Source organism: Alteromonas abrolhosensis (assembly GCF_001953635.1).
In the GTDB taxonomy this organism is placed as follows: domain Bacteria; phylum Pseudomonadota; class Gammaproteobacteria; order Enterobacterales; family Alteromonadaceae; genus Alteromonas; species Alteromonas abrolhosensis.
In genome coordinates this window covers 807,400-865,070 of the sequence record NZ_MEJH01000003.1, presented here as the reverse complement: position 1 = coordinate 865,070, position 57,671 = coordinate 807,400, and the positions used below count along the sequence as shown (strand labels likewise).

General features: G+C 45.7%; 50 protein-coding genes (2 of these 50 only partly in view). 34 read left to right on the top strand and 16 right to left on the bottom strand.

Annotated features, from left to right (window positions below; genetic code table 11):
- A protein-coding gene (locus tag BGK61_RS05870; protein WP_076012760.1) for an AzlD domain-containing protein crosses the window boundary here: on the top strand, positions 1-140 show its 3' portion. It extends 208 nt beyond the left edge of the window; the window shows 140 of its 348 coding nt (coding positions 209-348); its start codon lies off the left edge, out of view; the stop codon is at positions 138-140.
- Positions 141-420: 280 nt separating this feature from the next.
- Positions 421-855 carry an OsmC family protein gene (locus BGK61_RS05865; RefSeq protein ID WP_014999312.1) on the top strand — a complete coding sequence of 145 codons (435 nt, stop codon included), beginning with the start codon at positions 421-423 and terminating at the stop codon, positions 853-855.
- A 178-nt stretch (positions 856-1,033) separates the two neighbouring features.
- On the opposite strand, the gene sodC is transcribed toward BGK61_RS05865, so the two are convergent.
- On the bottom strand, positions 1,034-1,576 hold the full coding sequence (gene sodC / locus BGK61_RS05860; protein WP_076012759.1) for a superoxide dismutase family protein: 543 nt from the start codon (positions 1,574-1,576) through the stop codon (positions 1,034-1,036).
- A gap of 374 nt (positions 1,577-1,950) precedes the next feature.
- On the opposite strand from sodC, the gene BGK61_RS05855 reads away from it, so the two are divergent.
- From BGK61_RS05855 to BGK61_RS05840, 4 genes are all read left to right on the top strand, one after another.
- Positions 1,951-2,592: a glutathione S-transferase family protein gene (locus BGK61_RS05855; protein ID WP_076012758.1), complete on the top strand. Its 642-nt coding sequence runs from the start codon at positions 1,951-1,953 to the stop codon at positions 2,590-2,592.
- Between the two features lie 236 nt (positions 2,593-2,828).
- The gene (locus BGK61_RS05850) at positions 2,829-4,673 is read left to right on the top strand and encodes a DUF885 domain-containing protein (RefSeq protein WP_076012757.1); all 1,845 of its coding nucleotides are present in this window, start codon (positions 2,829-2,831) and stop codon (positions 4,671-4,673) included.
- Positions 4,674-4,874: 201 nt separating this feature from the next.
- Positions 4,875-5,210, top strand: a complete 336-nt coding sequence (locus tag BGK61_RS05845) for a VOC family protein (protein ID WP_014999308.1) — start codon at positions 4,875-4,877, stop codon at positions 5,208-5,210.
- Between the two features lie 97 nt (positions 5,211-5,307).
- Positions 5,308-6,468 carry a tetratricopeptide repeat protein gene (locus BGK61_RS05840; RefSeq protein WP_014999307.1) on the top strand — a complete coding sequence of 387 codons (1,161 nt, stop codon included), beginning with the start codon at positions 5,308-5,310 and terminating at the stop codon, positions 6,466-6,468.
- 30 nt (positions 6,469-6,498) lie between these two features.
- Here the strand turns inward: BGK61_RS05840 and BGK61_RS05835 are convergent, their stop codons facing one another.
- From BGK61_RS05835 to BGK61_RS05815, 5 genes are all read right to left on the bottom strand, one after another.
- The gene (locus BGK61_RS05835; protein ID WP_014999306.1) at positions 6,499-8,589 is read right to left on the bottom strand and encodes an NADPH-dependent 2,4-dienoyl-CoA reductase; all 2,091 of its coding nucleotides are present in this window, start codon (positions 8,587-8,589) and stop codon (positions 6,499-6,501) included.
- Between the two features lie 331 nt (positions 8,590-8,920).
- Positions 8,921-9,394 carry a DUF4426 domain-containing protein gene (locus BGK61_RS05830; RefSeq protein ID WP_014999305.1) on the bottom strand — a complete coding sequence of 158 codons (474 nt, stop codon included), beginning with the start codon at positions 9,392-9,394 and terminating at the stop codon, positions 8,921-8,923.
- A 96-nt stretch (positions 9,395-9,490) separates the two neighbouring features.
- Complete coding sequence (locus BGK61_RS05825) at positions 9,491-10,027, bottom strand: YggT family protein (protein WP_014980075.1); 537 nt, start codon at positions 10,025-10,027, stop codon at positions 9,491-9,493.
- Between the two features lie 20 nt (positions 10,028-10,047).
- Positions 10,048-10,869 carry a pyrroline-5-carboxylate reductase gene (proC, locus tag BGK61_RS05820; RefSeq protein WP_076011879.1) on the bottom strand — a complete coding sequence of 274 codons (822 nt, stop codon included), beginning with the start codon at positions 10,867-10,869 and terminating at the stop codon, positions 10,048-10,050.
- Positions 10,870-10,939: 70 nt separating this feature from the next.
- Positions 10,940-11,626: a YggS family pyridoxal phosphate-dependent enzyme gene (locus BGK61_RS05815; RefSeq protein WP_014999303.1), complete on the bottom strand. Its 687-nt coding sequence runs from the start codon at positions 11,624-11,626 to the stop codon at positions 10,940-10,942.
- Positions 11,627-11,653: 27 nt separating this feature from the next.
- On the opposite strand from BGK61_RS05815, the gene BGK61_RS05810 reads away from it, so the two are divergent.
- From BGK61_RS05810 to BGK61_RS05800, 3 genes are all read left to right on the top strand, one after another.
- Complete coding sequence (locus tag BGK61_RS05810; RefSeq protein WP_014950464.1) at positions 11,654-12,697, top strand: type IV pilus twitching motility protein PilT; 1,044 nt, start codon at positions 11,654-11,656, stop codon at positions 12,695-12,697.
- 8 nt (positions 12,698-12,705) lie between these two features.
- Complete coding sequence (locus BGK61_RS05805) at positions 12,706-13,818, top strand: PilT/PilU family type 4a pilus ATPase (RefSeq protein WP_014977241.1); 1,113 nt, start codon at positions 12,706-12,708, stop codon at positions 13,816-13,818.
- Positions 13,819-14,005: 187 nt separating this feature from the next.
- Complete coding sequence (locus BGK61_RS05800; protein WP_014999301.1) at positions 14,006-14,323, top strand: putative signal transducing protein; 318 nt, start codon at positions 14,006-14,008, stop codon at positions 14,321-14,323.
- Between the two features lie 24 nt (positions 14,324-14,347).
- Here BGK61_RS05800 and ruvX read toward each other — a convergent pair whose 3' ends face one another.
- The 4 genes from ruvX to BGK61_RS05780 all read right to left on the bottom strand — a co-directional run bounded on the left by ruvX (position 14,348) and on the right by BGK61_RS05780 (position 17,286).
- Positions 14,348-14,779 carry a Holliday junction resolvase RuvX gene (gene ruvX, locus BGK61_RS05795; protein ID WP_014999300.1) on the bottom strand — a complete coding sequence of 144 codons (432 nt, stop codon included), beginning with the start codon at positions 14,777-14,779 and terminating at the stop codon, positions 14,348-14,350.
- Entirely contained in the window at positions 14,772-15,338 is a 567-nt protein-coding gene (locus tag BGK61_RS05790) for a YqgE/AlgH family protein (RefSeq protein ID WP_014999299.1), read from the bottom strand. The genes ruvX and BGK61_RS05790 overlap by 8 nt, the downstream gene beginning before the upstream one ends.
- Positions 15,339-15,466: 128 nt before the next feature.
- Positions 15,467-16,420: a glutathione synthase gene (gshB, locus tag BGK61_RS05785; RefSeq protein ID WP_014999298.1), complete on the bottom strand. Its 954-nt coding sequence runs from the start codon at positions 16,418-16,420 to the stop codon at positions 15,467-15,469.
- A gap of 137 nt (positions 16,421-16,557) precedes the next feature.
- Positions 16,558-17,286 (bottom strand): 16S rRNA (uracil(1498)-N(3))-methyltransferase, encoded by a 729-nt coding sequence (locus tag BGK61_RS05780; protein ID WP_014999297.1) that lies wholly within the window; start codon positions 17,284-17,286, stop codon positions 16,558-16,560.
- Between the two features lie 779 nt (positions 17,287-18,065).
- On the opposite strand from BGK61_RS05780, the gene BGK61_RS05775 reads away from it, so the two are divergent.
- On the top strand, positions 18,066-18,908 hold the full coding sequence (locus BGK61_RS05775) for a mechanosensitive ion channel family protein (protein WP_014999296.1): 843 nt from the start codon (positions 18,066-18,068) through the stop codon (positions 18,906-18,908).
- Between the two features lie 93 nt (positions 18,909-19,001).
- Here the strand turns inward: BGK61_RS05775 and BGK61_RS05770 are convergent, their stop codons facing one another.
- Positions 19,002-19,799 carry a M48 family metallopeptidase gene (locus BGK61_RS05770; protein ID WP_014999295.1) on the bottom strand — a complete coding sequence of 266 codons (798 nt, stop codon included), beginning with the start codon at positions 19,797-19,799 and terminating at the stop codon, positions 19,002-19,004.
- A gap of 413 nt (positions 19,800-20,212) precedes the next feature.
- Between BGK61_RS05770 and BGK61_RS05765 the strand changes: the two genes are divergently transcribed.
- The 4 genes from BGK61_RS05765 to prsR all read left to right on the top strand — a co-directional run bounded on the left by BGK61_RS05765 (position 20,213) and on the right by prsR (position 27,219).
- On the top strand, positions 20,213-22,015 hold the full coding sequence (locus BGK61_RS05765; RefSeq protein WP_076011880.1) for a choice-of-anchor I family protein: 1,803 nt from the start codon (positions 20,213-20,215) through the stop codon (positions 22,013-22,015).
- A gap of 299 nt (positions 22,016-22,314) precedes the next feature.
- A complete protein-coding gene (locus BGK61_RS05760) occupies positions 22,315-23,439 on the top strand; it encodes a beta-ketoacyl-ACP synthase III (protein WP_076011881.1) in 1,125 nt (374 codons plus the stop codon).
- 223 nt (positions 23,440-23,662) lie between these two features.
- A complete protein-coding gene (prsK, locus tag BGK61_RS05755) occupies positions 23,663-25,777 on the top strand; it encodes an XrtA/PEP-CTERM system histidine kinase PrsK (RefSeq protein WP_076026028.1) in 2,115 nt (704 codons plus the stop codon).
- 80 nt (positions 25,778-25,857) lie between these two features.
- Positions 25,858-27,219, top strand: a complete 1,362-nt coding sequence (prsR, locus tag BGK61_RS05750) for a PEP-CTERM-box response regulator transcription factor (protein WP_076011883.1) — start codon at positions 25,858-25,860, stop codon at positions 27,217-27,219.
- Between the two features lie 97 nt (positions 27,220-27,316).
- Here prsR and BGK61_RS05745 read toward each other — a convergent pair whose 3' ends face one another.
- The 4 genes from BGK61_RS05745 to BGK61_RS05730 form a co-directional block, all read right to left on the bottom strand.
- Positions 27,317-27,634: an ADP-ribosylglycohydrolase gene (locus BGK61_RS05745; RefSeq protein WP_076011884.1), complete on the bottom strand. Its 318-nt coding sequence runs from the start codon at positions 27,632-27,634 to the stop codon at positions 27,317-27,319.
- Between the two features lie 18 nt (positions 27,635-27,652).
- A complete protein-coding gene (locus tag BGK61_RS05740) occupies positions 27,653-29,785 on the bottom strand; it encodes a tetratricopeptide repeat-containing diguanylate cyclase (protein ID WP_076011885.1) in 2,133 nt (710 codons plus the stop codon).
- A gap of 123 nt (positions 29,786-29,908) precedes the next feature.
- Entirely contained in the window at positions 29,909-30,238 is a 330-nt protein-coding gene (locus BGK61_RS05735; RefSeq protein WP_076011886.1) for a replication protein RepA, read from the bottom strand.
- Positions 30,198-30,893, bottom strand: a complete 696-nt coding sequence (locus tag BGK61_RS05730) for an AAA family ATPase (RefSeq protein ID WP_014950447.1) — start codon at positions 30,891-30,893, stop codon at positions 30,198-30,200. The genes BGK61_RS05735 and BGK61_RS05730 overlap by 41 nt, the downstream gene beginning before the upstream one ends.
- A gap of 225 nt (positions 30,894-31,118) precedes the next feature.
- On the opposite strand from BGK61_RS05730, the gene BGK61_RS05725 reads away from it, so the two are divergent.
- From BGK61_RS05725 to BGK61_RS05700, 6 genes are all read left to right on the top strand, one after another.
- The gene (locus BGK61_RS05725; protein WP_014999286.1) at positions 31,119-31,859 is read left to right on the top strand and encodes a glutathione peroxidase; all 741 of its coding nucleotides are present in this window, start codon (positions 31,119-31,121) and stop codon (positions 31,857-31,859) included.
- Positions 31,860-31,943: 84 nt separating this feature from the next.
- Positions 31,944-33,029: an alpha/beta hydrolase gene (locus BGK61_RS05720; protein ID WP_199820722.1), complete on the top strand. Its 1,086-nt coding sequence runs from the start codon at positions 31,944-31,946 to the stop codon at positions 33,027-33,029.
- 104 nt (positions 33,030-33,133) lie between these two features.
- Entirely contained in the window at positions 33,134-33,733 is a 600-nt protein-coding gene (locus BGK61_RS05715) for a hypothetical protein (protein WP_014999284.1), read from the top strand.
- Between the two features lie 188 nt (positions 33,734-33,921).
- Positions 33,922-35,322 (top strand): TolC family protein, encoded by a 1,401-nt coding sequence (locus tag BGK61_RS05710; protein ID WP_076011887.1) that lies wholly within the window; start codon positions 33,922-33,924, stop codon positions 35,320-35,322.
- A 5-nt stretch (positions 35,323-35,327) separates the two neighbouring features.
- Positions 35,328-37,025 carry an efflux RND transporter periplasmic adaptor subunit gene (locus BGK61_RS05705; RefSeq protein WP_076011888.1) on the top strand — a complete coding sequence of 566 codons (1,698 nt, stop codon included), beginning with the start codon at positions 35,328-35,330 and terminating at the stop codon, positions 37,023-37,025.
- Positions 37,018-40,275, top strand: coding sequence for an efflux RND transporter permease subunit (locus BGK61_RS05700; RefSeq protein WP_076026027.1), 3,258 nt, complete (start codon positions 37,018-37,020; stop codon positions 40,273-40,275). The genes BGK61_RS05705 and BGK61_RS05700 overlap by 8 nt, the downstream gene beginning before the upstream one ends.
- Before the next feature lie 85 nt (positions 40,276-40,360).
- Here the strand turns inward: BGK61_RS05700 and BGK61_RS05695 are convergent, their stop codons facing one another.
- Complete coding sequence (locus tag BGK61_RS05695) at positions 40,361-41,611, bottom strand: dipeptidase (RefSeq protein ID WP_076010821.1); 1,251 nt, start codon at positions 41,609-41,611, stop codon at positions 40,361-40,363.
- 369 nt (positions 41,612-41,980) lie between these two features.
- On the opposite strand from BGK61_RS05695, the gene BGK61_RS05690 reads away from it, so the two are divergent.
- The 14 genes from BGK61_RS05690 to BGK61_RS05625 all read left to right on the top strand — a co-directional run.
- On the top strand, positions 41,981-42,742 hold the full coding sequence (locus BGK61_RS05690; RefSeq protein WP_014999279.1) for a SapC family protein: 762 nt from the start codon (positions 41,981-41,983) through the stop codon (positions 42,740-42,742).
- Positions 42,743-42,910: 168 nt separating this feature from the next.
- Positions 42,911-43,735 carry a DUF5777 family beta-barrel protein gene (locus BGK61_RS05685; protein ID WP_076010822.1) on the top strand — a complete coding sequence of 275 codons (825 nt, stop codon included), beginning with the start codon at positions 42,911-42,913 and terminating at the stop codon, positions 43,733-43,735.
- 543 nt (positions 43,736-44,278) lie between these two features.
- Positions 44,279-44,737 (top strand): division/cell wall cluster transcriptional repressor MraZ, encoded by a 459-nt coding sequence (mraZ, locus tag BGK61_RS05680; protein WP_012519465.1) that lies wholly within the window; start codon positions 44,279-44,281, stop codon positions 44,735-44,737.
- Positions 44,734-45,675, top strand: coding sequence for a 16S rRNA (cytosine(1402)-N(4))-methyltransferase RsmH (gene rsmH, locus BGK61_RS05675; protein WP_076010823.1), 942 nt, complete (start codon positions 44,734-44,736; stop codon positions 45,673-45,675). The genes mraZ and rsmH overlap by 4 nt, the downstream gene beginning before the upstream one ends.
- Positions 45,672-46,007 (top strand): cell division protein FtsL, encoded by a 336-nt coding sequence (gene ftsL / locus BGK61_RS05670; protein ID WP_014999277.1) that lies wholly within the window; start codon positions 45,672-45,674, stop codon positions 46,005-46,007. Before rsmH ends, ftsL begins: the two co-directional genes overlap by 4 nt.
- The gene (locus BGK61_RS05665; protein WP_014999276.1) at positions 46,004-47,779 is read left to right on the top strand and encodes a peptidoglycan glycosyltransferase FtsI; all 1,776 of its coding nucleotides are present in this window, start codon (positions 46,004-46,006) and stop codon (positions 47,777-47,779) included. Before ftsL ends, BGK61_RS05665 begins: the two co-directional genes overlap by 4 nt.
- Entirely contained in the window at positions 47,769-49,334 is a 1,566-nt protein-coding gene (locus BGK61_RS05660; RefSeq protein ID WP_076010824.1) for a UDP-N-acetylmuramoyl-L-alanyl-D-glutamate--2,6-diaminopimelate ligase, read from the top strand. The genes BGK61_RS05665 and BGK61_RS05660 overlap by 11 nt, the downstream gene beginning before the upstream one ends.
- Entirely contained in the window at positions 49,331-50,740 is a 1,410-nt protein-coding gene (locus BGK61_RS05655) for a UDP-N-acetylmuramoyl-tripeptide--D-alanyl-D-alanine ligase (protein WP_076010825.1), read from the top strand. The genes BGK61_RS05660 and BGK61_RS05655 overlap by 4 nt, the downstream gene beginning before the upstream one ends.
- On the top strand, positions 50,734-51,816 hold the full coding sequence (gene mraY / locus BGK61_RS05650) for a phospho-N-acetylmuramoyl-pentapeptide-transferase (RefSeq protein ID WP_014999273.1): 1,083 nt from the start codon (positions 50,734-50,736) through the stop codon (positions 51,814-51,816). The genes BGK61_RS05655 and mraY overlap by 7 nt, the downstream gene beginning before the upstream one ends.
- A gap of 21 nt (positions 51,817-51,837) precedes the next feature.
- Positions 51,838-53,358: a UDP-N-acetylmuramoyl-L-alanine--D-glutamate ligase gene (gene murD, locus BGK61_RS05645; RefSeq protein WP_076010826.1), complete on the top strand. Its 1,521-nt coding sequence runs from the start codon at positions 51,838-51,840 to the stop codon at positions 53,356-53,358.
- A complete protein-coding gene (gene ftsW, locus BGK61_RS05640) occupies positions 53,355-54,779 on the top strand; it encodes a cell division protein FtsW (RefSeq protein ID WP_014999271.1) in 1,425 nt (474 codons plus the stop codon). Before murD ends, ftsW begins: the two co-directional genes overlap by 4 nt.
- On the top strand, positions 54,772-55,914 hold the full coding sequence (gene murG, locus BGK61_RS05635; RefSeq protein ID WP_014999270.1) for an undecaprenyldiphospho-muramoylpentapeptide beta-N-acetylglucosaminyltransferase: 1,143 nt from the start codon (positions 54,772-54,774) through the stop codon (positions 55,912-55,914). The genes ftsW and murG overlap by 8 nt, the downstream gene beginning before the upstream one ends.
- Complete coding sequence (gene murC / locus BGK61_RS05630) at positions 55,914-57,359, top strand: UDP-N-acetylmuramate--L-alanine ligase (RefSeq protein WP_076010827.1); 1,446 nt, start codon at positions 55,914-55,916, stop codon at positions 57,357-57,359. The genes murG and murC overlap by 1 nt, the downstream gene beginning before the upstream one ends.
- Position 57,360: 1 nt before the next feature.
- Positions 57,361-57,671, top strand: the start of a protein-coding gene (locus tag BGK61_RS05625) for a D-alanine--D-alanine ligase (RefSeq protein WP_014999268.1). Its footprint extends 673 nt past the window's final position; the window shows 311 of its 984 coding nt (coding positions 1-311); it begins with the start codon at positions 57,361-57,363; the stop codon falls past the right edge of the window.

The window sequence follows — 57,671 nt, the reverse complement described above, 5'->3', positions numbered from 1 at the left end:
TGGCGAGTTGGGTCGCCACAGCTGTAGGATCGGTGATTACTGTTTTAGTGTGGCACAAATCGAAAAGTTTAGGCCTGCCTGTTTTTTGTGGCGTTCTGTCGTTTGGTCTGGCTTTTGTATTTGCAATGAACGGTCTGTGAGCCATTTCTGTTCTTTTTGGTATAAACCCGACTTAAAGGACCAAGGTCGCGTAAAAATTTCATCTTACCCTGTAGTCCACGTAGGGTTTGCGAAATAAAAGGGTAGTGCTGATTAACAAGGTTGTACTACAGAGCCCATAATATAAGGGCTAGCGCCAAGGTGAGAATTCGGCAGAGCACTTGCATCCTTAGGTTTGTTATCTCAAACCGCTTAGCTCGACAGATAAGACTGTTTAACAGTTATCTTGAAGCACAAGCCAAATACGTAAGGATGAATGAAATGACAATTGTAAAATCAGGCAGCGCAACATATAAACCGCTAGGTAAAGACGGAAAAGGTAGCGTTTCAACAGAGACTGGCGCCTTATCCAATCAGCCCTACGGCTTTAATACGCGATTTGAAGATGGAAAAGGGACTAACCCAGAAGAACTGATCGGTGCTGCACATGCTAGTTGCTTCACTATGGCGCTTTCCTTTGCATTGTCAGATGCAGGTTATGACGATGGTGACCTTAAAACGACCGCAAAAATTAGCTTAGAGAAAAGCGGAGACGGTTTTGAAATTACGCAATCGGCGCTAAGTTTAGATGCAAACGTTGATGGGATCACAGAAGACGAGTTTGAGAAAATTGCGCAGGATGCAAAAGAAAACTGCCCCGTCTCGCAACTACTCAATACCGATATCACATTGGAATATCGATTAAATAAAAGCTAGCTCGACTAACATGAGTGAGTAAGTGCTCGCGAAAACACGCTTGAAAGAGCACGCTCCGCTTAATCGCATTTAGCATATAAAAAACGGCTTAATGAAATGACACCATTGAGCCGTTTTTTTAATATCTATAAGAAACTAAATCCACTGGCCATCAGCCTGCGGGGTTAGTCATGGTCTGTTATCGAATAACACCACATGCAACTCGGTCGCCACCTCCGCCAAGCTTTTTAGGCGAATCAGAATAGTTGTCGCCGCCAGCATGAATCATCAGTGCGCGGCCTTCAATGTCTTCTAATTCGAGTTCTGGCGCAAAGATCGGCTGCGTGGCGTTTCCATTTTCATCAACGTATAACACGGGTAGGTCACCTTCATGGCCCTTTTCAGACCACGGAGCGCGATGCTTGCCTGTTTCCTCTGGGTCGAAATGCCCTCCTGCGGCCCCACCTAACACCTTTTTGCCATCTTTCATTGCAGGTGAACAGTCGCCATTTTGGTGAACATGAAAACCATGAATGCCCGGGGTCAATCCTGACAGTTTAGGCGTGAACACCACACCGTCATCGTCGTAGCTGCTTACCATCACGGTACCCATACTCATGCCTGTCTCTAAGTTATTCATTACCACTTCTTTACCATCGTTTTCATGATGGCCCGCGAAACTGCTCGCACTTAACACCAATGATAGTGAACCTGCCAAGGTAGATATTAAAGGTTTCTTCATCGTGTTCTCCTTCACTCAATTATTAATACATGTGTTTAAAGCTACAAAGAGAGATGAGCACAAAGTAAACCAATTCGGCTAATAACCTCACAAATAAGCTTAACCTCAAGAGGCTTAAGGCTTATAAGGAACTAGTGGACGATTACTTAGGGTGAATAAATAGACTTTCATTGAAAGGCTTATAGCGCCTGCATGAAAAAGTTACTTACGCTTATCTCTACATTCTTACGTTCATTCCTTTAAACTGCCCATTCCAAACGTGCGACACTGCCAAGCACATGTTTCAGTGTTAAAACTCAGTAACAATATCGAGGTAGCACTTTTTTCCTATTCGACTTACAGTTAGCTCACATTACATAAGCAAGGGCATAGGTATGTATACACTTTATGGATATCCGAAAACTCGCTCGGTTCGCGTGGCATGGGCACTGGAAGAGCTAGGTTTACCTTTTGAATACAGCTTAGTTGACTTAAAACAAGGGCAACACCTTTCAGAAGAATATAAAGCCATCAGTCCTGCCTCTAAAATCCCAGCGCTTGCGACCCCAGAAGGTACCTTGACGGAATCGGCGGCTATCGTCACTTTTTTAGCTGAACGTCACGGCATGCATGAATTCATTCCAGAGCCTGGTAGCTTCGAGCGAGCCAAATATGAAGAAATGATGTTGTTTCTTACCAATGAGTTAGAGCAACCGATTTGGAATTTGGCAAAGCACACCTTTGCATTGCCCAAAGAGCAAAGACTTGAACAAATGCGTGATGTAGCGGTGTGGGAGTTCAAGCGCGTGTTGCCTGTATTTTCTTCTATGCTTGGCGACAAAGAATTTGTGTGTGGCAACATGTTTACTATGGCCGACATTATAGCCGGTCATATTTTAGCGTGGGCAAAAGGTAGTAAATTAGATATTACTTTGAACGGTAAAATAGACAATGTAGCCGCGTACGCGCAACGTGTGTTAGGCCGTGAGGCGTATGAAAGGGCGTGGCGAAAAGAGATGGCTCATTTGCCTGAATAAACAGTGCATCCTGAAAAACTTTAAATGAATAGATACCGTGTGAAGATGTGGCTAATTAAATAAACGCTGAATTGCATTGTACAGCCGGTAAGCCTGATATCTGGCGTCAGGTACGCATTATTAGGTTTAAATGAGCTTGTCACGCGATATATAGAATCAAAAAAACACAAAACGACAGCGTCTTTTTTTGTTAGACACAAACTGCAAAACAAAGGCGAAATAACAAGGGAATAAAAATGAAAGCATTTAAATCACTACTTGTAAGTAGTGCTGTAACCATGGCACTGGGGCTAAGCTCGGCTGTGGCACATGAACACAATCACGCAAATACGCAGAGTTCATCAAAAAGTGCCTCAGTTGCAAAAGAAGCGTCTGAGCACGAAAAGCTTTTTGCGCTTTTTGCAGCCGCTGACCAGCGTGATATTGAGCTAAACCCGATAATGGCTATATTCCGTGGCGACATGCGTTATGCGGACAGAATGGGCGACTTCTTTACAGACTCTCACGCTTTAGCGGGAAAAACAGCGACATTGCTGAATTTGTCTGAACTTAAACAAATCGACCGCAGTAAGTTAAGCGACACCGACAAGCTTGCCTACGATGTATTTAAATACAACGAAGAGCGCTCGCTAAAAATGTCCACCGACGAGATTGAAGCGTTAACGGAAGTACGCCCTGTTAACCACTTCAGCGGTTTCCATACCTTCTACCCGACTTTTGCGAGCGGAAAGGGCGCAGCGCCATTTAAAACAGTAGAAGATTACGAAAATAACTTATCTCGCCATAAGGATTACATTGCTATTTCTGACCGCGCTATCGGAAAGTTCCGCGAGGGCATGGAAAGCGGTGTTCTTGAAACTAAACTTACTATCGATCGCGTGATCAAGCAGTTCGATACTCAGCTGGCTATTCCTATTAAAGAGTCACAATTTTGGGGGCCAATTACCATGTTCCCAGAAAGTTTCTCTGACGAAGAAAAAGCCCGTTTAACCGCTGACTATGAAAAAGCGACGCAAGAGATTTACGATGCAACCACGCGTATGCGCGACTTCCTTCGCGACGAGTATTTGCCTGTTGCCCGTGAAAGCATTGGCCTTAGCGATATGAAAGGTGGTGCAAAGCTTTATCAATTGATGGTGGAAGGTTCAACCACACTGCCAATGACCCCTGATGAACTGCATAATCTTGGTTTAAAAGAAGTTAAGCGTATCAAAAATGACATGCTTGAAATTAAGGACGAAGTGAAGTTTGAAGGGACATTAAACGAATTCTTCGACTATGTGCGCACCGATCCTAAGTTCAAGCCTGAAAGCCGTGAGGCGTTAACGCAGAGCTACTATGATATTGGCCGTGAGGTTGATGAAAAAATTGACCAATACTTCTCACTATTGCCTAAGTCTGAGTTAGAAATAAAGCCGTACGACCCTGCCATTGAGCAATTCAGTGCGGGAGGCTCATATCAGCCAGGCACGCCAGACGGCTCTCGTCCAGGTACTTTCTACTTTAATGCCTACGATTTGCCTAGCCGCCTAACCACGGGCAACGTTACCTTGTATTTACACGAAGGTGCTCCTGGTCACCATTTCCAAGTAAGTCTAGCGCAAGAAAATGAAGCGCTACCTTCATTCATGCGCTTTAGCTTCCTACCAGCCTTCGGTGAAGGTTGGGCGCTGTATTCTGAAACGCTAGGGTATGAAATGGGGTTCTTTGACGATCCATGGAATCGTTATGGAACGCTTCAAGATGAGCAGTTGCGCGCCATGCGTTTGGTGGTAGACACAGGTATTCACGCGAAAGGTTGGACCCGCGAACAAGCCATCGACTTTATGCTTGATAACTCAGGCATGACCCGCACAGAAGTTGTAGCCGAGGTAGAGCGTTATATTGCTATCCCATCACAAGCGCTATCTTACAAAGTGGGTGCACTTAAAATTCAAGAATTGCGCGCGCGCGCAGAGAAGGCGTTAGGTGATGATTTCGACATCCGTGAGTTCCACGCGCAAGTGTTAAACACGGGCGGCATTCCACTTGCTATTCTTGAGCAGAAAATAGATCGCTGGATCGCTAGTCAAAAAAGTTAAGGACTAAAACCCCTTACTTAAACTTTTTAAAGCGCAATCAGCGTTAAGTTAAGAACAGTAAAAAGCCGATATTTGACGTAAAGCCAGTAATATTCAGTATTACTGGCTTTTTTCTTTTTGCGACTAATGGCAGTGATATTGTTCAAAAGCTTCACTAGAGTAGTTAGTGAACAATTTTCAAAAATTATCAGGGAGCATGCAGTGGAGTTAGGGTTATTTTCGCTAAGTTTAACGGTAAAGGACATTAGCAAGTCGAAAGCGTTTTATGAAGCATTGGGCTTTGATGCTATGCCGTCCTGTGGGTCGGTGGAAGACAAATGGCTGATGATGAAAAATGGCACCACCATGATTGGCTTATTCGAAGGAATGTTTGAAGACAATATTATGACCTTTAACCCTAGCGATGTTAGAGCACTTCAGGCGAGCTTAGTTGAACAGGGTATTGCATTGGACGTGCCTGTGAAAGGCGATAGCGGCCCCGGGCATCTAATTGTAAAAGATCCAGATGGCAACGCTATCATGTTCGATCAGTTTTAATATAAAGTTGCTCTTCTAATCGCAATTTGTGGGCTAACTTGTAAAGCGCTTTTTGAACAATTACTCTTAAATTAAGGGAAAGTCAGAAAGGGAAAGCATGTTGAAAACAAAACTGTTATTTCTAGCTATGGCATTAATGGCTAATGTGGCGTGCCAGAGCACTAAAAGCAGTGATGCCAAGAGCAAGAGTGAGTTAGCACCTTACAATTGGCAGATTAGCGAATTCGCATTAATCGATGTGGAAGAGCCCGGGGCGCTCTTTGCGTTATCTGAGCAGCAAAAGCAGCACTTTCTTTCTTATTATAATTCGCCCGCAAAAGCACACATATCACCTAATTTTCGCCTCGCTTATTATCTGGATAACCTGGTTTCGAACTTCAGTTACGCAGGCGACACGCTAATAGCTCGAGATGTTTTAAACAAACGTTACGGAAACTGTATGTCGCTTGCATTGCTTACTACAGCGCTTGCCAAGCTCGTTAACTTAGATGTGGTTTATCAACAGGTCCATACTCCACCACTGTATCGGCGGTTTGGAAACACGCTCACTACGTCAACACATGTTCGAAGCATTATTTTAGGGCCTGAACCCGAAAAAACAGGCGATAGTATTGTTTTTCGCGGGAGAGCGGTGATTGATTATTTTCCATCAAGCCGTAACGACCGGGGAGTTTATATTTCCGAGGCTGACTTTATCTCAATGTATTACCAAAATATGTCTGCTGAAGTGATGAGCGACAACCCTGATTTAGCCTACAGTTATTTGTATCGCGCAATGCAGTTAAACACAGCGAATGCATCAACGCTAAATTCTCTCGCGGTACTCTACCGTTCAAACGGCTACGAAGAAGAAGCTCGGAAACTTTACGAATTTGCTATTGAAAACCATATCCAATCGGTTCATACGCTATCAAACTTTGCAGTGCTACTTAAGAAAATAGGTGACGTAGAAACCTTATCGCGAATTGGGGAAATGTATTTAAAAACAGACGATGACAACCCTTACCGATGGGTAGATTTGGGGAATGCATTTTTAGCGAAAGGTGAGCTTTCGGAGGCAGAAATGTTTTTCAACAAGGCCATCGCTACAGGACCTTATTTAGGCGAGAGTTACTCGGCTATGGCTAAAACTTACTTTTTAAAGGGCGAGGTGATCAAAGCTGAAAGTATGATGGAAAAAGCGCTCTCTCTTTCGCTGCCTTCGCATAACAGAGCGCTTTACACCGCAAAGCTACAGGCTATTCAAAATAGCCAATAACGAACGGGGTTCTTGGTGTTGGCTGCGCGCTTAAATTCGCGCTGCCAGTTCAGCGCCCTGACGAATAGCGCGTTTAGCATCAAGTTCAGCCGCTACGTCAGCACCGCCGATAATGTGCACAGTAAATCCTGCCTCTTCTAGAGGTTGTTGCAGAGTCTTAAACGGCTCCTGACCAGCACATACAATGACGTTATCGACCGGCAATACTTTGGGGGTGTCGTTAATCAGCACGTGCAGGCCTTCATCGTCTACTTTCTCGTAGCTCACACCATTTATCATTTGAACATTGTGGTGTTTCAATGATTGCCTGTGGATCCAGCCCGTTGTTTTGCCTAACCCTTTGCCCACTTTAGACGTTTTACGTTGCAATAGATACACTTCGCGGTCTGAAGGCTCTATGGCTTTTTCCTTTAGTGCACCCGGTGCCGCATAGTCTTTATCTATACCCCAATGCGCCAGCCATTTTTCTTTATCTTTGGCTAAATGTTCGTGTTCAACCAAGAACTCAGCTACATCAAAACCAATGCCACCGGCGCCAACAATAGCCACTTTCTTGCCTACTGGCTTGTGGTCGCGCAATACGTCTAAATAACTCATCACTTTAGGGTGGTCGTGCCCTTCAATTGTAAGCGTACGAGGATTAATACCGGTGGCTAGTACCACTTCATCAAACCCCTTGTTTGAAAGGCTCTCTACGTTTACTTGGGTGTTAAGGTGAACCGTAACGCCGAGGCGAGCTAACTGATTGTCAAAGTAGCGTAGGGTTTCGTAAAACTCTTCTTTACCCGGCACTTGCTTGGCGTAATTAAATTGACCGCCAATTTCACTGGCTTTATCAAATAGATGTACCTCGTGACCGCGCTCTGCGGCATACATGGAAAACGCCAAACCCGCAGGCCCTGCACCTACTACCGCTAGTTTTTTCTTATTTTGAGTAGGGGGAAACGTAAGTTCGGTCTCGTAGCACGCTTGTGGGTTTACCAAGCAACTTGCACGCTTTTGTTCGAATGCATGGTCTAGGCAAGCCTGGTTACAGGCAATACACGTGTTGATTAGCTTAGACTCATTGCGCATGGCCTTCGCTACAAAATGTGCGTCAGCCAAGAAAGGTCGCGCCATCGATACCATATCAGCATGGCCTTGTGCGAGCACCGATTCTGCAACTTCAGGCGTATTGATACGGTTAGTCGTAATAAGAGGGATAGACACCTCTTTTTTCATGCGTTCGGTTATCCAGGTAAACGCCGCGCGAGGTACGGATGTGGAGATAGTGGGTACCCGTGCTTCGTGCCATCCAATGCCAGTATTGATTAGCGTAGCGCCTGCTTTTTCGATTTCTTTGGCTAAATACACGACTTCTTCCCACTTAGCGCCGCCTTCGACTAAGTCCAGCATAGACAGGCGATAAATAATGATGAAGTTAGTGCCCACTTTCTCGCGCACACCTTTTACTATCTCAATCGCTAAGCGAGCGCGGTTTTCTAAGCTGCCACCCCATTCATCATTTCTGTGGTTGGTGCGCTCACAGAAAAACTGATTTATGAGGTAGCCTTCAGAACCCATAATTTCCACGCCGTCATAGCCCGCCTTTTGAGCCAGGCTAGCGCATTTTACGTAGTCTTTGATTGTGCTTCTTACGCCGCGAGAGGATAATTCGCGGGGCTTAAAAGGGGTAATGGGCGACTTCATCGGTGAAGCCGAAACAGCAAGTGGATGATAACCGTAACGGCCTGAATGCAAAATTTGCATGCAAATTTTGCCATCTTCTTTATGCACAGCATCAGTAATAACACGGTGTTTTTTCGCGTGGCGAGAGCGGGTCATTCTGCCAGCGAAGGGCGCTACCCAACCTGAAATGTTCGGGCTAATACCACCTGTTACGATTAGCCCCGCACCGCCTTTTGCTCGCTCAGCGTAAAACGCAGCAAGTTTGTCAAAACCGCCTTTCTCTTCTTCTAGGCCTAAATGCATTGACCCCATAAGGGTGCGGTTGCGAAGTGTGGTAAAGCCCAAATCTAACGGAGCTAACAGGTTAGGGAAGTAAGGTGAGAGTTGTTCCGAATTGTTAGCAGACTGCGGTGTAGCTGCCTGAGATACGGTCTGAGACGAGGGCGTATTCATAATTGTTCTCTTTTTATTTGCTATGAAGGCAGTTAGTGCATGTCGCTTTTTGCCACGGCGCAGTGTTCAACTGTCTTTCGTGATTTAAGTGCTAATGGTTACACATACTCCGATCACACTAACTTGCCCGACCAGTTGCTTTGATTATTTACCACCGCATTCGATTGGTAAAGTGCAGTTCCCATATTTTTAACATAATAAAAAAGCGAGATACCGGGCTAACGGATATCTCGCTTCGTTAATCATGGCTTTTTCTCAAAAGCATGAATGTTTTATAGGTGAGCGCTTACTAATGCCATGGGCACTATTAAAGCGCTAATCGCCCTATGAATTACTCGTCTACGTACATTTTCTGCTGGAACTTGAGTGTTTGTTTGCTGCTACCTTTTTGAACGTCAATCTCAAACCTAAAGGTTTCCTGGTCGCGAAATGGCAACACGGCAAGGTAATAGATAGCATCGCCTTCTTCCACCTTCTTGAAAGTCAGCTTACGCGAGTTGCCTAACAGGTTCTTAGCTGTACCTGTTACATCTGCCCGTTGCGCTTCACCGGAAACTTTGTCTAACACCGAAATGTTAACCAACGCATTAAACTTACTTCTTACAATGCCGTAGCTAGCCGCTACTTCAGGTGTCAGAAATGGTGTACTCACCACCATATAGTGAACATCCCATTCACCAAGCGTTTGCTTTTGCTCGGCAAATGCGGAAAAGCTTAAGCATGACATAGCCATCGCGAGAAGTGCTACGTAAGCTTTTTTGATATGTTTTATTCTACCCATGATAGAAACTACCTCTGCCTTCATCTTGTTTTTAATTCTTACCCATTACAGCTTGTTTCGCTCTATGACCCAAACTGCATGACCGATATTTTCACTAATACTGTCTTTAGCAGACATTGTTTACATAGGGAAAATGTCTCGGATCAGAAGCTGTAGAAACTGTAATGCGATGATGGCAATAAGCACTGATAAATCTAAACCGCCTAATGGTGGGATGACTTTACGTATAGGCGCTAAAAACGGCTCGGTTAGCTGATACAGTACATAGTCAACCGGAGACTGACCTTGTGACACCCAGCTTAAAATAGCGCGTAGCAGCAGCACCCAAAACATTAATGACAGGGTTTCTTTTATCACGCCAACCACTGACAAAATCGCAATGCCGATTGGGTTTAGACTACCGCCAAACATTAACCCTAGGGTTATTAGCTTAAGCGCGCATACCGCTATGGCTAAAACAAAGGTAGCGGTATCGAACCTGCCGATTGACGGAATAATACGGCGCAACGGCCCCACGATAGGGTGGGTTGCTTTTACTACAAATTGACTGAGTGGATTATAAAAATCTGCCTGAACCATTTGTAACCAAAGGCGCAGAATAACCACCATCAAATAAAGGCTAAATAAGGTATCAACCAAAAATACCGTTGCGTTCATGTCGTGTTTTTCCTAAAACGTTATAGCTGTTTTGCCATTTCTTCAGCACGTGCTACGGCGGCGCGCATCGACTTGCTGACAATATCTTTTAAACCTTCATTAATGAAAGTGTTGACGGCTTCTGCGGTAGTGCCGCCCTTAGACGTAACTTGGGCACGAAGCTCACTTAATTCAAGGTCTGGGTTGTTACAAACCATTTCGGCTGCGCCTAACATCGCTTGTTGAACCATTAAGCGGGATTGCGCTTTATCAAACCCCATGTTCATGGCTTCTTCCTGCATATTTTGTAAGAACAAGAAGAAATAAGCAGGACTGCTGCCCGCTGCAGCGATCACGCCGTTAATACCTTCTTCTTTATCTACCCAAACTGTTTCGCCAACGCTGTTCATTACATCGTCAACGTATTGCCTATCCGACTCAGAAACCGTGTCGTCGGCATACATTCCAGACATGCCTTTACCTAACAAGCTCGGCGTGTTTGGCATAATGCGAACAACGGGGTATTCACCACCTAGCATTTCTTGCAATCTGGCTACCGGAAGTCCTGCTGCAATGCTCATAAACAACTTGCCCGATAGGTCGTTGTTTTTCTGAAGCTCGCCGCACATATCGCCCATTATTTGTGGTTTTACCGCAAGCACTATGGCATCAGCGAATTGGAAGGCTTCATCGTTAGACTGGGTAGTGTGAATACCAAACTCGGCCTTCAGGCCGTCTAACTTTGGTGTGGAAGGGTTTGCCGCAAGGATATTTTCTTTTGCGTACCCAGATTTGATAAGACCACTGATGATGCTGCGGCTCATGTTACCCGCGCCAATAAATGCTAATTTTTTCTGTTGCATGTAAATCCTATTTGTTGGTTGCGTTTAAGTCTGTGTAGCGAGGCGAAGCGCTATCATTCAGATTAGCGCGCTAGTTTCGCTTACCGAAAATAGCGGTACCGATTCGCACCATAGTCGACCCGTGTTGAATCGCTTCAGCCATATCACTACTCATTCCTACGGATAGGGTATCAAAATTGCTCAATGATGTATGGTAGTGGTCGAATAATTCTTTTAGCTTAGACAGTGTGGCGTGCTGCTGTTCTTCACTAGGATCAGCTTTAGGAATCGCCATTAAACCACGCAAAGTCAGGTGCTCTTGAGAGTTAACAAACTCCACTAGCGCATCTAATTCACTTAGGGCTACCCCAGACTTACTCTCTTCATCATCAATATTAACCTGAATGCACACGTTTAACGGCGGCATAGAGTCAGGGCGCTGCTCGTTTAAGCGACGAGCAATTTTTTCTCTATCTACAGACTGAACCCAATCAAAGTGTTCGGCTACCACTTTGGTTTTATTCGATTGGATTGGACCAATCATGTGCCACTCTATATCGCTTAAGTGAGAAAGTTCCTGAACCTTTTCAACACCTTCCTGCACGTAATTTTCGCCGAACATACGTTGTCCGGCTTCATACGCTTCCATGATATCTGATACGGGTTTTGTTTTGCTAACCGCTAGCAATTTAACGGAATTTGGTGGACGATGTGCACTGGTAGCGGCTTGGTCTATTCCTTTTCGTGCGGAATCTAGTCTTTCTGCTATTGTTTGCATTATTCACCTTGTTTTGGAGAAGTGGTTGTGGATATTACCGAACTTTTGGCTTTCAGTGTTAAGAATAACGCCTCAGATTTACACTTATCAGCGGGCCTACCACCAATTATTCGTGTAGATGGCGAAATGCGTAAGCTGAACGTGCCAGCCCTCGATCACAAACAAGTACATGGTCTCGTTTATGAGATTATGAATGACATGCAGCGCAAAGAATACGAAGAAAACCTGGAAACCGATTTTTCTTTTGAAGTAAATGGCCTGTCGCGCTTTCGTGTTAACGCGTTTGTGCAAAACCGAGGCGCAGCGGCAGTATTACGTACTATTCCCAGTAAAGTATTAACCTTGGATGACCTTGGCGCGCCTGAAATTTTCAAGGAAATTATAAATCAGCCTACTGGCATTGTACTTGTGACAGGCGCCACCGGCTCGGGTAAAAGTACCACGCTTGCGGCCATGGTCGACCACATCAATACCCATAAGCGCGAGCACATTCTTACCATTGAAGACCCTATCGAATTCGTGCACGACAACAAGCTTAGCTTGGTAAACCAACGGGAAGTACACCGCGACACACACTCGTTTAATAACGCTCTGCGCTCGGCACTTCGTGAAGACCCTGACGTTATTCTAGTCGGTGAGCTACGTGACCTAGAGACCATACGCCTTGCCATTTCAGCTGCCGAAACCGGCCACTTAGTATTTGGCACACTACACACCAACTCTGCACCAAAAACCATTGACCGCATCATTGACGTTTTCCCAGCAGAAGAAAAAGCCATGGTGCGCTCTATGTTGTCTGAATCATTGCGCGCGGTAATTTCACAAACCCTGCTTAAGAAAGTAGGCGGAGGCCGGGTTGCTGCCCATGAAATTATGGTGGGGATCCCCGCTATTCGTAACCTTATCCGCGAAGATAAAGTGCCGCAAATGTACTCGGTAATTCAAACGGGTCAGGCTCACGGTATGCAAACCATGGATCAGTGTCTTCAGCGCTTAGTGGCGATGGGTGTTATTACTAAACAAGACGCCGCTGCAAAGTCAGTTGATAAACAGTCGATGAACAGTTTCTAGAGGCCATCATGTTAGATTCATTACTTCAAAAAATGGTCGATACCAACGCATCGGATTTGTTCGTAACGGCGGGATTCCCCGTAAGCGCCAAGATTAACGGCAAACTAACGCCAGTGACGGAAAGTGCAACATCGGAAGAGGCATCGCTGGCGCTGGTTCACGAAGCGATGACCGAAAAACAGCAGAATGAGTTTCACACCACCAAAGAGTGTAACTTCGCCATAGTACGAGAGGGCATTGGTCGCTTCCGCTGCTCCGCATTTTGGCAGCGTGACCAAGCGGGTATGGTGATTCGCCGCATTGTTACTCAAATCCCAAAAGCTGATGATTTGGGTCTGCCGCGAGTATTAAAAGAAATTATTATGGCTAAACGCGGTCTGGTTCTATTTGTAGGTGGAACGGGTACCGGTAAATCCACGTCATTGGCCGCGCTTATTGGACATAGAAATGAAAATTCGCACGGGCATATACTGACTATTGAAGACCCTATTGAGTTTGTTCACGAGCATAAGAACTGCGTTATTACTCAGCGCGAGGTGGGCATAGATACCCAGTCTTTCGACGACGCCCTTAAAAGTTCGCTACGTCAGGCGCCTGACGTCATTCTGATTGGTGAAATTCGCTCAATGGAAACCATGGAATATGCCATGTCGTTTGCTGATACCGGGCATTTGTGTGTGGCTACGCTACACGCTAACAACGCAAACCAAGCGATTGAGCGCATTATGCATTTAGCGCCGAAAGATCAGCACGATAAGTTGCGCTTTGACTTAAGCTTGAATATTCGCGCCATCGTGGCGCAGCAACTAGTACCTACGCCAGACGGCAAGGGCAGGGTTGCGGCAATAGAAATACTGCTTAATTCGCCACTAGTGCGCGACCTAATACAGCGCAATGAAATAGGCGCGTTAAAAGAAGCAATGAAAAAAGGTAAAGAGCAGGGCATGCAGAGCTTTGATATGGCGCTTTATGACCTTTATAAAGCGGGTAAGATTGATATGGACCAAGCGCTGCACCACGCCGACTCGCCCAATGACCTGCGCTTAATGATTAAGCTTGATACCAGCGACGGTTCTAGCTTAGGTACGTTATCTAACGTATCTATTGATATGGATGATTAACCACTTTCGCTTCGTGATGACATGTCATCCGAATGTGTTTATTAGAATATGTAGCATTTGGAAAAGCACTTCTTGCATGAAACAGTATCAGAACAATGCATTTTTCTAGCACAAAAGCAGCCTATAGGCTGCTTTTGTGTATATGCTTAACGGGATAGGCGCTAATTTTTAAATAACAGGACTGTCATTGAAAAAACTCTTCACTTCACCAGATGCTTTTGAACTTCAAGCCGTTCGCAGCGAACTCGATGCGCTTTCTATTCCTTATATGGTAAAAAATGAGTTTGCCAGTGGCGCAATAGGTGAATTGCCTTGGCAGGACGCTCAGCAAGAAGTTTGGCTAGTCGACGATAGCTGGTATGCAAGAGCGTCTAAAGTCATTGAAGCCTTTACCCAGAAATCAAACAGAAGTGTGGTGCCCAACCAAGACTGGGTTTGTGCTAATTGCTATGAAGAAAACGGCAGTGCCTTTGATGTGTGCTGGCAATGTGGCGCAGACAAATAGCCACAGCAAGCAGCGTACGGATAGTTATTCGTACTGACTTTCGCTCCAGCTAGCGAAAATTACGCAGGCCGACACACTATCTACCTTATCTTTGGTTAGTTTTTTATAGCCACCTAACTCAAACAACATAGCTTTAGCATCAGTCGTGGTTAGACGTTCATCACAGGTTTCTACTGCCACCTTAAAGCGCCCATGTAGTCGGTTTGCAAATTTGCGAGCGCGCTGTGTCATTTCCTGCTCAGTACCATCCATATTAAGCGGTAAACCCACTACCACAATATGCGGCTGCCATTCTTCATAAAGCTTCTCTATTAACGTCCAATCAGGAATGCCATCTCTTGCCTTAAGCGCGGCAAGAGGAGAGGCAGTACCAGTAATTTCCTGACCTACCGCCACACCAATGCTTTTGGTACCAAAATCGAACGCAAGTACAGTTCGGTTTCCAATATCAGGCATGTCCTGCTCCCGGTGCTAGTTGCCATACGTCCACACCGAGTTTATTTACCGTGGCTTGCCACTTCTTGTGCATTGGCGTGTTAAACAGGATTTCTTCATCTGCTTCGATGGTAAGCCATGCATTTTCCTGCATTTCCTTTTCCAGTTGGCCGGCTGTCCAACCCGCATACCCTAAAGCAATCAGTACATCTTCTGGGCCTTCATTGTTTGCGATGGCGGTCAGTATATCTTTTGACGTGGTAACCATAATACCCGGCGCAAGTTTTAAGCTAGATGCCCATTTTTTTTGCGATGAGTGAAGCACAAAACCTCGCTCTTGGCTTACGGGACCGCCCGCTAATACGATTTGCTCTGCTTTATCGTCAGACACAGTAAGCTCTTTGTCAGTTTGCTCAAGAAGCTGCTTAACGTTCATGGTTGAAGGCTGGTTGACAACAATACCCATAGCCCCTTCAGCGTTGTGTTCACAAACATAAATAAGTGAGCGAGAAAAGTACGGGTCGTCCAAACTAGGCATCGCGACTAAAAAGTGATTCTGTAAGCTTTTTAATTCCGTCATATTCTGTCTTATATCTACTATCTTTTGCTCTGTAGCGGTCTTTAATTGCTTATAGCCAAAGACTCGCTATTCACTCATGTATGGTTGAACAACACGCATTGTGCCAAGCTAATTTTGCAAAGCTTGCGTTATTTCTTGGCTAAACGTTTTTCAATGGCGTCGAAAAGCGCACCCATAATATTGATATCGTACGCTGCTTCTATTTCTCTTACGCAGGTTGGGCTGGTAATGTTTATTTCAGTAATTTTACTTCCAATAACATCAAGCCCAACAAATAAAATATTATTTTCTTTGAGCTTAGGCGCAATGGCTTCGGCTAGGGCACGATCAGAATCCGATATTGGCTGCGGACGTCCTGTGCCGCCAGCGGCTAGGTTACCTCTGGTTTCCCCTTTGGTAGGGAGTCGCGCTAAGCAGTACGGCATGACTTCACCATCAACGATGAGTACGCGCTTATCGCCGTCTTTAATCTCTGGCAGGTACTCTTGTACCATCATGTAACGCGAGCCTAACTTGGTTAGGGTTTCAATAATTACGCCTAAGTTATTGCCGTCAGGCTTCACTCTAAAAATAGACGCGCCGCCCATACCGTCTAAGGGTTTGCAGATAATGTCTTGATGTTTAGCGTGAAACTCACGAATTAATGCTTGGTTATTCGTCACCAAAGTGTTGGGGATATGCTCTGGGAAATACGAGGTAAATAATTTCTCATTGTAGTCACGTAGTGCCTGAGGGTTATTCACAACGAGTGCCCCTGCGTCCTGGGCTAGCGACAATACCTGAGTTGCATACAAAAACTCGCTGTCAAACGGAGGATCTTTACGCATAAGTAATACATCAATATCACTTAAATGCAGAGTAGATTCGTCTTCAATGGTGTAGAAGTCCGTCGCTTGGTCTTTTACCGATACGGTTTTACCTATTCCCATAGGCTTACCATTGTCTAAGTACAGGTCTTTTAATTCAAAATAAACAACCTTTGCACCGCGGCGCTGGGCTTCAAGCATCATCGCAAAACTTGTGTCTTTATGTGGCTTAATGCTCGCGATGGGGTCCATAATTACGCCAACGGTATATTGCATAATGTTCTCACCTTGAATGTTGATAAATACTGGCTCGGATGGCCCTGCTGGTTCAACTCTATATGGGGGCACACCTGAATTCTTCAAGTTATAGCACTAGCACCCAACGAGTTTAAAGCTAGGCTTCAACAACCGACTTAAAAATCGCCGTGCTGAGCCTGTAGAATACTTAAGCTGGTTATCGCCGCTGTCTCAGTACGTAAAATTCGTGGCCCCAAACTTACCGACTGATAACCATTCTCGTTAGCTTGATGAATTTCCGTCTCTGATAAACCGCCTTCAGGCCCTATTAGCAAACGAAAACCTTGAGCATTATAAGGTTGCCTTGCCAAGCTTTGCTCTGCGCCAGGTGCAAGCACTAATCTTGTGGTATTGGTGGATGAAGACAACCATTGGTTAAGACTTACCGGCGCATTAAGTACGGGAATGATGTTGCGGCCACTTTGTTCGCAGGCGCCGATAATAATCTTTTGCCACTGCTGAATTTTTTTCTCCCAACGAGACTCGTCGAGCTTTACCGTACAGCGTTCAGTGATGACCGGCGTTATTTCTGTCACGCCTAGCTCTACGCTTTTTTGTAATACGGTATCCATCCTATCGCCCTTAGAGACACCTTGACCCAAATGCAGATGGAGAGGGGACTCTTTTGCTAATGATAAGCAAGCATCAGCTTCTACCGTTACTTTTTTTCGCTGCACGCTAATGATTTGTGCACTGTATTCATTGCCGTCGCCGTTGAAGAGTACGATTGGTCTATTGGGCTTTATGCGCAATACCGTCGCGATGTGATGTCCAGCATCTTCGGTTAACTCAAACTCTTGTTCTAACGGAATAGGATTGGGGTAATAAACTCTTGGTATACGCATAACAAATCAGATGTGTAGTTTTAACGCGTATAATACGTGTGTAGATACAGGTTGCAATGCTGTCGACGACATCGCGTAAGTAAAAATGCAAAAACTTACACAAACGACAGCATGCTGCCTATTTAAGAATCACATGACTCGTTTTCTACGCCGCTGTTGGCGAAGAGTTTCTCGAAGTTGATTTCAACACAGTGGATGAAGGCTTCGATTGAGGTGCTGGGCGGTAGTCCGCTCTTGCATACTTAGTATGTTTTCCTTTGTCGGTGCGAAGTGAATATAAAAATAGACACAGAACAACCGAAAAGAGGGTTATGAGAAGCAACATGCGTTAATCCTTTACGTGACATAGTTTGCTAAAGCTCCTTCATGAAAATGTTCAACACACACTGGCAGGGTGTACTGAACAGTCAACTTTCATGAGACTTTAGTCTAAAACTTTGTGGCTAAAAAATCATCAAAAAAAATGCCTTAAAACTCGGTAACTTCCATAAAATGGAAAAGAACACGACGTGCACACAAGCTTCAATGAAAGATAATGCGTTTGTTGAGTGACAAGCGTGTGACAAATGAAAAAAAATGATCAATCTTTAGTCCAAGTGGTGAAAGAAATCGAACTGAGGTTTCGCTACTTTAGGATAATACTAACCCTTTCAATCACCTATGTAGCTTAGACTTTAGAGCAAATTTAGTGTGTTTGAGCCTGTATTGTATTGGTCTTATTTCAAATTGCTGCTACCGTATTTGAGCAAATCACAACTAACCATGACAAGGACCAAATTATGGAAGAAAAACTCTCGCTTTTTTCTGCAAGCGATGTTGAAAGGTATATAAACGACTACGCCATCCCATGGGGTATTAACATTTTGATGGCGATTGCGATTTATGTAATTGGTAGGATCGTAGTTGGAGCTATTTTATCTGTATTTAGACGTCTAATGGCCAAGTCTAAGTACGACAATATGCTAGTAGACTTCCTAGAAGCCATCCTAAGCGCCATTTTAATGCTATTTGTTATTGTCGCCTCGCTTGATCAACTAGGTGTAGATACTACATCGCTTGTTGCTATTTTAGGTGCTGCTGGTTTAGCTATTGGTCTGTCACTACAAGATTCACTTAAGAACTTTGCTGCAGGTGTCATGCTATTAGTGTTTAAACCATTTAAAGCTGGCGATTTTGTTGAAGCAGCAGGTACTGCTGGTTCTATCGTTAAAATCGGCATCTTCACTACTACGATGAATACACCAGACAACAAGGAAATTATTGTTCCTAACGGCAATATTTATGGTGGTAACATCACTAACTATTCTGCTAGAGACACACGCCGTGTAGACATGGTTGTTGGTATTGGTTACGACGCCGACCTTCTTAAAGCGAAAAGAATCCTTGAAGAAATGGTTGCCGCTGATGAGCGTATTCTTGCAGAGCCTGCGCCAAAAATTGCAGTGTCTGAACTTGCTGATAGCAGCGTAAATTTCGTGGTTCGTCCATGGGTTAATTCTGCTGATTTCTGGGGTGTTAAATTCGACTTCACTGAAAACGTTAAATTGCGTTTTGATGAAGAAGGTATTTCGATTCCATTCCCTCAAATGGATGTACACCTACACAAAGCGGACAGCGAATAATTTCGTTGATGCAAAAACAAAAAAACGCTGCATTTCGCAGCGTTTTTTTTAGCTTAAAAAGAGTTGTGCGCACAAGATCACACTGCTATGCCTTTAGCGACAGTTTGGACGATACGCGGTCGCTTGATAGTCTGCGTACGCATCAGGCATATTCGCTTGTAAATTCTCAATTCTTGTCTGAGGTGCGGGGTGAGTAGATAACAGCTCCATTGGGCGATTGCCTCCACTTGCCGCGTCCATATTTTGCCACAGGTTCACAGACTGTCTAGGATCGAACCCCGACTTCGCCATAAGCTGCAGGCCAATAACATCGGCTTCTGATTCATGGGTTCGGCTAAACGGAAGTTGAACACCTACCTGAACACCTAAACCTATGGCGGCCATGATTGGGCCCGACTGGGGAACCTCATTCGCGGCGAGCACTTGACCCACTGCCTGACTCCCCATATTTATCAAGGTAGACTGAGACATGCGCTCATTACCGTGCTCTGCGATAACGTGACCCACTTCGTGGCCAATTACAGCAGCAAGCTGATGCTGATTTTCTGCTACGTTTAGTAGCCCCGTATATACACCGATCTTTCCGCCTGGTAGCGCAAAAGCGTTAACCTGTTCATCGTCGAAAACTACAACTTCCCATTGACCATCGAAAACACTGGCAGGCACTTGAGCAGTAATGGCGTTGGCTACACATTCTACATAAGTATTTTGAACGGCTTTATTTGAGATCTTTAATTCTTCTTTCATACCAGTGAAAGCTTGATCACCCATTTGCGCCAATTGAGTTTCAGAATAGAGCAACACTTGGTTTCTTCCTGTAGGCGATGTTGCGCAGGCCGTTAAGGTAAGCGCTGCCGCAATGACTGCCGAAGCGGTGAATTTCAATTTCATGGTTAATCCTTTTTAATAGCTGAATATTTCGTTTTGCTCACTCGTCACGCGACAAAACGCATTGCCATCCAGTTTATACATCTTAATTCCAATATTAGTATCAGATAGTGCTTATAAATAAAACTATACCTTTGAAATAGATAGCATGTGTCATGGCTTTTGGTTTAGCGACCTGGGCAAATATGTGGATCAGAATCTTGAAATATATTCTTACAATTGTGGTCAGTGGAGCGTAAATGTCTGCTCTTGTTATAGAAAAATTACCCGCTTTTGCCTATTTAATATTTGTGTCATAAACTGTTTCTAATTTATACATAGAAGTTAGATAAATTTTCTGGTGTACTGGGTAAAGAAATATCGCATTTCTCGAACCTCATAACGTACGACAAAAATACAAATAAAAAGGAAATCAAATGGCAGTGCGTAATAAGTTTAAATATGGGTTACTCGCATTTTTAGTTTCAGCAGCGCTCACGGGATGTGGCCTTGATGGTGACGACGGTGCGCAAGGAGAGACAGGAGCACAAGGGCCTCAGGGAGAGCAAGGTGATCCTGGAACAGACGGTAGCGATGGAACGGACGCATCAATTGGTATCGCGATGGACATTGTTGGACGTGCATTTCTAGGTAATCAAACGGCTGCAGAAATTGTTCAGTATCACGCTGAAACCAATACTATTTACGCAACGAATAGTGCCAATAACACTATCGCAGTCATCGATGCGTCAAGTGTATCAACGGCCACCATGGCGGACCCTATCAACAACATAACACTTACTCAAACCACTATCGCACTGCCTGCCGATATCAACGGTGTGACCTTGGGCAGCGTAACAAGCATCGCAGTAAGCGGTGACCTTATGGCTGTTGCAGTTCCAGCAGACGTAAAAACTGACAATGGTTATGTGTTGTTTTATAACGGCTTAGACAGTTCTGCTCCTGCCTTTTTAGACTCTGTCGAAGTTGGGGCATTACCTGATATGGTTACCTTTACGCCAGACGGCGGCAAGGTGTTGGTTGCGAATGAAGGTGAGCCTTCTGACGATTACACAATTGACCCTGAAGGTTCTGTTACTGTTATTAATATTCTTGCAAGCGGTGAACCTGAAGAAACAGGGACTACCGTTGGCTTTACTGCTCTAAACGGTACGGAAGCAGATTTGATGGCGCAGGGAATGATGTTTCCTAACCCCGCAGGGCGCACCATCAATGGCACGGCTATCACTTCGACGGTAGCGAAGGACCTTGAGCCGGAGTACATCACGGCGACTAATGACGTTGCTTATGTGAGTCTTCAAGAAAACAACGGTCTAGCGATTATTGATTTGGAAGAGCTTACGGTAGATGTGGTTGGCCTAGGCACCAAATCTTGGGCTGGACTTAATATTGATATTCAAGAAAACGACGCCGTAAGTTTTGGACAATACACAGGTATTTATGGTGTTTATCAGCCAGATACTCTTGCTAGCTTTACTTGGAAAGGTGCCACTTTCATTGTGACAGCTAACGAAGGTGACGCGCGCGAGTACTTCTTTGAGGCCGCTGATGAGGCTGCATGTACCGCCGCTGGTGGCATCTCATTTGATGCAGACGACGGCTGCTTAGCTTATACCGACGAAGTTAAAGTTGAAGACCTTACTGCTGCGGCAAACTCTGAGCTAGCTATGCTACAGGCAACGGGTGAAGCTGATAATCTTCGTGTGACCTCAGCTATGGGTGATGCGGATGGAAACGGCGAATACGATGCAGCTTATACCTACGGTGCTCGCTCGTTCACTATCTGGGATCAAAACGGCTTAGTCGTATACGATTCAGGTGATGATTTTGAGCGTATTACTGCTTCAGTTCACGGTGCGCAGTTTAATAACGGCGACGATGAAAACGCAGGTGACTCACGCTCTGAGAATAAAGGGCCAGAGCCAGAAGCGTTAACTGTGGGGCAAGTTGGCGATCGCACTTACGCGTTTATCGGTACAGAGCGCATGGGCGGCATTTTCGTGTACGACGTAACAAACCCTTACGACGTTCAATTTGCTGAATATGTGATTAACCGTGACCTTACCGAAGGCCTAGCTAATAGTGACGTTATAGGTGACCTAGCGCCGGAAAGCCTGGTCTTTGTGAGCGCTGAAGACAGCCCAAGTGGTGTGCCTCTGCTTGTTGTAGGCAACGAAGTTAGCGGTACAGTAACGGTGTGGCAAATTAACCAGCTCTAAGTTTCTGCATTAAATATATTAAAACCCCGCTTTGAAGCGGGGTTTTTTATTTCTAGCTGTCTAGCACGTTCCATCGCATCCCATTTTTATATTAATTAAACAGAGGAATAGAGCTTTCCTTGCGTTCACCATGGTTACACCGTTAGAGGATTGAGGTAAGCTATAACCCATAAAACGCAGTCGTATTTTTGAATATGAATACGGCAAGGCTCAATTGCACTGGTATTAATGCGTTTAGGACACAAAGAAACGCAATGCTTAATACTACCGGTAGTGTTAATAAAAAATAGAGAATGCCTATGTCTCAGCAAGTTGTGATTAGCGGTGTGGGTGTATGGCACCCTAAAGACAGTATAACTAACGAAGAGCTTGTAGATAGTTACAATGCTTACGTTGATGCGTTTAACGAAGAAAATAAAGCGCAAATCGAAGCAGGTGAGGTTGCTGCGATGCCTTACTCAAGCGCAGAATTCATTGAAAAAGCATCGGGAATTAAGAGTCGCTACATTTACCAGAAAGAGGGTGCCTTAGACATCACTCGAATGAAGCCGAAAATTGCCCCAAGGGCAGACGACGAGCTTTCTCACCAAGCAGAAATTGCCGTCGAAGCGGCTAAGTTAGCAATGGCATCTGCCAATGTAACTGCCGATGAGATTGATGCTGTAATTGTGTCGTGTGCTTACACGCAGCGCGCTTATCCTGCGATTGCAATTGAAGTACAAGAAGCACTTAATATCGAAGGTTTTGGCTTTGATATGTTAGTTGCTTGCTCGGCGGCAACGTTTGGTATGCACCGTGCCTATGAAATGCTTTGTGCGAAAAATGCGACCCGCGTATTGGTTATTAACCCAGAGTTAGTGTCGCCTCAAATTAACTATGCTGACCGCGACAGTCACTTTATTTTCGGTGATGTAGCAACAGCAACGGTGCTAGAGCTTGCTGAAACAGCTAAAAGCGAGCACGTGTACGACGTACTAAGCACCAGAGCTTTAACGAAGTTTTCAAATAATATTCGCTCGAACTTTGGCTATATGACACGCGCCGAAGATGTTGACCCGTATGGGCCAGACAAGCTTTTCCACCAGGCCGGACGCAAAGTGTTCAAAGAAGTGTGCCCGTTGGCTGCAGCGCATATTGAAGCGCATTTGGCTAGTCACGACATTACGCCAGAGGGCGTTAAGCGTTGGTGGTTACATCAAGCTAATATCAATATGAATACGCTGATTTGTAAACGCCTACTAGGACGGGACGCAGACCGTACAGAAGCACCAATTGTACTAGACGAGTTTGCCAACACAGCCTCAGCCGGTTCTGTGATTGCCTTTGGATTGAACCATGAAGACCTGGTTGCTGGTGACGTGGGCGTGCTTTGCTCTTTTGGTGCAGGGTACTCAATTGGCTCATTAGTAATCCGAAAAAGGTAGCTTAACTAAGCGCAGGCGATGCCTGCGCATGCGGTTGATATTAAACACGCAGAACGTTGGTTGAACACGGCTTGGCGTGAGTAACGTTTAGCGTGGTGCTATCGCGAGTAAGAACAACAGAAGTCGCTAACTGATACACAGTGTCGTTAGAGCAGGGACGGTGCATCGATGTGTTCCTGTATTACATCTCCTAAAAAAAGATAATAAGGGTGAGATAAAAAGGATGATTTCAGATGTAGGCTATGGGTTAAATAGTCTGGCGCACTTAGCCCTATTATTGTTGCTGTTAACGGTACGCAAACCCGGCGTAGCTAAACACTTACTGGTACTGGCAACGGCGGCCACATTTTTGTGGTCTACTACGTTAATTACTTCACTGTTTGGGGCTGTTTCGCTAAGCTGGTTACTCAGTGCAGATGTTCTTAAACAACTTGCGTGGCTTCTCTTCTTAGCTGGCTGTATACAGACCAGTTTCAACAATATTTTCGACGTTTTAAAACGCCCCGTTACGTTAATTATTATCGCCCCTGCGTTATTCGCATTACTTGCTCCTTATTTGTTGGTGGTAAATCCAGCGTGGAGCTTTCTCATTCTTATCGTACTTTCCTTGGAAGTCCTCGTGCTTCTCGAAGTCGTCTATCGACAAGCAGGGAGAGAACAGTGGGCGTTTAAACCTATTATTATTTACCTGGGTGCAACCAACCTGTTTGAGTTCGTGACCTACGCAAACGCTACCATGGTTAACCAAGTAGAAATTGGCTATATAGCGGCGCGTGGTTATATCTACTTTTTGTTGATGCCGTTACTCGTTATTTCAATCCGACGAATACATCATTGGGGCATTGATATATTCATATCGCGAGACGTGGTATTACACAGTTCTCTATTGTTAGTGGCGGGCGGTTATCTTTTTGTGATGGCTGTGGTTGGCTACGCCATCAATTATATGGGCGGAAACTGGGGGCCCACGGTTCAAATTATACTGGTTGTCATGTCATTCGCATTGCTGGCAACGGTATTTTTGTCGAATGGCTTTCGCACAAAGATAAAAGTTTTCATCACAAAACACTTCTTTGCAAACCAGTTTGACTATCGCGTTGAATGGGTAAAATTAACCCAATGGCTCACCCGTGCTGGCGATACGTCATCTGAAGTTTATCATGCTGGCCTGACGGGGATGCTCAATGCTATCCAGTATGAATCTGGTTTGCTGTTTAAAGTGACGCAGAATGGGTATGAATGTGTAGCTGAGGCATCGCCTATCGTCAATACTGTGTCTACCGATACCGATACCGATACCGATACCGATACCGATACCGATACCGATACTGATAAGCTGGCATCTAGTTCACAAGAAAGCAGCACTACCCGTAAAATCTTAGAAACCTTGGCAGCCTACAGTGATAAAAACGGTTGGATCATAGATACAGACGCATATTTGGTTAAGCCCTTTGATTACGAAGGACTTAAGTTAGACCGTGACGCACTCAAAAAGTGGGGGTATCAACTTTTTGTACCTTTCTTAAAAGATGGAAAACCATGGGGATTTGCTGTTCTTGCGTCAGGAGATTACGAAAAAATCAGTCTCAACTGGGAAGTAAAAGACTACCTAACCGCTGTGTCCGAGCAGGTAGGTACTTACATGCAGCACCACGAGGCTGCGCAGGTGGTTGCTGAGAATGCTCAATTTGCAGCGTTCAACCGAATGTCCGCCTTTGTCTTACACGATTTAAAAAACGTGCTCGCCCAAGTCGATTTAATCCTAGCCAATGCTCAGCAACATAAACACAATCCAGAGTTTATCGAAGACACGTTTGAAACCTTGGAACATACTAAGGCGAGAATGGAAAAGATGCTTAAACAACTCACAGACAAAAAAGCGGTTGAGGAAGGCGTAAACTCGGAGTTTTTATTATCAGAGCTTGCTAAGGATGTGGTAAACAATCGCTGTTCGGGGTTAAATCCACTTCCGACTGTGCATGTGTTGAAAGAAACCGCCGTCAACGTTGACCGGGAAAAGGTAGCCAATGTTCTTTATCACTTAATCAGCAATGCTCAGCAGGCAACCGCAGATGACGGTGAAGTTGATGTGGTGATTACCGCTAATTCCGATAATAAAACGCAGCTCGTTATGATTGAAGACACGGGCTCGGGTATGGATAAAGCATTTATTGAAGAGCGCCTATTTAAGCCATTTGACACTACGAAAGGGAATGCTGGGATGGGAATAGGTGCATATGACGCAAAAACGTACATTGAGTCTATCGGTGGCAAATTAACTGTTCAAAGTGAACCTGGACGCGGTAGCTGTTTTACGCTGTATTTTCCGATAGGATAGAGTGTATAACTAGAAAGTGGATAAAATAATATCGAATCCAAACCCCTTCGATGGATGAAGTAGAATAATAGGATGATGAAATGACCGATACCATTTTGGTAGTAGATGATGATTTAGGTATCCAAAAGCAACTTAAATGGAGTCTTACAGATTACAACGTTGTTTTTGCAGATGATCACACGTCTGCCATAGCTCAGCTTCGTCGTTTTGAACCTAAGGTTGTTACCCTCGATTTAGGGCTTCCGCCAGACCCAGCTAATGCGTCAGAAGGTTTGCGCATTCTTCACGATATTATTGCGCTCGCTCCCAGAACGAAAGTGATCGTTGTTACGGGTAATAATGACAAGCAGAACGCGCTAAAAGCTATCGACTTTGGGGCCTACGATTTTTACCAAAAGCCTATCGATTCAGATACCATCAAATTATTGGTGCACCGCGCGCTTAACCTTTCTAAGTTAGAGCATGAAAATAGTATTCTTGCCCGCACCCGCTCTGGTATGTCTAGAATTGTTGGAAATAGCGAAGCTATCCAAAAAGTGGTGCGTCGCGCCGAAAAAATTGCCAATACCGACATAAGCACCCTTTTACTTGGTGAAAGTGGTACTGGTAAAGAAGTCTTCGCGCGCAGTATTCACGAACACAGCCCTAGAAAAGATAAACCTTTTGTTGCCATTAACTGTGCGTCTATTCCAGAGAACTTACTGGAAAGCGAGTTGTTCGGTTATGAAAAAGGGGCTTTCACCGGTGCCAACAAGACCACAATAGGTAAAATAGAAACGGCACAAGGCGGCACACTGTTTTTAGATGAAATTGGTGATATGCCCATTGGTCTGCAGGCAAAGATGCTTCGCTTTTTGCAAGAACGGGTGATAGAGCGCGTTGGTGGGCGTAATGAAATTCCCGTAGACATCCGCGTTATTTGTGCAACACACCGCGATTTACAAGCGATGGTGGCACAGGAAACTTTTAGGGAAGATTTGTATTACCGAGTGGGAGAAATGCCAATCATGATCCCGCCTTTACGTGACCGAGACCAAGACATTATTTTACTGGCACGTACATTCTTAAATATCTATCGCGAAGAATTCAAAGCAAAAGCGAAGAGCTTTTCGGAATCTGCAGTTAACGCCATGCTTGCACACAAGTGGCCCGGCAACATCCGGGAAATGCAGAATAAACTGAAGTCAGCCGTTATTATGGCGGAAGGTACAGTAATACAACCTGATGATTTAGGTTTAATGCCGGTAGATGATGTTGATGAGCCCGAGACGTTAAATCTGCGGGAGGTACGCGAAATTGCTGAAAGTCGCGCTATTCGAAGAGCTTATCAAAAAGCAGATAAAAACATGTCAAAGACGGCAGAATTGTTGGGGGTGACCCGTCCAACGCTGTATTCGCTTATCGACAAATACCATATGGAAGATATTAAAAACAACGACTAGCAAGGGCGTTAATGCGATACAGGTGGGAGGCGCACCTCTCACCCTGCTTTGACTCATCGACAAGTGTTCTCGACGACCTTTACTGCCTTCAACTCACTTAGAACACAAATTGGCGGTGAGACTCTGCTAACACGTCGTGGCCGCTGTAGGTCACGTCAACCGACACTTTATTGCAACCTCGCTCAACGAAAATGACGCTTCCACAGATATTACACACGTGGTGCGTTTCGCCACTAGACTCGTGCAGTTGGGCTAGTGCTGAAGGCGCGCAGTCAACAATCAGTTGCTTCTTTTCAATGGTAACGCTCAACTGACTAGTATCTGAATGAGTTAGCGTTTCGTCATCGGCATCAAGTTCACCGATTTGATCAATCTCATATTGTATCGCTAGGCAGCTACAGCTTCCTCTATACATATCTCTATTCCTCTGCCGCTAATTGTCGAGAGTCTCTGGCCATTTTATGCTTGCCACGTTGTTGAACGACGTGGCAATTCTAGAGCCAGGGAAATTGAATTTAGTATCTAAAGGGGTTGGTTGTTGTTTTGCTGTATTTAGCGTTTCAATTACCCCAACCCAGCCATTCCTGCCAGATAGTTTTGTGGCATACAGCGCGTAGTCGATGACAGCGAACGTGCGCTTCCATGCAAGATCAAAGTTTTCTTCCTTATCAGGAGGAAGCAATGAAAACCCGATGCTACAGGTAATGTTGATGGGTTTTTCTAGGCCAATGTCAAAAGGGGTACTCGCCACCATTTCGCGGCAGCGTTCGGCAACATCAGGAAGCTCCTCCCGATTAGATTGACGACATACCACTAAAAATTCCTCGCCGCCCCAACGAATAATTAAATCTGTTTGTCTAAATACATCTTTTAGGACACGAGCGAATGCCGATAATACTTTATCTCCAGCTATATGCCCGTAGTCGTCGTTAATGCGTTTGAAGTGGTCAATATCAACGAGTAAGCAAAGTAAGTCCTGTTTATTTTTACCAACGCTAGGGCTTTGCTTTGCAGAAAACTGACTTCGTCTTATTTCTCCGGGAAGCTGAGACTCGAGATAGTGCCTGTTGTATAAACCTGTCAGCGGGTCGCGTAAGCTCACTTCCTCAAGGGTTTTATACGCTCTTTCTAGCTCCTGATTTTTTTCTTGAAGTGTCAGGGTTTGTTGGCGAACTTCGCGGCGCAGAATGATAGTTTGCTGACGCTGTTTATAGCGGCTCCATACCAAGAAGGTTAGCAGCATTGCCGCCAGCGATATACTCCAAAATAAAGTGGTCTGAAGGTTTTCGCGCTCGGCTTGGGCGAGGGCTAACTGTTTTGATTCTTCTAATTTCTCTAAGGTTCTGGACTGTCGAACAAGTTCGATTTCAGCCTGTAGACCTTCTATGGCAGACTTGTTTTCTGAATCAAGTAGTACTTCACGTAACTGCTGCATCACAGATTGAATGTCGAGCGCTTTTTTGAATTCGCCCAGTGATACGAACGCACTAAGCTGTAGAGAAAGAAAGCTGAGTTGCCCTCTGAGGTCGCGATTCTTTCTAGCGTCAATGGTGCCGGTACGCGCCTCCTCTAGCGCTAGTTCGAAATTCTGTTCTTTCATATAGGCCTGAGCTAAAGCAAGTCTTCCTTCTTTGACCAGCTTCGCCTGACCTGAAGAATTGGCAAACCGCATGGCTTCTTGAAGCAATTCTCGTCCGTTGCTCGTGTCACCTTTTTCCACCAACGCTCTGCCAAGCAGCATTTTAGCTTCAGCGATGGCGCCCACATCAGTGGTGGTCATTAATAGTTCTAGACCTTCGTTAATGTCTTTTATTGCTTGTTCAACCGAGCCCGCCTTTAGTGACAATGCGCCCATACGCGCTTTAATAATACCGAGTAGTCGATTTTCCTGAGTCAATTCGATGCTTTCGAAAGCATCTTGGTAATAGGTATGGGCCAGCGTAGCTTGGTTGAGTAAACTGTATATTTCGCCTATGCGCAGCAATGCAAGGCTCATTTCACTCGCCATGTTATTTTCACGAAAGTAACTAAGTGCTTGCTTTAATGGCTCAAGCGCGGTTTCGATTTCGCCTTGTTCTTGCTGAATAATGCCGAGCTCAAGATTCAACCTGGCTTTAAGTAATTCGTCATGTTCGATTTGAGCAATAGACATGGCTCGCCGAACGTACGTCAGCGCGATCGCGTAGTTCGAAAGGTGCCTTTCAGACGTGGCAAGCTGTAGCAGCGTTGTCGCCATTTTATTTAACTCACCATCAGTGGTGTAGCGCTCTAGGGCTGCGTTAAAAATGGCTTTTGATACTTCATATCGCGAGGCGTCTTGCAGTAAAAGACCGAGAGTAGAAAACGTATCAGCAGGCATTTGCTGCTGTTGAAGTGCTTGCTCTAAAAGAAGAAGTGCTTTGCTGTCGGCATCGGCATACTGCTTGGCATTTAGAAGGTTTTCGACATCAGCAATCTCGGTGTTGAAAAGCTCGAATGCTTTCACCGTTTTTACCTGTGCGCCATGCACAATAAATAGCAGGGCACACACCAGCACGCGCACTGTGCTAAATCCTCCACGGCCCATTCGATTGTATCTCCTATACGCTGTCAGAATATGCTGTCGCTGAGTATCCCAGTAGGCTAACGCCAAGGCAACATTATTATTGTGAAGGATAAAACGAGTGAAATACGTATTTGGATTTATACTTTAGTCTACTTTTTTGCTGTGGTCATCAATCCACTCGCGAATGAGTGCAGACTTGGCCTTTCCTGTCTTTTGAGCAATGTTTGCAAGTTTTTCAATACATTGCGGCGTTAGCGTAAAGGTAGCATGTCGCATACCTTCTGATTTTGCCTGCTTTCTAATGGGTACAACGCGGTCGGTACAAACGTTTTTAATTTCGTTTTTAACTGCCGGCGTTGCCTTATTACCCACATTTCCTTGGGCATAAAGCAAGGCGTCATCGATAAAGTCTTCTACAGAGCGAAGGTTGGGCTTAGCTAACGGCTTCGACTTTTTGAGGTTGAGTAAACTCATAAGCATCCTCCACTTTGCCAGCTAATAGCTCTTCAAACAGGGTTCTTATTTCTGTGGCCGCTTTACCTTCTGGTTCACTCTCAATAACTGACTGCCCTGACTCTTCTGAATCGTCATACATGTTTCTACTAAAAGTAACAGAGTTTAGGACGGGAATACCAAAGGAACGGCACACTTCTTTTGCCTCTAGAATACGGTTTGCCAGGCTAGGAAGAGAAGGGCACTGGGTAATGACAAACGCCGCGTTCATTTTAGGGTTGACCATTTTACAGGTAGATAAAATATCTTCCATATGAGGTACTGTTTTTAAATCACGGCGCTTAGGTCTAAGCGGAATGAGTATATGGTCGGCAACTGCCATTGATGAGCGAAGGGCTAAGTTGTCCTGACCACCACAGTCGATGACCACGTAATCGTAGTATTGGCGCAAACTTAATAATTCGTTACGTATTTTTCCATATAACTGAACGCAATTAATTTCAGCAAGCCGAGGGTTGGCTTTACGCTCTTGAATCCAGTCTGACGTAGTTCGCTGCGGGTCACAGTCGACCATTAAGACCTTGGCACCCTTTTCAGTGCGAAGATACACCGCAATGTTTTGTGCCAGGCAGCTCTTGCCGCTACCGCCTTTTTCTCCACCAACCAAAATAATCATGGTGATAACCCTCAAATGTCTCAGTACGTTAAAATGGTGAGCCCTTTGTAAATCTAGAAGCGCTTCTTAGATGTACTTAATCTCGAATAAAAGCATAGGCAGGCTGGCTGCTGGATTCAGCATCAAAATCGATATTAACGAATGTAAGACAATACCTATTGATTTGTGCAATAACTCATTCTAGTCTTCTTACTTTATAATTGAGATTACCGATAAGAGGTTGTTATGTCAGAAAGTCGCTTCACTTCCAAAGAAGGCCAAAAAGTACCTAGCGTGTCGTTTCCGTGTAGAGAAGGAGAGACATGGGTAACGAAAACGACAGACGAAATATTCTCTGGCAGAAATGTCGTGGTGTTCTCACTTCCAGGGGCTTTTACGCCAACCTGTTCCTCTACCCACTTGCCTCGCTATAACGCCCTAGCCAAAAAGTTTGCGAAACACGGTATCGATGAAATTGTATGTGTATCGGTGAATGATACCTTCGTTATGAACGCGTGGGCAGCAGATCAGGAAGCAGCCAATATTACCGTTATACCAGACGGTAACGGAGAATTTACCGAAGGTATGGGTATGCTAGTCGACAAAGCGGATTTGGGTTTCGGTAAAAGAAGTTGGCGTTACTCAATGCTAGTGAAAGATGGTGTTGTAGAGAAAATGTTTATCGAGCCTGATGTAGCTGGCGACCCTTTTGAAGTATCAGATGCAGATACCATGCTGGCATATATCGCACCTGAGGAGCAAACAAACGCACCGGTATCTATCATCACCAAACCTGGTTGTCCGTACTGTGCGAAAGCTAAAAAATTGCTCGACGAAAAAGGCTATGACTACGAAGAAATTGTGTTGGGTAAAGATGCTTCATTAACCAGTCTAACCGCGATTAGTGGTCGTGAAACGGTGCCACAGGTCTTTATCGGTGGTAAACATATTGGTGGTTCTGACGATTTAGAGGTTTACTTTAGCTAACGTAATATACGTATTAATCGTCACAAGAAACGGGAGCATGGTAAACTGCTCCCGTTTTTTATTAATTATCCGTAGCGGAGAATAATGGTGTCCTCGAAGTTTTTTGTAAAAATGCTCACAGGTCTTGTTGCGCTTTTAAGTGCAAATATGGCTATAGCCGCAAATTTGTCTATACCCGATACTAGCGAAATGAAAAGCAGAAGTTTTTCAGACCTGCAAAATCAGTTTAAAGCATTTTATGAAAAAGAATGGGGGCAAACCCAGCCGTGTAGAGAAACGGCGCTGAATCGTTTTTCGGTATGCAGCAATGTACTGCGCAACGAAGGGAACGCCCCCTTCATGCTAACAAACAAATCAAGTAGCAAGGTTGCCGTGCTTATCCACGGCCTTAGCGACTCACCTTTCTTCATGCGTGAAATAGCTAGTATCCTATTTGAGCAAGGCTTTTCTGTGGTGGTGCCACTTTTACCTGGGCATGGTAAGCGAGATGCAGATGATGACATGTCTGACTGGGATTTAGCCGAGCGATGGCAGGGGCATGTTGATGAAGTCATTACATTGGCTGACAGCATGGGAGATACCTTACTTGTAGGAGGTTTCTCTACAGGTGGAGCTCTAGCGGTTGAACACTACCTGGATAGTGCCGATAGCGATGCAAGTAATATTGATGGTCTTATGTTATTTTCTGGTGCACTGGCGCTGTCTGATAACGCCGAGAGTATGTCTCGAATTTGGGGAATTAAGCTTTTAGCCAGAATTATTGATGGAAGCTATCAAACCCATGGTCCCAACCCCTATAAATACCCTAACGTGGCGGGCTTAGCTGGTTTGGAATTAATGGACTTAATAAACGCCATTCGCGACAAAGTCGAAGAAGGCAAGCAAGTGGACGTGCCTCTATTTGCTGCTCACTCTCAAGCCGATGTGACTACGCCTATTTATGGCGTAGAGCAGTTAATGGAAGCGAGTAAAGGCCCTAATACCTTTTTTGTTATTGATGAGTCTTATGCGTTGTGCCACGCAGACTTAGTCGTTAGTCCTCGACTGCTTAAACAAATGAATTTCAATGCAAACATGGTTAATCAGCAAGAAGAGTGTGCGGTACCTAAAGCAAACCCCTTGTTCCCGACCATGAGCTTGATGTTGCAGGATTATTTGTCGCAATTCTAGAAGGTTGGAGCCAGTATGCGCTATAAGTGAGCTTTACTGGCTCTCGACAACAAGCTATTATTTAACCCATATTATCAATGACACAGAAACCCTTTGAGTAGCACTTGAGTAAGTTTCAGTTTGGTTTAGCGCCTAAATGGTATAAAGAATCTAACGTCAATTCGTTAGTTTTTATATTCTTCTTGATGATGTCCATTGTGTCATCAGGTCGCGCCGTGTCTGTTGAACATACTTTCAACCACACTCATTCTGTATCTGCGATGGCAGAAAATTCTGTTTCGTCTCATGCTTCTCATTCAACTTATTTGTCAGATGCAGAGGGTAACACCTACGCAAAAAACGGTGTAATTAGAAAGCCTGCGGGACCATCCGAATTCTCGAACACACATTGCCAACATCAGGGAATGTCATCGCAAGATGCGGCATTCACTGCGAACAGCAATGCAGACAAAATGAGTCAAGTCGGCGATGCAGCGTTTGATAGCGCAAATACAGCGGAAATGGACAACATGCCTTGTTGCAAGGATGAGTGCAACTGTCCTGCCGATCACTGTCTAAACCTAAGCGCAACCGCGCTTTTACAGCCTACTTTCGAGACCGAAGTATTGGTAGCGAGAATGGCGGCCACTGCCCCTGTTTTAGGACAGTGCAAAACCCTTCATTTTGGTCAGTTTCGCCCACCTAAATCACTGCTCACAGCATAGATCTATCTTGCGGATTTGTTTCGCATAGGGATGTATTTTATCTAACGAAGTCCTTACTTCGTTTTAAAGTGCCTCCAACCTTTTTATCTCTGTAACGCGTGGCACGCTTTTTTGCTAACTGCCTTTGTCAAAGGCAGCGAAAAGCAGACGAATTCAACACGCATTACGCTTGAAAAGTGATGTTACCCATGAGCATTTATTTGGTATCTAATAAAGAGGGCGTTAGCGCTGGTAGGCCCTGTAGCGCAAGCACAGTGTTTATCGTATTTTTCGTGCTTACTTCTTTTCTCCTGTTTATCAAGCCTGCTAAGGCGCAACCGTTAAGCTTAGAACACGCGCTGCAGCTAGCTATTCAACACGACCCTTTACTCAAAGGGAATGCGCATCGCAAGGATCGCTTTAATGCAGAAGCAGAAGCGTCATCATATTGGGCAAACCCTCAGGTTTCAGCGTCTGTGCAAAACTTGCCTACAGACGGCTTCGCATTTGACCAAGAGCCTATGACGCAATTTAAAGTTGGTTTGAAGCAGCAGTTACCGCGAGGCGATGAAAACCTTTACAGCCAGCAAAAGTATCAAGTTATGGCTGATCAAATGTCGGTAGAGAGCCAAGCGAGAAAGGCGTGGCTTAAGCGTGAAGTCACGCTTACCTGGTTAAACTGGGTTTACGCAACACGTCGCCTTGGCTTATTAGACAAAGAGAAGCTATTGCTTACACAGCTGCTCGATTTTACTGAATCCAGATACAGCCAAGGCGTTGGTGCAGCGGCGCAGCAAGACATATTGCAAGTGCGCTTGGCATTGTTGTCTTTAGACGATAAATACGTGCAGGCCTATCAGCAAAAAAATGAAGCGAGATCTGCACTTTCAAAATGGTTTGGTGCACCGCTAGATGAATCTGTAAGCGCGCCCCTGACTCAATCAACACAAGACGCCATTGAAGTCGATGCCATTTTAAATGACAGCAACCTTAGTTTATCTTCATTCTTGACGGTTATTGAGAGCAGTGAGCCTTTTTCAATACTACAGCATCACCCCGAGGCAACATTACTTAAGATTCAAACCCAGATAGAGGCGCAAAATCTAAATATAGCGCGAGAACAAACTAAGTCTCAGTGGGCATTTGAAGCAAGCTATGGATACAGACAAGACGCGCAAAATGGCGCAAGCCGGGCTGACTTTGTGTCATTGGGTGTTCAAGTAGACCTTCCGTTTTTCAATAAGTCTCGTCAAGACGCTTCAATAGCCGCTGCGGCTTCCAAAATGAGTGCGTCTGAAACGGACTTCCGCTTGAAAGTGAACGAGCTTGCCGCGAACGCAGAGGTGCTTAAATCACGCTTGTCAGCGCTAAGTGAGCGCAAAGCGCTTTATGAAACGGCGTTAGTTGGTGAAACACAGCAACTTTCTGAAGCTGAACTGACAGCTTATACCACAGACACCGGTGATATCGGTGATGTTGTCAATGCCAACCTCAAGCAAGTACAGGTACAGGATGATTTACTCAAAATCGACATCGAGCGCGCCAGAACATTGGCGTCACTTGCATATTTGTACCTGCCCACTCACGCCCATTTTTCGAATAAAGAGTAGTTAATATGACATCTTCAACTAACCCTGCTCCAGATACAAAAAGCACGCTAATAAAGGGCTTGCTAATAGGTCTGCTATTTGGCGGCCTGATAGCGTTCGGCTTGGCCTCACTATTGTTGTCTGATTCATCAAAACACGGAAATGACGAAAGTGCCCACAGCGACGAAGCTGACAATAAAGCCCCTTTATATTGGGTAGCGCCTATGGATGACAGCTATCGCCGTGACAAACCGGGAAAGTCACCGATGGGAATGGACTTGGTGCCGGTATACGCCAACGACGAAGCAACATCTGCGAAAAGTAATGAGCGTACGCCTGGTACCGTAATGATTGCGCCAAATGTACAGCACAATATAGGTGTTAAAATCGCGCCCGTTACCATTGGAACACTTCAACAGACCGTAACGGCGGTGGGCAACGTTGCCTACGATGAAGATAGCATTGTGCACATCCACCCTAGAGTATCAGGTTGGGTCGACAGGCTTTTCATTAAATCTCAAGGTGAGCAAGTAGAAAAAGGACAGGCACTTTATACCCTGTATTCGCCAGAATTAGTTAGCGCACAAGAAGAATACGTTTTAGCTCTTAAGCGAGGAGATTCACGTTTAATTCAGGGCGCAGCCGAGCGCCTAAAAACTCTAGGGCTATCAAAGGGCGTTATCGAAGAATTGCAGAAAAGTAGACGGGTAGCACAAACCGTCATATTTAATGCGCCGCAAAGCGGTGTAGTAGAAGCGCTGAATATTCGGGAGGGGTTTTACGTTCAGCCCGGGACAACCTTGATGAGCATCGCACAGCTAGATACGGTGTGGGTGATTGCAGAGGTGCCTGAAAAGTACGCGCAAGTCATAGCGCCTCATAATGGCGCTGTGGTTACCCTCGACGAAATGGACCATGCGTCTGATGCTAAATGGGAAAGTCACGTAGAGTATATTTATCCGTCTTTGTCAGAAACAACCCGAACCTTGAAAGTGCGCATACCGCTAAACAATAACAATCATACTTTAAAGCCCAATATGTTTGCTCACGTTGTAATTACGCCTACTCAACGCAAGGCAGCGTTACTGGTTCCTCGCAGCGCTGTTATTCGCACGGCTGAGGGCGCAAAAGTGGTACTCAGTGATGGCGATGGCAATTTTAAGTCGGTACGCGTAACACTGGGGCAAAGCGATAGTACACATTTTGAAGTAGTTGAAGGCTTGCTCCCAGAGGATGATGTGGTGGTATCAGCACAATTTTTGATTGATTCAGAGTCGTCGAAAAGCAGTGACTTTGAGCGAATGAAAGCGCCCGATCACCAGGCCACGACAACAGGTACAATTGAGGCAATTGAATTGCCAGCTGACACTGAAACGAATGGCGCTTCGAATAACGCAAAGTTAGTAATCGCTCGCGGGCCGATTGAAAAATGGGGGCGGGGACCTGCGACAATGTCATTTGCGGTATCAAAGCATATAGACTTATCTCAGTTTAGTGAAGGTGACAACATCATGTTCACCTTTGTGACTGGCGAAGAATTCACGGTTATTGATATGCGAAAGCGTAGTGAAAATGCGGTGGACAAGGGCATGGTGCAGGACTCAGGTCACAGCAATCATAAACATGATGCAGGCGAGCGGAAGGGCGATGAAAACCAAAGCGATGCTCACAAGTCGGCAGAACAAAAATCGATAAATCATAAGGAGCATATGCACCATGATTGAATCGGTAATTCGCTGGTCGGTAAACAATAGAATAATGGTATTGCTGAGCGCTATTATGCTCAGTATTGCTGGTGTCTGGGCGGTGAAAAACACCCCCGTTGATGCTATCCCTGATTTATCTGATGTCCAAGTCATAGTGAAAGTAAACTATCCCGGTCAGTCGCCGCAAGTGGTGGAAGATCAGGTGACGTTTCCTCTCACCTCTGCGCTAATGTCAGTGCCTGGCGCACAGACGGTGCGAGGGTATTCATTCTTCGGCGATGCCTACGTATATATAATCTTTGATGACGATACAGACATGTACTGGGCTCGAAGCCGAGTTCTGGAATACCTAAGCCAAGCGTCTTCGCAACTTCCAGAAGGCGTGACACCTCAACTAGGTCCAGATGCGACAGGGGTAGGTTGGGTTTACATTTATGCGTTGGAAAACGATGCTAGTCAGCCAAATGCGCTAGATGCTGGTGAGTTAAGGGCGTTGCAAGACTGGTTCTTAAAGTTTGAGCTTCAGTCAGTTGAAGGCGTATCTGAAGTTGCGTCTGTTGGAGGGATGGTTAAACAATACCAAGTTATTGTCGACCCTGAAAAATTACGTGCCTACAACATTCAGCCATCCATGTTAGAAATTGCCCTTAAACGGGGTAACCGCGCGTCAGGCGCTTCGGTTATTGAAATGGCCGAGGCAGAGTACATGGTTAGTGCGCAGAGCTACATTCAGGGCATTGACGACATACTGGCGTTGCCCACAGGTGTTATAAAGGACGGCGTTAGCATAACGATTAACGATGTAGCACAAGTGGTAGAAAGCCCGTTGATGCGCCGCGGTATTGCTGAACTAAACGGGAATGGCGAAACCGTGGGTGGCATTATAGTTATGCGCTATGGCGAAAACGCAAAAGCCACTATCGATGCGGTCAAAGCCAAGCTGGATTCATTAAAAGCGAGCTTGCCGGAAGGGGTGAATATCGTCCCCGTGTACGATCGCTCCACCCTTATTGATAAGTCCGTCGATACCCTCACCAATAAGCTAGTTGAGGAATTGCTGGTTGTTGGTTTGGTATGCGCTATCTTCTTGTTTCACATACGTTCATCTATGGTTGCGTTAATCAGTTTGCCTATTGGTATTCTCGCCGCCTTTATCGTAATGAAGCTGCAGGGACTCAATGCCAACATCATGTCTTTAGGTGGCATTGCTATCGCTATCGGTGCAATGGTGGATGGCGCTATTGTTGTGGTTGAAAATTTACACAAGCACATTCATCAGCATGCTGTTTCATCAAGTCAGGGAGCCTCAGCGAGTCAAAGGGATTCAGCAAGTCAGGGGGGGACAGGGAGTGCCCAGTCGCGAACATCTATACCAACCTCTGCGCCAACATCTGCAAAGCTTTCGGCAGCAAAACGTTGGGAACTGGTGATTAAGTCGACCACAGAAGTTGGCCCAGCTTTATTCTTTGCGCTCCTAATTATAACCGTATCCTTTATTCCTGTTTTCGCATTAGAAGCACAAGAAGGGCGTCTTTTTGCGCCTCTTGCCTTTACCAAAACCTATGCCATGGCAGCAGCTGCGGCGCTGGCAATTACATTAGTTCCTGTGCTGGCGGGTTATTTCGTACGCGGAAAAATACGATCTGAAGCTCAGAACCCGGTAAATCGAGCTTTAGAACGTGTGTATCAGCCATTGCTAACGCGGCTGCTTAACTACCCACTGCTCACCTTGGCGGGGGCATTTTGCTTATTGCTTTCCATGTACTGGCCGTTAAGCCAACTAGGTAGCGAATTTATGCCCGAACTGGACGAAGGCGATTTGATGTATATGCCTACTACCTATCCGGGTATTTCAGTGGGTAAAGCCAGAGAGCTTTTACAGCAGACGGATAAGCTTATTGCAACTTTGCCCGAGGTAGAAACGGTATTCGGGAAAATTGGACGCGCAGATACGGCCACAGACCCTGCACCATTGACGATGATTGAAACCTTCATTCAGCTTAAACCGAAAGCGCAGTGGAGGGAGGGCATGACCACTGAAAAGCTCAAAGAAGAGCTTAACGCTCTGGTGCAATTTCCAGGGCTGACCAATGCGTGGGTAATGCCAATTAAAACCCGTATCGATATGTTGGCAACCGGGATAAAAACCCCTGTTGGGATTAAGATTGCGGGGCCTGATCTAGCAGGCATTGAAGCCATTGGAAAGGATATTGAGATACTGCTTAAAGACCTGCCCAATACAGCATCAGTATACGCTGAGCGTGTGGTGGGTGGCCGTTACGTTTATATCGATATCGACAGGCAGTTGGCGGCGCGCTACGGCATGACGATAGACGATGTTCACAGTATTGTAGGCTCGGCAGTGGGCGGCAAAGTGGTTACACAATCGGTGGAAGGGCGTGAGCGTTTTCCTATTGCCATGCGCTTTTTACAGCACTACCGCGATACGCCTGAATCTTTAGCATCCATGCCTTTCGTCACACCAAGCGGTGTTCACATTACCCTTGGCGATGTCGCGACCGTGCGTATTGACGACGGGCCGGCTGGGATTAAAAGCGAAAATGCCCGATTAAACGGATGGGTATACATTGATATCTCGTCAGACTCAGCCACGGGTATTGACTTAGGGGGTTATGTAGATAGCGCGAAACGTCATTTGTCACAGAACCTTGATTTACCCACTGGATACTCCATTACGTGGGCGGGGCAGTTTGCTTACCTTGAGCGCGCGAAAGCAAAACTGTCGGTGGTTATACCGCTAACGTTGGCCATTATCTGCCTTTTGCTTTATCTGGCATTTAAACGCCTTCGCGATGTGGCACTCATACTCGCTACCTTACCGTTGGCGCTGGTGGGCAGTGTATGGTTGCTTTACCTTCTTAACTTCAATCTGTCGGTGGCGGTAGGTGTTGGGTTTATTGCTTTAGCAGGTGTAGCGGTAGAAATAGGCGTTATCATGCTGGTCTATCTAAACCAATATGTATCAGAAGCACTCACTAGCCACGCAACAGAAAATGGCAACACTAAAAAAGATGAGCTTGTGAAAAAGGCTATTGTCCATGCCGCCTCGGCAAGACTTCGCCCAGTCATGATGACATCGCTTTCTATTATTGTGGGCTTGTTGCCTGTGCTTTATGCCACTGGAACTGGTAGTGAGGTGATGCAGCGCATTGCGGCGCCTATGGTAGGCGGTATGGCGAGTGCACTGGTATTAACGCTGTTGGTATTGCCAAGCGCGTTTTACTTAATTGTGTCACGCAAAAAATAATAGAGTTGAAAGTGTAGTAGAGTAGATAAAGCATGGGGAAGCGATAACACGCTTCCCTACGCTTCATTTTTAAAGTGTTGCGCGACTAGTGCGCTGCCGCCTGATCTTTTGCATAACCTTCCGCATAATCTTCCGCATAGTCTTCAACTTGTTGCCAAACGCGTAAAAGGTTTCCGCTCAATATCTTTTCAATGTCGGTACGGCTATAACCTCTATCCAGCAATCCTTGTACTAGGTTTGGAAAACTCGCCACATCTTTAAGCCCAATGGGGAGTGAGTCACCTACACCGTCATAGTCTGAACCAATACCTACATGATCAACACCAATCAGTTTTACCACGTGATCGATATGGTCAAGCACTTCATCAAGGGTTGAATAAGGGTAAGGTACTTCTTTGCGATAATTCTCTTCAAAGTTCTCTAGCTTAGGGCTGTCTTCGCCTTCTTTTTCAACCAACGCTTTGCGCGCTGCAGTAAGGCCACTACGCCACTTGCCAGCTTCTTTAGAAACAAAACTAGAACCAAAGTTAATCATAATAACACCGCCATTTTCGCCGAGTTTTTTGATCATCTCGTCGTCCATGTTGCGCTCAAAACCGGGTGTAAAGCGGCGCAGTGAAGAATGTGATGCTATGACTGGCACCTTTGTTAACTCAATAACCTGATAAAAGGCGTCGTCAGACACATGGGAAATATCTAGCATAATGCCGATGTTGTTCATTTCGCCCACTAAGGTTTTGCCAAACGGGCTAAGGCCTTTCCATTTTCTGCGCAGGTCATACGAAGAGTCAGAAATGTGGTTGGATTGACTATGAGCGAGGGTAATGTAGCGGATGCCTCGCTCGTAAAAAGCCGTTAGATTCGCCAAGTCACCTTGAATAGGAGAACCATTTTCCATACCCATTGGTAGTGAAATTAACCCTTTTTCAAACTGGGATTTTACGTCAGAAGGGCTTTTAGCAATGGCAAATTTATCAGGTGCGCGGGCAACAATGGCTTCTACTGAATCGATGAGCTCATGGGCAAGCTGTGTAGACTCTGGGGAGTTGTCTAAACTAGCGGGAACATAAATACTCATAAAAGGGGCGTTCAAACCACCGGCTACTGCGCGAGGGTAGTCAAAGTCGCCATCCTGCGTGGCTTTAGTGACATCAACCCATTTTTCCTTTACGCGATAAGGAACGTCTATGTGACCATCTACAATAATGGTTTCTTTCGCGATGTTGATAGCTTTTTCAGATGCTGAATAAGTAGAGGTCTCAGCAAGTACAGAGTGTGAAGCAAAAAGCGCAGAGATAATTAATGCGCAAGATGAAAGTGGGAAGCGCCCCTTCATAGAAAATCCTTATTTTGTTTATCATCGCTTGGATTAGTAGAGACTAAAGGATAATGCATATCGCGACAATAGGCTTTCATTAGCCAAGCATTTACTACTGATTGTTCTCATTAACCTCTAAATTACCCATAATTGCTCATTTTTAGAGCGCTTGTGCTTGTTTACTTCAAGTTTACATTGCAATAAAAATTTAAAACTTGTTATGGTGAAGACTGCGTGACTTCATTGCGCGAATACGGGATACTCCCAAGCGCTCCGCCAACTATCGATGACAAATATGCATCAGCGCGGCCGACGTAATTTTTAGTGGCACCCGCTCTTCTCACATAATCAAGCCGGGGCCACAGCTAACAAGTATGAGAAATAAATATGGCTATTAATTTTGTACCGCTAGATAAAGAAAAGCATAAAGACCTAAAGGTTGCGGTAAATACATCTTTCAGCTTTGCGAAAGGTACACACCTTGCAGCAGCATCAATCCGTGAGTTTGCTCAACTAGCAGCAACTATGCCGCTAGTATTTATCGAAGACACTAACACTCAGCGTCACCACGTAGTTACTATGCTAGGTATGGAACAAGGTCAAAACCTTTTCCTTACTGGCGACAGCTGGAAAGGTCCTCACGTACCAATGAACATTCTTCGCTACCCATTCGACGTACGTCCGGACGGCGACAAGCTTGGTGTTTACATTGATGAAAATTCTGATCTTATCTCTGACGAAGGTCAGCCTCTGTTTACCGAAGCTGGTGAAGCAAGCGAGTTCCTTGATAGCCGTCAGAAATTCCTAGCAGACCTTGCGAATAGCGAAATGCTAACACAGCGTTTTGTTGCTAAAGTTGTTGAGTTAGACCTTCTTGATCCAATCCAAATTCGTCTTACTTACCAAGACGGTAAGCAGCGCAACGTTACTGGCATGATGAGCATCAACGAGAAGAAGCTTCTTGAGCTACCTGAAGAGCAGGTACTTGAGCTACATAAGCAAGGCTTCCTAGGCGCTATCTATGCAGTTATGATGTCTGTTGGCCAGCTTAACCGCCTTGTTGAGCTTTCTAATGACACCGCGAACCCAATTCGCAGCATGCAACTTTCAGCGGTTAAAGCTGACGCTGAAGCGGCACCAAAAGCTTAATAGCTTCTCAATTCTGAATATCAAAAACCCGCTTAACAGCGGGTTTTTTTATGTCTTTTGCACTCGTTCAGACTTCGTCATGTTTCGTTCAGAAATCGTTAAGTTTGAATGTCTTATCTTATGCGGGCTGGTTATTACAGTTCCCAACACATTTTTAAGGACAAAGACATGAACACTAACATTAATAAGCTAAAAACTACGTTAACTGCACTTTCAATTATCACCGCATCAGTATTTTCAATGTCAGCTGCTCATGCTGCTACGCAAAACGAAGTACAAGTTACAGTTGTTGATTTTGAAGGGTTAGATGACAACCTTTACGGTGCAAGATATGTGCGCTACCTGAATGAAGTCAGTGGCAATAGCGGCGCTTATCTAATTAACCCATATCTACAGCGCGTATCTAGTCTGTCTGGCGGCTATGCCACACTCGATGGTATCGATGTATTTAACCTAGGCAGTACTTTTTACTTAGACGATACTTGGATGCTTGCTATAGAAGGCGCTCACAGTAAGTTTGATGACGAATTCGGTGACGAGGACTATACCAATATTGACCTGAAGGTAGGGTTTAACTTGTCGCGTCAATGGCAAATTGGTGCAGGTGTAATCTATCAGCGTGCCACTTACGACTTTAATGCTGGTGGAGAAAGTTACAGCGAAAGTGAGAATGAGACTTCACCACTTGTTTTTACACGCTATACCACGGTAGGCAACGCGGGAACGGGCTGGGACTTTACAGCTCAGTACGTAGCAGACGATGTTGACGTTTTATCGGGCAGCGCCAGATACTTCTTCACTCCAGGTTTGAGCGTTCAGGGAAGCTATAGCTATACCAATGCACCAGATGGTTTCGATAATGTAAAAACCGCAGGTGTTGCGCTTGATTACTGGGTAAATGAGCAATTTTCAGTGTCAGCTAGCTATGAAACAGATATTGATAGCGATGTAGATAGTGACGTGGCTTCGCTTACCGCATCCTATCGTTTCTAAGTTAAAGCACCTTGATTATCGCTAAGCGTTAACATGTCTCAGCTACTGCTACGCCTTAGCTCGAAGTGATGCAAATGCAGTGAGTTAGCACTCGTTAGTGTTAGCTCACTCGCTTTTTCACGTTACCGGGAAAGGGCTGCCGCTTTATTCATTACTAGCCTGTGCTGAATGAAGCTGAAATCGCCCGTAGATACAATCGTAAGATCACGTCTCATATCATTAAGTAAAAATAGCAGTTCAACTTTGTTCAAAAACTGCAGTTCATCGATTAATTACCCCTTTCTTTTGGCTTGCCTGAATATTTTTTATTCTTTTTTACACGCCTAATCATACACTTCCTAAAAACACTGTATATCCAACCAGTTCAAAGCCAGTATTTATGCGGCTTTCACGCCTTTTTTCTACTTGACAGTGGGGATCATTGATACCTAAACTGTATCTCAGTGGGTAAATGTGGCGAATTGTGGATCAAATCATCATCACTTTGCAGATTAGTACTCAAAAAACAAGAAAACCAAGAGCAAATAATAAAAGGCTAGGGGAATGTTCCGCGGCGCTAACGCAATCAATCTGGATACAAAAGGCAGACTGGCTATACCGACGAAGTATCGTCAGTCGCTGCTGGATGATTGTCAGGGACAACTGGTCTGCACAGTCGATACACAACAAAGTTGTTTGCTACTTTACCCACTTCCCGAATGGGAAGAGATTGAGCTTAAACTCTCTAAACTTTCAAGCATGATCCCAGCCGAGCGTCGTTTGCAGCGATTGCTACTAGGTTATGCTTCTGAAGGTGAGATGGATAAAAGCGGGCGCATTCTTGTCCCTACTCCACTGCGAAGTTTCGCAAAACTCTCAAAAGAAGTCATGTTAGTTGGTCAGTTAAACAAATTCGAAATTTGGGATGCCGATATTTGGGCACAACAAGTTGAAGCTGATATAGACACCGAACGCAAAGGCGAATTTGAACTTACCGAACGATTACAGGACTTTTCTCTATGACGCACCCTAGCGAATTTAAACATATTTCAGTATTGCTTGATGAATGCATCGAAGCCCTAGCGATTAAACCGAACGGTATCTACATCGACGCCACTTTCGGCCGTGGGGGGCACTCAGCACATATTTTGGATGCATTGGGTGAACACGGGCGACTCATCGCCTTTGACCGTGACCCGCAAGCAATCAAAGCGGCAGAACGTTTCGCCGATGATAAGCGTTTTAGCATTATCCACTCACCGTTTGGTGATATGGCAGAAGAAATCGAAGCGCTGGGACTAACCGGTAAGATTGACGGCGTACTCATGGATTTAGGTGTGTCTTCACCACAGCTAGATGATGCCGAGCGTGGCTTTAGCTTCCTTCGTGACGGACCGCTTGATATGCGTATGGACACCTCACGTGGACAAAGTGCTGCAGACTGGTTGGCTAACGCCGAAGAACAAGACATTACGCAGGTTATTAAAGAGTTTGGCGAAGAGAAGTTCGGCAAACGCATAGCCCACGCCATTGTGAACACACGCAAAGAAACGCCTATCACACGCACTGCACAGCTAGCCAAGATCATCGACGAAGCGGTTCCTGTAAAGGATAAGTTTAAACATCCGGCTACCCGCGCATTCCAAGGCATTCGCATTTATATCAATGCGGAGCTGGAGCAACTTCGTGTTGGCCTTAAAGCCGCGACACAGGTGTTGGCGAAAGAAGGTCGTCTTGCCGTTATTTCGTTTCACTCGCTTGAAGACCGTTTAGTAAAACGCTTCATTAAGGATCAAAGTAAAGGGAAATCAGTACCACACAACCTACCGATTACTCAGGCTGAAATAGATGCAGATAAAGTGCTAAAAGCCTTAGGCAAAGCGATAAAACCTTCAGAACAGGAGATTGCGAACAACGTTCGCTCTCGCAGTTCGGTATTACGTGTGGCAGAAAAGTTATGACCAAAGCCGCGCCAGACAAGGCCAGCACTAATTTTAAATTACTGCTAATAATTGTTTCAGATTTGACCCGCAACAAGTTGCGGGTTTTGTTGTATTTAATGGTTATCGTAAGTGCTATGGCGGTAACGCTTAGCAGCCATCACAACAGACAGCAGGTCATTGCCCTTGAAGACCTCATGCAAGAGAAAGATGAGCTGGATGTAGAGTGGCGTAACCTTGTGCTTGAGCAACGTGCGTTAACCGAGCACAACCGCATAGAAAACCTGGTTGAAAAACAATTAGAAATGTACCGTCCAACCGCAGATGATGAAGTAGTGGTGAGGTTAAAATGAGTACAACCGCGCTTTCTCGCCAACGTAAAAAGACCGGTGCAAAACAAAATGTAACGCCAAGCTTAGTGCACTGGCGTTTTGTCGTTGTGCTGGTAGTGATCATGCTGGTGTTCAGCGTGCTCGCCGCCCGTGCGGCCTACATTCAAGTTATTGAGCCAGACGAGCTTATTCAACAGGGCGACAACCGCACACTAAGAACCCGTGATATGCCAACCTATCGCGGGCTCATTACCGATAGAAATGGTGTTGAACTGGCGGTGAGTGTACCTGTTCGCGCCATTTACGCAGACCCTAAAGTTATCCATGAAAACAACGGCTTCGAGGAAGAACGCCGCTGGGAAGCGCTGGCAGATGTACTGCGCCAAGACGTCAATGAACTCAAAGAGAAAGTGGCAAACCCCAAACGCCGCTTTGTTTACTTGCAGCGTCAGGTGTCTCCTGCCATGGCAGAGTACGTTGATAAACTGGACATTCCCGGTATTTATCTTCGTCGTGAAAGTCGCCGCTATTATCCTACAGGCGAAGTTTCAGCGCAGTTAATCGGCGTAACCGATGTTGATGACACAGGGGTTGAAGGCTTAGAGCGCATGTATAACGAGTGGCTAACGGGCACGCCGGGTTCTCGTAAAATACGCCGCGATGCAAAAGGTCGTCAGGTTGAAATCTTGGAAACAAAATCAGGCGAAAAAGCCGGTGACCTGCAGCTGACTATCGATCAGCGTATTCAGGCACTTGCTTATAAAGAAATTAAAGAAGCCATGATTTATTACCAATCAAGCTCGGCTTCCGCCATTGTCATCGATGTAAAAAGCGGTGATGTGTTAGCCATGGTGAATGCACCGTCGTTCAATCCGAATGACAGAAGCGATATTTCTGCACACAGAATGCGTAACCGAGTTATTACCGATGCGTTCGAACCAGGCTCGGCGCTAAAACCGCTGGCGGTACTTACTGCGTTAGAGTTTGGTGAAGTAGAGCCTGAAGATTCGGTAAACACCCACCCAGGATGGATGCGTTTAGGCGGCAGCCTAGTTAAAGATTCGCGTAATTATGGCGAACTAACGCTAGAAGAAATCATTCAGCATTCTTCGAATATGGGTACATCAAAGCTGGCGCTTTCTGTGCCTAAACAGTTCCTGCTTGATACCTATTACAACATGGGCTTAATGAGCGATACCGGGCTGAATATGGCGGGTGAGAGTAGCGGTATTTTCCATGAGCGCAGTCGCTGGTCTGAGTTTGAATTAGCCACGCTGTCGTTTGGATACGGCATTTCTGTGACAACAGCACAGTTGGGGCGTCTTTACGCAACGCTGGCAAACGGCGGTATAAAAACTCCGCTTAATATCATCAAGTCACCGGAACAACCGTCGTGGCAAGCTCAATCAGAACGGGTAATAAGCGAAGAAAACGCAAAAGCCATTGTTCAAATGATGGAAAGCGTCACCCAGCGTGGCGGCACGGCAATTAAAGCCTCGGTACCAGGGTATCGCGTTGCTGGTAAAACCGGAACAAGCCGAAAAGCGGTGGCAGGCGGGTACGGTGAAGAGTACGTCAATATTTTCGCCGGTATTGCACCTGTGTCTGACCCAAGATTAGTGACAATTGTATTGATCAACGAACCCGGCGGTGATTTGTATCACGCGGGGGATACCGCTGCACCTGTCTTTTCATCAATTATGGGTGGCGCGCTGCACATGTTAAACGTTACGCCCGACGACAAGCAGGTTACATCTAGCCGCTTATTGAAAGGAGGTCAAAGTGGTAGTTAGTGCCTTTATTCAAAGTATAAAAGCCTTATTGGCGAAATTTGGTGTAGACGCCCCAGATATCCGTATTGAAGGTTTAACGCTAGACAGCCGAGAAGTGAATACACGCTTGGCTTTTTTGGCGATTAAGGGCCACGAACGCGATGGTCGAGATTTTATACCCCAGGCAATAAGTTTAGGGGCCCGTGTAATTCTGGCGCAAACTGAAGACAGTAGTGCCCATGGTCAGATGGAAATGCGTGACCACAGTGTCATTATCTCCTTGTATGAATTGCCACAAATGCTTTCTGCATTAGCAGCTGCATTTTATGATTATCCTGCCCAGAAAATGACGACGGTAGCAGTCACAGGAACAAACGGAAAAACCTCTACAGTTCAATTGCTTACCCAGCTTAAGGATGCGCTAGGTACGCGTAGCGCAAGCATCGGAACTCTAGGGAGCAGTGTGTTTGAAGGCGATGAAACCCAGTGGTCGAACACGCCGGCGGCAAACACGACGCCCGATGCTATACGTATGCAATATTTGTTGGCAGACTTTGTGCAAAGTGAAGTGCGCCATACGGCCTTCGAAGCAAGTTCTCACGCATTGGTTCAGGGTCGGCTTGGTACAGTAAAAACCGATATCGCTGTTTTCACTAACCTTACTCGAGATCATCTCGATTATCACGGCACCATGGAAGAGTACGGTAAAGCCAAGCGCTTGCTGCTAAAGCAGCCAGGTTTAAAGGCTGTGGTATTAAACGCTAATGATGATGAAAGTAAGAAGTGGGATGGTGCAGCAGATAAGTCGATTACACGCGTCTGGACAGGTATAGACGAAAGTGGTCTGGATGGAAGCGGTGAAAGTGAGTGCTTGCGAGAGCATAACAATCCTCAAAGTCGCCATTGTTTCGCCACAAATGCTTCTTATCATGCCGGTGGATGTAGTTTTGAACTGGTGAGCTCGTGGGGAAGCGCTGCTATTTCGCTGCCGCTATTCGGGAAGTTCAATATCAGCAATGTACTTAGTGCTATAGGTACGTTACTCGCTCAAGGTGAGCGTTTTGAAGACGTGGTTAACGCGGTAAATGCAATCACGCCTGTACCCGGGCGAATGGAAGTTTTCCCTGTAACGGGTGCGGCTAACTTAGTGGTGGACTACGCGCATACGCCAGACGCTCTGGAGAAAGTGCTGTTAAGCGCCAAATTCCATACAACGGGCAAAGTGTGGTGTGTGTTTGGCTGTGGCGGAGACAGAGACAAAGGTAAGCGACCGTTAATGGGGCAGGCTGCCGAGGTTGGTGCTGACGCTATTGTGATCACCACAGATAACAGTCGCAGTGAAAGCCCTGAATCTATCGCCGAGGATATCATTGCGGGTTTGAAGAACTGTGAGCTGGCAGTGTCTATTCCCGATCGCGAGCAAGCTATTCGTCATTGCCTTGAGCATGCGCATGAAAGCGACATCATCATTGTGGCCGGAAAAGGCCATGAAGATTACCAAATTATCGGTGACAAAAAGACTAACTATAACGAACGTGCAGTTGTGGCGCGACTGCAACAGGAGTACAGCAAATGATAACAACAACGCTGTCATGGATAGCCGAAAAGGTTAATGGAAAATTATTGAACGATGCTGCTGACGTTGAAGTATCAGCGGTAAGTACCGATACCCGCACCCTTGAAGATGGCGCAGTTTACTTAGCCTTGAAAGGTCCGAACTTTAATGGCCATGATTTTATTTCAACGGCAGAGAAAGCGGGAGCAAGTGCGGTTATTGCCAGTGAAGACGTAGCGACCTCGTTACCTGTCATCATGGTTGAAGATACCAAAGAAGCACTTGGTCTATTAGGGGCGGCGGTGAAAGCTTATGTGACGCCTAAAACCATTGCCATCACCGGAAGCAGTGGTAAAACCACCGTGAAGGAAATGTGTGCCGCTATTTTGGAGCGAAGAGGCAATGTATTAGCCACAAACGGTAACTTCAATAATGATATTGGTGTGCCGCTAACCCTTTTACGCCTGGAGCCTCAGCATGAATACGCGGTTATGGAGCTAGGCGCAAATCATATCGGTGAAATCGCCTATACCACAAACCTCGTAAAGCCGGACGTAGCGACTATAGTAAACGCCGCCGCTTCTCACTTAGAAGGCTTTGGCAGCTTGCTAGGCGTGGCGCGCGCCAAAAGCGAAATTTTTAAAGGCTTAGGCAGTGACGGTGTGGCGGTAGTCAATGTTGATAGTCAGTTTGCTGAATTTTGGCAGGGCAAACTCAAACAGACCAAAACGCTAACGTTTTCCCCGCAGCAGAAAAACGATGCTGATTTTAAAGCTGAAGATATCATCATTGGATTAGATGGCTGCGCCGCATTTCATTTGGTTTGCCCGCAAGGTGATATGTCTATTCAGCTCACTATTCCTGGCGTTCACAACGTGGGGAATGCTCTTGTCGCTGCGGCATTAACGCTGCAAGTTGGCGCGACATTAGAAAACGTACGCGACGGTTTACTTGCCATGAAGCAGGTCAGCGGGCGCTTGAATGTAAAACAGCTTACCGAACAGGTTCGCCTGTTAGACGATACCTACAACGCCAACGTGGCGTCTGTAAATGCGGCAATTGATACGCTAAGTAGCTTTTCAGGCATTCGCGTTCTTGTTCTAGGCGACATGAAAGAGTTGGGTGAAAAGGCGCGTTATTACCACGAGCAGGTGGGGGAATACGCTAAAGAAAAAGGAATTAATTACCTGTATACCATGGGTGTTTTGAGTCAATCAGCCAGTGCTGTGTTTAATGAAAATAGTGGCCATTTCAGCGATGTTGAAAGTTTGTTGGCCGCAATGGAGAGTGATTTGTTAGTGCAGCAGCGCGATATTTCAATTTTAGTAAAAGGTTCACGCAGTTCCAGAATGGAGCGTGTGGTAGAGGCGGTAGAGGCCTCTGCGCTGGGAAAGCACGATAGCCGTCGGGAGCGAATAGCATGTTAATTTGGCTAGCCGACTGGCTGACACAATTCGATTCAGGGTTTAATGTATTTTCATACCTTACCCTTCGTGCAATTTTAAGCACGCTGACCGCATTGCTTATTGCCATTCTTATTGGCCCTAAGATGATTCGTTACTTGCAGCGTATGCAAATTGGTCAAACCGTACGTGACGATGGCCCGCAAAGCCATTTATCCAAATCAGGCACACCCACTATGGGCGGGTTACTCATACTCGCAGCAATTGTAGTAAGCGGCCTGCTTTGGGCTGACCTTACTAACCGTTATGTGTTGGTAACCCTTACTGTGGTTGTGGCCTACGGTATTATCGGGTTTGTCGATGACTACAGAAAAGTGATCCGCAAAGATTCGAAGGGGCTCATCGCCCGTTGGAAATATTTCTGGCAATCAGTGGTCGCGTTAGGCGTCGCATTTTATCTATACAGCAGTGCCACTATGAGCGCTGAAACTTCGCTGTTGGTGCCCTTCTTCAAAGAAGTGTTTCCGCAGTTAGGTGCATTCTTCATTATCATTACTTACTTCGCCATTGTTGGTACAAGTAACGCGGTAAACCTTACCGATGGATTAGACGGTCTTGCTATTGTGCCTACTATTTTGGTGGCGGGCGCATTCGCCATTTTTGCCTATGTGACAGGTAATGCTAACTTTGCCGAATACCTGAATATTCCTCATATTCCGCTTACCAGCGAGCTGGTAATTGTGTGCACTGCCATGGTCGGTGCAGGCTTAGGCTTTTTATGGTTTAACACATATCCGGCACAAGTATTTATGGGCGACGTTGGCTCACTTGCGTTAGGCGGCACACTAGGCGTGCTTGCTGTATTGGTGCGCCAAGAATTGGTGTTAATCATCATGGGTGGCGTGTTTGTAATGGAAACCGTCTCAGTCATTCTTCAGGTAGGTTCTTACAAACTGCGTGGCCAGCGTATTTTCCGTATGGCACCTATTCACCATCACTATGAATTGAAGGGCTGGCCAGAGCCGCGCGTAATAGTGCGTTTTTGGATCATTTCAATCATTTTGGTCTTGGTAGGTCTTGCTACCCTCAAACTTAGATAAGCGGGAAAGAGATAAACATTAATGTCGTATAACGTACGTGAGCATAGTTATGTAGTCGGTGGCCTGGGTGTTACAGGTCAGGCTTGCGTGCGCTTTTTGTTGCATAAACAGGCAACAGTTAAAGCGTTTGATACCCGTGCTAATTTTACTGCACCTGCTGGTCTTGATACTGACATGCAAGCGTTTATGGCAGAGAAGGTCACTTGCAATGCACTAAGCGAAGATTACTTTAATGGTGTAGACACTTTGGTGTTAAGTCCGGGTCTTGCTTTGAATATTGAACAAGTGGTTTTAGCGCAAAAGTGTGGTGTTGAGGTGATCGGCGACGTGGAATTATTCGCCCGTTTAAATGCCTCCACGAATAGTGCTACGCCAGCTAAGCGCGTAGTAGGTATAACCGGCTCTAACGGTAAAACCACGGTTACTTTATTAGTGAACCATCTGCTCAAAAGCTGCGGCGTAAAAAGCATTGAAGCGGGTAACGTAGGTCGCCCTGTGCTTGAAGCGCTTCAAAGTGATGCAGATGTAGTGGTGATAGAGCTATCAAGTTTTCAACTTGAAACTACGTCTAGCCTGGTGCTTGAAGCTGCTACTGTGCTTAATATTTCCGATGACCACCTAGACCGTCACGGTACCCTTGAAGCCTATATCGATGCCAAGCATCGCATTTTTGATAATGCGAAATCTGCAGTTGTGTGGCGAGACGGTGAGTTTGTAGCACCTTACGAGCAGCTTATTACTGATGCTAAGGGTAATGCCGCATTAAACGCCGTATCTAATGCCGTATCTAGTGCCGCGTCTAATGAAGAGTCGCTAGCGTCAAGAAATATCGTTGAATATGGACTGGGAGAGTCGACCACAGGGTTTGCGATTGCGTCTTTTGACGGTGACGATAGTGCTCGTGACGATGAACAAAGTCTATACATCACGTTCAATGGCGAAAAGCTTATTGCCCTTAGCGATATCCATTTAGCGGGCATGCATAACGTACTAAACATCATGGCTGCATTGGGCATCTGCCTTCAGCTAGGTGTTTCGCCAGAGCTCGCGGTTAAACATCTACACAGTTTCAAAGCTGCACCACATCGCTGTGTGGAAATAGCCCGCGTAAACGACATCCGCTATATCGACGATTCCAAAGCAACCAATATTGGCGCCACTGTCGCGGCCCTTGAAGGAATAGGCCCTACTATAAAGGGGAAACTTATCCTTATTGCAGGTGGTGACGCTAAAGGGGCTGATATGGGGAATCTTACATCGTATCTAAATCAGCACGTTTCTCATGTGTTTGCCTTAGGCAAAGATGCCCATTTGTTTGAAAAGAGTTTTGCGCATACTACCCGTGTGGCAACGATGAAAGACGCCGTAAAAGCAGCAACAAGACTTGCTGCACCTGGTGATGTAGTGCTGCTTTCGCCTGCGTGTGCGAGTTTAGATATGTTTAAGAACTACATGCATCGCGGTGACGTGTTTAAACAAGACGTGCACGATCTCCACAATATACACAGTGAGAACAACGACGCTGTGGAGGCCGCATCATGATGGCTGCCTCTACCAAACTTAGCGCACTATTTGCTGCGAAACACGATGGGCAGCCTTCTGCAACGCACCCTTATGACGTAACGCTGATATTAATTGCGCTCGCGCTGATGAGCATTGGGGTTGTAATTGTAACTTCCGCGTCGATGCCGGTGGCCGATAGGCTGCACGACAATCCGTTCTATTTTGCTATTCGCCACGGTATTTATATTGTTGGGGCGATCGTCGCCGCTATGGTGGTACTGAATTTACCCATGCAGTTTTGGCGCATGACAAATCCCTACCTTCTGCTTGCGGCTATAGCGCTATTGCTAGCAGTACTGGTAGTGGGAAGAACCGTAAACGGGAGCACCCGTTGGTTGGCGATTGGCCCTATAACCATTCAAGCTGCCGAGCCGGCGAAGCTCTTTTTCTTTGCGTATTTGGCTGGTTATCTGGTTCGCCGCTACGAAGAAGTTACCGAGAACCTAAAAGGCTTTATTAAGCCCCTTGTGGTGTTCTTTGTGCTAGCGATGTTGCTACTGCTACAGCCAGATTTAGGTACCGTCGTTGTGATGTTTGCCACCACGATTGGCTTATTGTTTTTAGCCGGTGCACGACTGTGGCAGTTCTTCGCACTGGTGTTTGTAGGCATATTGGCGGTAGTGGCGCTAATCGTGTTTGAAGAATATCGTCTTAAACGAGTGACTTCCTTCTTAGACCCATGGGCAGATCCATTTGGTGCAGGTTATCAGCTTACTCAGTCTTTAATGGCGTATGGTCGTGGTAACTGGTTCGGGCAAGGCCTAGGCAATAGCTTACAAAAGTTGGAGTTCTTACCTGAAGCACACACCGACTTTGTTATGGCTATTCTGGCAGAAGAGCTCGGCTTTGTTGGTGTACTTGCCGTGCTTGGTCTTATTTTATGGATGGTATTACGTGCGCTAAGCATTGGAAACAAGGCACTTGAAAAAGGACGAGCGTTTGATGGTTATCTGGCTTACAGCATTGGCATCTGGTTTAGTTTCCAAACGGCGGTAAATATTGGCGCAAGCGCAGGTATTCTGCCCACCAAAGGGTTAACACTGCCGCTGGTTAGTTACGGCGGCTCGTCACTTATAATTATGTCAGTAGCGGTAGCCATATTACTTCGTATCGATTTTGAATTACGTGTTGATGGCGTACAGGCGATTGGCCGAGGCGACAGCAAATCCGGTAAGAGTAAAGCCCGCCGTAAAAAGCCGATACCAACAAGCGCGTCCAAATCTAAAGCGTCACATACTGAAGGTGATGCGAGCGTAGAGAGCAAGGCCGATGAAGCTGATTTTTCTACGGCGACGGTTGAAGCTAAACCTAGCGTCAAAACATCAAGCGCAGAAGATGAAGGAAAAGCTGGCATTAAAGCTATACTCGCGCGCGTAGCGCAGGAGGCTGACAATGGCTAAGCGTTGCTTGATTATGGCTGGTGGTACAGGCGGGCATGTTTTCCCTGGTCTTGCAGTGGCAAACGCGCTTCGAAATGAAGGCTGGGATATTCATTGGCTAGGCACCGCCGAGCGAATGGAAGCGCAAGTTGTGCCTAAGCACGATATTCCCATTCATTTTATTCCGGTAAAAGGGCTTCGTGGTAAAGGCATCGCGGCACGCTTTGAAGGCGCCATTGCTTTAGTTAAAAGCTTATTTTCAGCAAGACGAATTATAAAGCGTCTTCAACCTGATATCGTGGTCGGATTTGGCGGTTACGCAAGCGGCCCGGGTGGGGTAGCCGCAAAAAGTTTAGGCATTCCCGTTATTGTGCATGAGCAAAATGCCGCGGCAGGCATGACCAATAAGCTTCTTAGTAAAATCGCAAATCGGGTGCTTCTGGGCTTTGAGGATGCGAAAGAACAATTTTCAGGTGGCGCTACTAAGGTGCATACTGTGGGCAATCCTGTTCGAGACGAAATTTGGCAGGTGAAGCCCAAGCCTGTAAACATTGACGCAGACGTTCGTGCAAACACGCTTGAAAGCCGTTTTGAAAACACTAGTGAGCACAAGCAAGGTTTAAATATGCTTGTTGTAGGCGGCAGTTTAGGCGCACAAATTCTCAATGAAACCGTGCCGGAGACTTGCGGGGTGCTAGAAGGTTTATCAATCAAACACCAATGTGGAAAAGGCAACAGTGAAGGTGTCATTAAAGCCTACACGTCGGTGGGCGCAGATATGTCGAAAATCGATGTCAGTGATTTTATTGATGACATGGCCGCAGCTTATGAATGGGCAGACTTTGTTGTCTGTAGAGCCGGTGCGCTTACGGTAAGTGAAGTTGCAGCTGCCGGACGCGCGGCGATTTTCGTACCGCTACCTTTTGCGGTTGACGATCACCAAACAAAAAATGCGCAGTCGTTAGTAAAGCAAAATGCGGCACTGATGATTGCTCAATCTGTATTGAAAGAAAATTTAGGGCAGGCGGTGCGTCAGTGGTTACAACACCCTGAAGGCTGCTTAAAGATGGGGGCTGTTGCGAAAACATGTGCAAGCACTCATGCCACGGAAAATGTAGTAAGCCACGTTAAAAGCGTGGTAGGAGTAGGGGACTAATGGTTTTTAAAACCCCATTTGAAAGCCCGCAAATGCGCAGGGTGAAAAATATATTCTTTATTGGTATCGGCGGTGCCGGTATGGGTGGTATTGCCGAAGTATTACTGAACGAAGGTTATGCTATTGCTGGCTCTGACATTCAAGAAGGGCCAATGACACAGCGCTTAAGCGAATTAGGTGCTGATGTGAAAATAGGCCACCGTGCGGAAAATGTTGAAGGCATGGACGTTATTGTGGTGTCTAGCGCTATCAATGAGCAAAATCCAGAGATTATCGTTGCTCGTGAAAAGCGCATTCCAATTATTCGCCGTGCAGAAATGCTGGCAGAATTGATGCGATTCCGCCACGGTATTGCGGTGGCGGGTACGCACGGCAAAACTACCACAACCAGTTTAATTTCAACGATTTTCGCAGAAGCGGAGTATGACCCTACGTTTGTTATCGGCGGTTTGCTTAACAGTGCTGGTACGAATGCGCGTTTGGGTAAAAGCCGTTATCTAATCGCAGAGGCTGACGAGAGCGATGCGTCGTTCCTTCATTTGCAGCCGATGGTTTCTGTGGTGACCAATATTGAAGCCGACCATATGGATACTTATGGTGGCGACTTCTCAAAGGTGAAAGATACCTTTGTTGATTTCTTGTCGAACCTACCGTTTTATGGTCAAGCCATCGTATGCGGTGACGATGCAAATATCCAAGAAATTCGCCCTCGTATAGGTCGAAGCATTCTTACCTATGGTTTTGAATCACATAATGACTATCGCGCAGAAAATGTTTCTCTGTCATTCGGTAAAGCGAATTTTACGGTCATTCGCCCAGAACGCGAACCGTTAGATATAACGTTGAACCTCACCGGTAACCACAATGTGCTAAATGCCCTTGCTGCTATCGCTGTCGCAACCGACGAAGGTGTAGATGACGACGCTATCATCCGCGCATTAGCCAGCTTTGGTGGAATAGGTCGTCGTTTCGAGCAGTTAGGTACGTTTAATACCAGTAAAGGCGAGGTGTGTTTGGTGGATGACTATGGTCACCACCCAACGGAAGTAAGAGCGACCATCGCTGCGGCTCGTGCAAACTGGCCTGACAAGCGCTTGGTTATGGTTTATCAACCACATCGCTTTACGCGAACCCGCGACCTTTACGAAGACTTTGTTGAAGTACTGTCGAGTGTTGATGCCTTGTTGCTTCTGGATGTTTACGCAGCCAGTGAACAACCTATTGAAGGCGCTGACAGTAAAGCGTTGTGCCGTTCCATTCGTCAGCGTGGTCAAATCGAGCCTGTATACGTAGGTGACAAAGACGCCTTACCAGCTATTTTGGCGAATATCATGCAAGATGGCGACATTGTCATGACACAAGGCGCGGGAAATATCGGACAAATTGCTAAGCTTCTTGCCCGTCATGAATTAGAAGCAACATCGCTTGCAAAGGAAGGGGAATAAGATGTCTAAACCTTCAGTAGGTATGCATTCTCAAAAAACACACTCTCCTGACGAGTATGGAAAAGTTGCTGTACTGCTTGGCGGCGATTCTGCTGAGCGCGAAGTATCGCTTAATTCGGGCAATGCGGTGTTAAACGCGCTTTTGAGACAAGGCGTGGATGCGTTTGCGTTTGATCCAGCAGAGCGACCGCTTACCGATCTTCTCGACCTAAACGTTGATAGAGCACTAATTATGCTACACGGTCGTGGTGGTGAAGATGGCTCTATGCAAGGAGCTCTTCAGCTACTGAAAATCCCCTATACCGGAAGTCG

What these genes read in the sequence shown, in the direction of transcription:
- BGK61_RS05710 (WP_076011887.1), top strand. Translation starts at nt 33,922, where the DNA reads ATGAGCATTTATTTGGTATCTAATAAAGAGGGCGTTAGCGCTGGTAGG.
- BGK61_RS05685 (WP_076010822.1), top strand. Translation starts at nt 42,911, where the DNA reads ATGAACACTAACATTAATAAGCTAAAAACTACGTTAACTGCACTTTCA.
- BGK61_RS05850 (WP_076012757.1), top strand. Translation starts at nt 2,829, where the DNA reads ATGAAAGCATTTAAATCACTACTTGTAAGTAGTGCTGTAACCATGGCA.
- BGK61_RS05825 (WP_014980075.1), bottom strand. Translation starts at nt 10,027, where the DNA reads ATGAACGCAACGGTATTTTTGGTTGATACCTTATTTAGCCTTTATTTG.
- BGK61_RS05855 (WP_076012758.1), top strand. Translation starts at nt 1,951, where the DNA reads ATGTATACACTTTATGGATATCCGAAAACTCGCTCGGTTCGCGTGGCA.
- BGK61_RS05695 (WP_076010821.1), bottom strand. Translation starts at nt 41,611, where the DNA reads ATGAAGGGGCGCTTCCCACTTTCATCTTGCGCATTAATTATCTCTGCG.
- rsmH (WP_076010823.1), top strand. Translation starts at nt 44,734, where the DNA reads ATGACGCACCCTAGCGAATTTAAACATATTTCAGTATTGCTTGATGAA.
- mraY (WP_014999273.1), top strand. Translation starts at nt 50,734, where the DNA reads ATGTTAATTTGGCTAGCCGACTGGCTGACACAATTCGATTCAGGGTTT.
- ftsL (WP_014999277.1), top strand. Translation starts at nt 45,672, where the DNA reads ATGACCAAAGCCGCGCCAGACAAGGCCAGCACTAATTTTAAATTACTG.
- BGK61_RS05725 (WP_014999286.1), top strand. Translation starts at nt 31,119, where the DNA reads ATGTCAGAAAGTCGCTTCACTTCCAAAGAAGGCCAAAAAGTACCTAGC.
- BGK61_RS05690 (WP_014999279.1), top strand. Translation starts at nt 41,981, where the DNA reads ATGGCTATTAATTTTGTACCGCTAGATAAAGAAAAGCATAAAGACCTA.
- BGK61_RS05745 (WP_076011884.1), bottom strand. Translation starts at nt 27,634, where the DNA reads ATGTATAGAGGAAGCTGTAGCTGCCTAGCGATACAATATGAGATTGAT.
- ruvX (WP_014999300.1), bottom strand. Translation starts at nt 14,779, where the DNA reads ATGCCTGATATTGGAAACCGAACTGTACTTGCGTTCGATTTTGGTACC.
- ftsW (WP_014999271.1), top strand. Translation starts at nt 53,355, where the DNA reads ATGATGGCTGCCTCTACCAAACTTAGCGCACTATTTGCTGCGAAACAC.
- BGK61_RS05775 (WP_014999296.1), top strand. Translation starts at nt 18,066, where the DNA reads ATGGAAGAAAAACTCTCGCTTTTTTCTGCAAGCGATGTTGAAAGGTAT.
- BGK61_RS05865 (WP_014999312.1), top strand. Translation starts at nt 421, where the DNA reads ATGACAATTGTAAAATCAGGCAGCGCAACATATAAACCGCTAGGTAAA.
- gshB (WP_014999298.1), bottom strand. Translation starts at nt 16,420, where the DNA reads ATGCAATATACCGTTGGCGTAATTATGGACCCCATCGCGAGCATTAAG.
- prsK (WP_076026028.1), top strand. Translation starts at nt 23,663, where the DNA reads ATGATTTCAGATGTAGGCTATGGGTTAAATAGTCTGGCGCACTTAGCC.
- BGK61_RS05830 (WP_014999305.1), bottom strand. Translation starts at nt 9,394, where the DNA reads ATGAAGGCAGAGGTAGTTTCTATCATGGGTAGAATAAAACATATCAAA.
- proC (WP_076011879.1), bottom strand. Translation starts at nt 10,869, where the DNA reads ATGCAACAGAAAAAATTAGCATTTATTGGCGCGGGTAACATGAGCCGC.
- BGK61_RS05780 (WP_014999297.1), bottom strand. Translation starts at nt 17,286, where the DNA reads ATGCGTATACCAAGAGTTTATTACCCCAATCCTATTCCGTTAGAACAA.
- BGK61_RS05835 (WP_014999306.1), bottom strand. Translation starts at nt 8,589, where the DNA reads ATGAATACGCCCTCGTCTCAGACCGTATCTCAGGCAGCTACACCGCAG.
- prsR (WP_076011883.1), top strand. Translation starts at nt 25,858, where the DNA reads ATGACCGATACCATTTTGGTAGTAGATGATGATTTAGGTATCCAAAAG.
- BGK61_RS05815 (WP_014999303.1), bottom strand. Translation starts at nt 11,626, where the DNA reads ATGCAAACAATAGCAGAAAGACTAGATTCCGCACGAAAAGGAATAGAC.
- BGK61_RS05765 (WP_076011880.1), top strand. Translation starts at nt 20,213, where the DNA reads ATGGCAGTGCGTAATAAGTTTAAATATGGGTTACTCGCATTTTTAGTT.
- BGK61_RS05655 (WP_076010825.1), top strand. Translation starts at nt 49,331, where the DNA reads ATGATAACAACAACGCTGTCATGGATAGCCGAAAAGGTTAATGGAAAA.
- BGK61_RS05770 (WP_014999295.1), bottom strand. Translation starts at nt 19,799, where the DNA reads ATGAAATTGAAATTCACCGCTTCGGCAGTCATTGCGGCAGCGCTTACC.
- BGK61_RS05740 (WP_076011885.1), bottom strand. Translation starts at nt 29,785, where the DNA reads ATGGGCCGTGGAGGATTTAGCACAGTGCGCGTGCTGGTGTGTGCCCTG.
- BGK61_RS05705 (WP_076011888.1), top strand. Translation starts at nt 35,328, where the DNA reads ATGACATCTTCAACTAACCCTGCTCCAGATACAAAAAGCACGCTAATA.
- BGK61_RS05700 (WP_076026027.1), top strand. Translation starts at nt 37,018, where the DNA reads ATGATTGAATCGGTAATTCGCTGGTCGGTAAACAATAGAATAATGGTA.
- sodC (WP_076012759.1), bottom strand. Translation starts at nt 1,576, where the DNA reads ATGAAGAAACCTTTAATATCTACCTTGGCAGGTTCACTATCATTGGTG.
- BGK61_RS05665 (WP_014999276.1), top strand. Translation starts at nt 46,004, where the DNA reads ATGAGTACAACCGCGCTTTCTCGCCAACGTAAAAAGACCGGTGCAAAA.
- mraZ (WP_012519465.1), top strand. Translation starts at nt 44,279, where the DNA reads ATGTTCCGCGGCGCTAACGCAATCAATCTGGATACAAAAGGCAGACTG.
- BGK61_RS05805 (WP_014977241.1), top strand. Translation starts at nt 12,706, where the DNA reads ATGTTAGATTCATTACTTCAAAAAATGGTCGATACCAACGCATCGGAT.
- murC (WP_076010827.1), top strand. Translation starts at nt 55,914, where the DNA reads ATGGTTTTTAAAACCCCATTTGAAAGCCCGCAAATGCGCAGGGTGAAA.
- BGK61_RS05720 (WP_199820722.1), top strand. Translation starts at nt 31,944, where the DNA reads ATGGTGTCCTCGAAGTTTTTTGTAAAAATGCTCACAGGTCTTGTTGCG.
- BGK61_RS05735 (WP_076011886.1), bottom strand. Translation starts at nt 30,238, where the DNA reads ATGAGTTTACTCAACCTCAAAAAGTCGAAGCCGTTAGCTAAGCCCAAC.
- BGK61_RS05730 (WP_014950447.1), bottom strand. Translation starts at nt 30,893, where the DNA reads ATGATTATTTTGGTTGGTGGAGAAAAAGGCGGTAGCGGCAAGAGCTGC.
- murG (WP_014999270.1), top strand. Translation starts at nt 54,772, where the DNA reads ATGGCTAAGCGTTGCTTGATTATGGCTGGTGGTACAGGCGGGCATGTT.
- murD (WP_076010826.1), top strand. Translation starts at nt 51,838, where the DNA reads ATGTCGTATAACGTACGTGAGCATAGTTATGTAGTCGGTGGCCTGGGT.
- BGK61_RS05790 (WP_014999299.1), bottom strand. Translation starts at nt 15,338, where the DNA reads ATGACGGAATTAAAAAGCTTACAGAATCACTTTTTAGTCGCGATGCCT.
- BGK61_RS05760 (WP_076011881.1), top strand. Translation starts at nt 22,315, where the DNA reads ATGTCTCAGCAAGTTGTGATTAGCGGTGTGGGTGTATGGCACCCTAAA.
- BGK61_RS05840 (WP_014999307.1), top strand. Translation starts at nt 5,308, where the DNA reads ATGTTGAAAACAAAACTGTTATTTCTAGCTATGGCATTAATGGCTAAT.